The organism is Kitasatospora sp. NPDC032757 (assembly GCF_055579305.1).
On the sequence record NZ_JBVINN010000015.1, the window covers coordinates 54,248 to 111,918 of the forward strand.

Genomic DNA, 57,671 nt, shown 5'->3' on the forward strand with positions numbered 1-57,671 from the left:
GGTTCACGGTGCGAGACCGGCGCCGGCGCTCGCGGGCGGATCGTTCTCGTTCACGATCCGCAGCATCTCCGCCGACGGCCTGTACTGTTCCGTCACGATCTGCGGGCAGCGCCGGCAGAGCGAGGGCCCTTCCTGGTGGAACCAGCGGCACTGCGCACGGATCGGGCATCTCGGCAGGTCCTCGACCACCTCGTCCAGCAGCACGGCGCTGCGGGCGGCGATCTGGCAGGCCGCGTTCCTGAAGTGGATGCAGCCTGATGCCTGGCAGGCCCCTGCGAAGCGGAAGACCTCGCCGGGTGAGGCGGGCCGGGCCAGTTCGATGATCTCAAGGCTGACGGGCATCGCGTGCGCGGTCGGGACGACCCGCGGTGCATCGGGTGTGCCCGAGACGACCCCGATCAGGACCGACCCGGCCGGGTCCGCCGGCGCGCTGGGGCAGAGCAGTCCTCCGCCGTCGTCGGCGTTGTCCTGCGGCATGGCGGGGTCTACCGCGGAGCCTTGAGCGGCTGGACGTTCTTCACCGCGAACTGTCCGTCGAAGCTCTGCGCCAGCGTCACTTCGAACAGCTCCTCCGGGAAGAAGCCGGCGACGATGGGCCTGGAGATGTCGAACTCGCCTGCGCGGTGGCGGGCCGCGATCGCGATCGCGACGCCCTGGGCGGCAGCCGCGGCGAGCTGTTTCGATTCAATACGTTCGGCGCTCATGAGGTTCTCCCGGTGTTGACGTTGCCACGGTTGGTGGCGTTGCCACGGTTGCACGGGGCTGCCGACGTCGCACGATCTGTAACCTGTTCGGGTGCGAAGGCCTTCTGCCGGTCCGCGCCTCCGGACGGCGGACGGTCCCGCCGCCCGGTCGCTCAGTGCCGGGCACCCGCCCGGGCCGGCTTCCGGGCGGCCGGGACGACCAGCGGGGTGTGCGTCTCCGGGTCGTCGATCACCCGGCAGGGAAGCCGGAAGACTCCCTCGACCAGCTCGGCGGTGACGATCCGGGCCGGCTCGCCCGCGGCCACCACCCGGCCGTCGCACATGGCGATCAGGTGGGTGGCGTACCGGGCCGCGTGGTTGAGGTCGTGCAGGACGGCGACCAGGGTGCGGCCGCGCTCCTCGTGCAGGCGGGCGCAGAGGTCGAGGATCTCGATCTGGTGGGCGCGCTCGGTGGCCAGCAGCCGGATCAGATAGCCGCCGCCGAGGACGCCGGTGACCACGCCGACCGGCAGCTGGTGGTCGGCGGACAGCCGCTGCGCGGCGAAGTCGGCGGTGACCAGCAGGGCGGCGGCCAGCCGGGGCAGCCTGAGCTCGTTGACCACGAAGTCCTCGGCGGGGGGAGCCGCCACCGGTGAGGGTGCGCAGGACGTCCGCCGGGCTCAGCGGGTAGTCGCCGCTGCCGAGGGCCAAAACGCCGACCGCCAGCGCGGCGAGCGCGCAGGCCGCACCGGCGGCCAGGGCGCGCGGGCGGTAGCGGACGGAGCGGCCGCCGAACCTGATGACGCTCATAGGGACCTTCCAGTCGATCGCCGGCTCATGCGCCGACCCTCCGGCGCCGGGCGAACCAGAGGAACAACGGGCCGCCGGCCACCGCCGTGACGATGCCGGCCTGCAGTTCTCCCGGGCGGCCGAGCAGCCGGCCGAGCACGTCGGCGCCCAGCAGCAGCACGGGCGCGAGGACCGCGCAGTAGGGGAACAGCCGGCGCAGGTCGGGCCCGGTGAGCGCGCGGACGAAGTGCGGGACCATCAGCCCGACGAAGACGACCGGGCCGCAGGCCGCCGTCGCCGACCCGCAGAGCAGGGTCACCGCGGCGATCGCGGCGGCCCTGGTCACGGCGGGCCGGGCGCTCGGCGCCGACCTGACGGCCAGGAAGGTCACCGACGCCAAGGCCCGCTTCGAGGCGGCCGCCGAGCAGCTGCGCCAGGCGGCCAGGGCCGCCGGCGGGATCAAGGTGATGGCCGCCTCCGGCGGAGCAGCTCCGGGAGGAGGCGTCGGCCCGGGCCGACCCGGCCGGCGGGGAGTGATCCCGGCGCCCCGGGAGCAGCGGCCACCGCGGGGCCGGCCGTTCCCGGGGCCGGCCCCGCGGAGGAGGCCCGCTCAGACCTGGATCTCCTGGATGTCGGCTGCCGTGCTCGTGAACCCGTTGGTCGAGATGATCCTCAGCTGGACCTGGTCGCCCGGGCGGAACTGGCTGCGGTCCACCTGGATCGTCGGTTCCTTCAGGCCGACGCCGATCGTCTGCCACGTGGCGCCGCCGTCGGTGCTGACCTGTGCGGCGAAGGTCTGGCCGGCCTCCGGTCCCCTGTCGAAGTCCAGCGCCAGCCCGAACGCCCCGGCCTCGGCGCTCGCGTGGCGGGCGGCGCGCAGGGCCGGCGGCGCGCCGCCGGGGCGGAAGGTGTCCACGACCTGGCCGCCGACGACCAGCTCGATCGCCTCCGGGCTGGCCCCGACCGGCACGACGGTGTCCACCAGGCCGGTGCGGTCGTCGTTCGGGCCCAGCTCGGAGGCGAGCTTGACCGGGACCGGGATCTCGCGCGGCGGTGCGCCGTCCGTCTGCCGGATCCGCAGGACCACCCGGGTCCCGCCGTTCGGACCGGCGGCCTCACCGTCCGGACCGGCCGCACCGCCGGGCTGGGCGGGTTGCGCGGCCAGTGGCGTCACCGGATTGACGAAGCGGATGCCGCCCTCGCGCCGGCTGAGGTTCACCGTGCCGACGACGCTGACGAGTTGCTCGGCCTCCGGAGCGGCTCCGGCCGCCCGGAGCGCGGGCTCGGCCGCCGGTTGAGGCGCGAGGCTGACGGACAGCTTCGGGAACCGCTCGTCGGGGCGGCCTCCCCCGGGCCGGGGACGCCCGGCGACCGGGACGACGGTGGGCTGGGCGACGGTGAGCGGGGCGGCGGCGGACACCGGGGTGTCCTCGGGCAGCGGGGCACCGGCCACGAGCGAGTCCTCGGCGGCCAGCCGCCGGCGGATGCCCTCGTAGGTGTAGCTGCTCATCCACTGGCGGTCGCAGTAGGTCATCACGTCGTGCCACCGCATCCCCGGCCTGGCCTTCATCGGCAGGTTCAGCGCCGGGTCGCCCACGTCGAACCCGACGAAGGTGTCCGGCCCGTCGGCGAGTTGCCCGCTCTGGAAGGGGTAGCCCTGCCGGTCGTCCGGGGACTCACCGCAGAAGCCGGGGTGCCGGCGGCCGAAGGTGTGGCCGAGTTCGTGGCCGCCGTACCAGTCGCCGTAGGTGCCGTCGAAGTCCCAGCCGAACGGCGCCGAACCGCACGGCGACGAGGCGACGACGCTCGGGTCGGCCGCCACGGGGAGGCCGGAGGAGCACCCCCGCAGGAAGAACCCGCCGTCGGCGACCTGGCCGATGTAGTGGGTGCGCCGGTCACCGCCGGCACTGATGTCCAGGTTGCGGATGGCCGCGAGCTGGGCGTTGGTGTCCTCACACGTGAAGGGTGGTGTGGCGGTGGCGTCGATGACGGCGTGTGAGCTGATGACCTCGGCCACCGGGTAGGCGCGTTTGAGCCAGCTGACCAGGGCGTTGAAGTCCAGGTCCCGCGGGGTGAAGGTGCCCGGCGGGTCCGTCGTGCTGTAGCGCAGTCCGAGGACGCGGATCCGCAGCGGCGGGCCGCTGCGGAACAGGACGGTCGGGCCGGCGCCCGTGGCACCGAGCGGGAGAACGGCACCGGTCAGCGCATCACTGAGGGTCACCGAGCTCACGCTGAGTGCCCCTTCCGCCGTCAGCGTGGGCGGCACGATGAAGTTGAGGCTCAGGTCCGCGTCGGCGCGGCGGGCGGCGAGGTCCTGGGCGGCGTTGGGGTCGAGGGCGATGGTGTTGACCGACGTCACCTTGACGCCGGGGTCCGTCGTCGACCGGATCAGCGTGACGGTACCGCGCACACCGGCGGCGGGTCCGCTGGTGCCGCTCACGTAGACGCGGATCACGGTGACCTTGCCGGCGATCAGGGCGACGCGGTGCTGGAGGTCCTGCACCGACTGGGTGACCTCCGTGGCGTCCCAGACGGCATGCGTCGGAGCTGGAGCTGTCATGACTGCCCCCATGGACAAGTGGTCGGGTTCTTTCAGGCTATGCCGGACGGGGCGCCGGCGCCCGCCCGCCGACGCTGCCAGAAGGCGCTGAGCGGCCAACGTCGCTCCTGGTCGTACGAGTACGCATGGTTTCTCCGGTAGGCGTCCGCGACGCCGTCCAGGAACGCCGTGTAGTCGGCGAGCGCGGAGGCCGTCCGGCCGGGGGCGGCCAGGCACGCCGCCACGGTCTGCCCCGCGCGGGCGCCGGTGTGCAGCGCGGTGAGGATGCCCTGCGAGGAGAGCGGGTCGAAGGCGAGGGCGGCGTCCCCGGCCGCCACCCAGCCCGGGCCGGCGGCCGGGCTCAGCCGCAGGCCGTGGGCGGGCGTCCAGCGCGGCCCGGCGGTCGCGGCGGGGTCGTAGCCCGCCAGCCGCCGCCGTACGTGCTCGGTGCGGGTGATGCCGCGCCAGAAGCCGTGGGGTGTCCGCAGGGCAGGGTCGGCGAGGTCGGCGTCGGTCAGGTGGGCGACCAGGCGTCCGGCCGGGGTCAGGGTGGTGTACCACCAGCCGTGCGGTGCCGCCTCGACGAGCGTGCGCGCCTCGGCGTCCCGCAGCTGCGCCGGCTCCGCGGCGCCGGGATCGCCGAACACGGCGTACGCGGCGACGAGCCGGTCCTGCCGGTGGCGGTGGCCGTACCGGCGGCCGATGACGCAGCGCCGGCCGGTGGCGTCGACCGTCCAGCGGCTCTGCAGCTCCGTCACGGCGCCGGTGTCGCGCTCACGGACGGTCAGGAGGCCGCCGGCGTGCTCCAGCACGGTGGCCCGCCGCAGTTCGGCGCCGGCCGCCACGGCCGCGTCCCGGAGGAAGGCGTCGAAGCGGAGCCGGTCGAGGTGCCAGCCGTGCCCGTACGGGTCGAAGAGGTGGCTGCGACCGTGCAGCGCCGCCGAACCCCAGGCCGCGTACGTCCCCGTGGACGGGGGGTGGCCGGCGGCCAGGAAGCCGTCCAGCAGCCCGAGATCACGCAGCAGCGGGCGGGCGGCGGGCGGCAGGGACTCGCCGATCTTGAACGCGCCCCGGCGGCCGGCGGCCGACGGCGCCCGCCCGCCGGGGTCGAGGAGCAGGACGCGCCGGCCCGCGGCCGCCAGGACCAGCGCCGCGACCGCGCCCGCCGGGCCGCCGCCGGCCACGGCGGCGTCGACGGGCCCGGACGGGCGCGGGCGGACCGTCACCGGTGGCGCCGGAAGCGTTTGACCTTGTCGATGAAGCCCGCCGACACCTCCTCGTCGGGCAGCTCCGCCATGGTGACGGCGGTGGCCATCGCGGCCTCGCCGAGCACCGGGTCGGCGCCGAGCGGTACGTGCACGGCGACCAGGTTGCGCCGGGCGGGCGGAGCGGGCTCGGGCGGGAAGCTCACCTCGGACTCGACCAGCAGCTCCGCCGGCAGCCGGGGGTCGTCGGTCGGCCCGGGGCGGCGCTCGACCAGACCGAGCTTGCCGAAGTCCGTCACCATGGCGTTGATGGCGTCGACGTAGCGCGGGGGGAGCCAGCGGAGCCAGGCCCGCCGGTTCCCGAAGGCCGCCAGGCGCTCGGCCATGGGCCGGGAGGTGTCCATCACGATTGCGTACTCCTCCTCGGCGATCACGTGGTTGGGCACCCGGGCCGGCCAGAAGGTGGGGAGGTACGGGTCGTAGATGCCGAAGCCGGAGAGGTACTCGTAGCCCGAGCGGCAGCTCGCGGTGTCGGTCTGCCAGGGCACGGCCATCCACCGGGTCAGGTCACCCGGCCGCTGGGCGTAGAGCGGGCCGTCGAAGGAGAGGGCGGTCTGCGGGGTGAGCTTCGGGCCGTAGGCGGGCGGGGGCGGCAGGTCCGGATCGCGGCGGCGCACCCGGAAGGGGCTGCTGTACAGGGTGGTGTGGCGCATCGGCCAGGTGAGTTCGCAGCCGGGGTGGAAGGCGTCGGCGAGACAGAACGACAGCGCGGCCCGGTCGAGCGTCTGGGCCCGCTCGGCGAACGGCACCTGGTCGAGGGAGGCGGGCGGCGAGGCCTGCGGGTCGTGGTCGGCGGCGAAGTCCCCGCCGGCCCAGCGCTCCAGGAGGCGGTACTGGAGCGGGGAGAGCGTCACGTGCTGGCGTACCGACTCGGCCGGTACGTTCATCGCGTCGCCGTAGACCCCCGGCCACGGCACCGGGGACGTGCCGTCGCGGTCGTAGTTGCGGATCGTGAGCCAGACCTGCCGGCGCAGCTCCTCGTGGACGGGCGAGGGGTCCGCCAGCGCGGCGAGGGTGTCGGGGGCGAGGAGGTCCTCCCGCCCGCCGTGCCCCAGCTGGACCGCCACACCCTGGTTGACCCACTGCAGGTCGCAGAGGCGGCGCAGGACGGGCAGCACGTCGCGGGTGAAGGACGGCTGCCGCGGTTCGGGGAGGACGCCGGCGGTGACGAAGACGTCGCGGACCAGGTCGTACATCGTCCGCACCGAGGTGAGTTCGGGCGCGTAGTTGGGCGGTGCGGTGACCACCCAGCCCGGCTCGACCGGGATGGGCCGGCCGTCGATGCTGACCTCGGCGGTGACCGGGCCGTCGGAGACGTCGTCGTGCCAGCCGTCGTTGTTGGCGAAGGTGTCGGCGGGGGTGTCGGTGGCCGACGCGGACACGCCCCGGCCGCCGAGGAAGATCAGCCGGCCGCTCTCGTCGGTGCGCAGCTCCCCGAGGTAGACCGGCCGGTCCAGGAAGGTGCCGGTGTCGAAGAGGTGCTCGGGGCCGCCGGCCCGGTTGCGGCCGCGCACCGACCGGAAGCCGGGGTCGATGACCAGCCGCTTGCGCCGGTTGGCGGGGACCTTGGGATTGCGCAGGTTGCTGTCCTCGGTCTTGTCCGCCTCCGGGATGTCGAGGGCCAGCTGGAACTGGTACCAGGCGGCCTTCGAGTTGACGACGTGCACGGTCCAGCGCAGGTCCGCGTTGTCGGCGGTCAGCTCGGCGACCGGTTCGCCGGCGGCGTTGTAGCCGTAGACCCGGAACCGGACGGCCTGCCGCTTCAGGGCTCCGGTGGCGTCCTTGTAGCTCCCGGTGGGCAGCGGGGCCGGGTGGTCGACCTCGGGGGCGAGCACGTACTCGTCCGCGCTGTCGCCGACCCGGGCCACGCCGATCGCCGGGTGCACGGCGGCCCGGACGATCCGGGTGTCGCGGGCGGGCGGCGGCGTGATCTGCGGGCGGGCCGGGCCGGGCTCGGCCGCCGGGACGCCGTTGACGTCGCGGCGCTGTTCGGCCGAGGCCTGGTAGACCGTCCTGCGGACCTCGGCGATGCTGCCCACCGGTCGGTGCTCGGCGAGGCTGTGCCACGGGTTGTAGGCGAGGTTCTCGCCGTACGTGGACTGGCCCCGGGCGGTGACGTCCTGCTTCTGGAGGGTCAGCCGGGCCACCTTGACCGGTTCGCTCTCGGACTCCTCCCAGCGCACGGTGGCCTGGTCCAGCGGCATGCGCTGCGGGTCGGTGCGGAACTGCAGCAGCAGGTCGAAGGCCGCCGTTCCCGCCGAGAGGCGGTGGCGCAGGTCGGCGCCCAGGTACGCGGGATCCTCGTCGGGGGGCACCGCCGCAGGATCGCCGGGTTCACAACCGGCGGGCACCAGCTTGTACTTGACGAACCGCTCGGGGCCGAAGGCGTAGGGCAGCACACCCCAGTACGTCGCGGTGAGCACGCTCTCCTCGAACGTGGCCATCGCGTCGAGGATCTCCTGGGTGACCGGGTGGTCCCGCAGGTACGGCTCGTAGCTGCCGTCGACGACACCGGCCCTGGTGAACTCGCACATGTCCTGGGCGGTGTCGACGAAGAACACGTCGTGGTTCTGCAGCAGCAGGTCCTGGGTGCCGGCCTCGGTGTCGCCGTCCAGCAGCTTCGGGCCGGGCACGCCGAACAGCTTGATGCCGATGCCGAGGGTGGTGTTGAGGTCGGGGCTGCCGGGCACGGTGTCGCTGGAGAAACGCACCCAGGTGGTCAGGCCGCCGGTCTGTTCGTGGGCGGCCTTGAGGAACCCGACGCGCAGGTCGGGCGGCAGGTCGGCGGCGACCGTCAGCACTCCGCGGGCCACACCGTGCGGCTTGAGGAACACCGGCCGCCTGACGGGGTCCTGGCCGCGGGAGATGCGGCCGCCCTGGGTCAGGTCGACGAACATCTGCTTCAGCGCGGCGGCCGCGTCCTCGGCGCAGCCCGGTAGCGGCGGAGGTCCTGCGTTCTCGTCGAAGGGTGCGGGGGTCCCGATCATGTTGTGCTCCGATCCGTGCAGCGGTCTGCCGGTCCGGAGGCCGTGCCTCCGTCCGTCCGTCCCCGGTCCAGCGTGCACAAACCTGTGAGGACCAGCGCGCCGACGTACGCCCGAACCGAGCACAGACCGGGCCGGCGGCGGGCCGGCTCACTCCAATCGGCCATCAGCGGTCGCATGTCCGGGTCCCGTGGTGGGAGCGTCGTCGGGCGCCCGCCGGTCCGCGGTGGCGAGGCAGTGGCGGCCGCCCCGGCACCAGGGTCCGAGGGGCGGGGTCGTCGGAGCGGGGCCCGCGGGCCCCGCCCCGGGCGGATCAGCAGGAGGCGGCGTCGGCGGGCAGCGCCAGCCCGGCGGTCACGATGCGGTCGCCCGGCACGGTGACGTTCTGGTCGTACGGCGCGGTGGGCGGCGGGTTCGGCGTGACCATGGTGAACTTCGCCGGGAGCTCGGCCTCCCGGACGGCTTCGCCCAGGTGCACCACGGACAGCACGCCGGTGCAGTGCGAGGTCGCCGGGGGCACGCTGCCCGCCGCGACGCCGTTGGCCGGACCGACCGCCACCCCGACCGAGTCCAGGGGCGTGTACGAGAACGAGAACTGCGACCCCGGCGCCGTGCCGGTGCGGGCGAGCCGCACCGAGAACCGGGTGATGGTGACGGCCACCGGACGGCAGGGCCGTTCGTCGGTGCGGGTGTCGAGGTGGAGGCCGTCCAACCGCATGAAGAGCCCGGGATCGATGATGCGCGCGGTGCCGGGAAGGCGGGCCAGATAGCCCCTGACGGTCGTGTCACCGACCATCGAGGTGTCGAAGCAGGTCTCGCTCGGCGATGGTGCGGGCGCCGACGCCGTGGCGCCGGCCGCTGCGGCCGGCACCGTCGGCGAGGCGGTCCCGCTCGCGGCCGGTGACGACGAACCGGCCCCCGCGGCGCCGTCGGCGGCGCCCGACGCGCAGCCGGTGACCGCCAGGGCCACCACCGCCACCGAGGCACCGAGCGCCTTCACGGGCCGGCCGATGTGCTTGGTGCGCATCCCCACCCCCTCGTGGAACTACGCCGATGGTGCCAGAAATCCGCTCCGGGGATGGGCAGTTCACCTCGATCCGGTGCACCGGCGGGCGCCCGGCGCCGGCACCCCGGCTCGGGCCCGCTCCACGCGGTGACGCGGTGGCACGCCGGTCAGACGCGGGTGAAGGTCACGTGCGTCACGCCGCTCGGGCTGGTCACCGACTCGGTGCGGAACCGCTCTTCGAGCCCTTCGAGTCCCTCCCAGAGCCGTTCGCCGCGGCCGAGGACGATCGGCACCACGACGACGTGCAGGTGGTCGACCAGGTCGGCGGCCAGAAAGGCGCGGACGGTGCTGGGCCCGCCGCCGATCCGGACGTCCAGCCCGCCGGCGGCCGCCCGGGCCTGGCGGAGCGCCTCCTCCGGGGTGGCGTCGACGAAGTGGAAGGTGGTGCCGCCCGCCATCTCCACCGTGGGCCGCGGATGGTGGGTCAGCACGAAGACCGGGGTGTGGAACACCGGGTCCGGCCCCCACCAGCCGGTCCAGTCGTGATTCTCCCAGGGGCCTCGCTGCGGGCCGAACTTGTTCCGCCCCATGATCTCGGCACCGATGCCGTCGCCCCAGGCTCGGGCCATCGCGTCGTCCACACCGGTGTCGCCGCCCTCCTGGCCTTGCATCCGGCGGAACGTCCTGGTGTGGAAGAACCAGCGGTGGAGGTGGTCACCGGCGTGGCCGAAGGGGGCCTCCAGGCTCTGCCCCTCGCCGGTCCCGTAACCGTCGAGCGAGACCGAGAAGTTGTGGACGCGGACCAGGGACACGGCAGGACCTCCGGCGTTCGGCACTCCGGCACGGGCGGGCCGCACCGGCCGGAGCCCGAGGCTATCCCGCCTGCGCAGGGTTTCCCGGCGACCGACCCGCCCACGAGGCGGCCGAGTCGGGGACGGACCGGCGGGCCGCCCGGCTGCCGTCGTCGCCCGCCGCCGTCGTCGCCCGTCGTCGTCGCCCGCCGCACCGGTCGTCCAGCACGCCGACCCATGACCGGCAGGCCGATGACCGGTCACATTACGTCGGGACGACTGATGCCTGTCGGCCGGCGCCGGGCCTACCGTCAAGGACGTCACCCCGCCTCCTCTGACCGAAAGCAGGTCGTGTGCGCCGTCTCACCTACTTCGTCGGCACCAGCCTCGACGGCTTCATCGCCGGCCCGGAGGGGCAGTTCGACTTCTTCCCCTTCGAGGGCGACCTCGCCGCCGTACTCCTGGCCGAGTACCCCGAGACCGTTCCGGTCCAGGGCCGCGGGCCGTCGGGCACCGACGGGGCCGCCGACCGGAGGTTCGACACGGTCCTGATGGGCCGCGGCACCTACGAGCCCGGTCTCGCGGTCGGCGTCACCAGCCCCTATCCGCACCTCACCCAGTACGTCTTCTCCCGGACCCTTGCCCGGCTCGACCCCGAGGTGGAGATCGTCTCCGCGGACCCGGTCGCGTTCGTCCGCGACCTCAAGCGGCAGGACGGGGCGGGCATCTGGCTGTGCGGCGGGGCGGACCTCGCCGGACAGCTGCTGGAGGAGATCGACGAACTGATCGTCAAGCGGTACCCGGTCGTCATCGGCTCCGGCATCCCGCTCTTCCACGCACCCTTCCTCCCGGTGGGGTTCACGCTGACCGACTCCCGCGTCTTCAACACCGGCGCGACCATCACCACCTACGCAAAAGCACCGGAAATGAGCCTGAACATGCTGTTCCGCCCCACCGACGAGACCGACCTCGACCGCGTCACCGCCGTGACGGTCGACGAACCCGTCAGCTGGATCGACGCCGACCGCTACCTCGAAGAACTCAAGGAGGGCATGTACCGGCCGGAGTGGACGTGGATCGCCGAGGACGGCGGCCGGATCGTCGCCCGCGCCCTGTGGTGGGGCCAGGCCTCCAGCGAGCACCCGATCGCGCTGGACTGCCTGCACGTCGACCCCTCGGTCGCCGACCGCGCGGCCGTCGCGGCCGGTCTGATCACCGCGGGCCTGCGGGCCTTCGCCGAGCGGGGCGCGACCAAGCCCCCGCTGTACAACGTGACGCTGCCGAACGGCTGGCGCGAGCTCCCGGACGTCGTCGCCGCCCTGGCCTGGCGGCACGAGGCCGCGCTGGCGGCCGGGCTCACCGACGAGGTGGAACGGCTGCGCCTGGAGTGGACCCCCGACGCCGGGCTCCCGGCCTCCAGCGGGCGCCTCACGTTCACCGAGGGTTCGGACGAGGAGTTCCTCGACGTCTTCCGGCGCATCGCGGAGGGCAGCCTCGACGCCGAGACGCGCCGGAACGTGGCGTCCATGGGAGCCGAGGCCGCCGCCCGCGAGGAGGTGGACTTCTACCTCGGCTGCCCGGGCGAGCGCTCGTGGTGGCGCCTCGCCCGCACCCCCGACGGGCAGGTCGCCGGGCTGGCCCTCCCGTCGGCGACGCCGTACAACCGCAACGTCGGCTACCTGGGTGTCGTCCCCGAGCTGCGCGGACAGGGGTACGTCGACGACGTGCTCGCCGAGATCACCCGCGTGCAGGTGGAGGCCGGCGCCGAGCTGATCACGGCCACCACGGACACCGGCAACGCCCCGATGGCCGCCGCCTTCGCCCGGGCCGGCTACCGGACCGCCCAGACCCGGATGATCTACTCGGTGCCGGAGGCCTCGAAGGCCTCTGAGGCGGCGCCGGCACCGGTCTCATGAGGCCAGCAGCGTGGCGAGTTCGGTGCGGGAGCTGACACCCAGCTTGGGGAACGCGCGGTAGAGGTGGTGTCCGACGGTGCGGGGGCTCAGGAACAGCTGCGTGGCGATCTCCCGGTTGCTCGCGCCGGACGCCGCCAGCCGGACGACCTCGCGTTCCTGCGGGCTGAGCAGGCTGATCGGCCCGTCCCGGCGAGCGGTCAGCCCGGTCTCCCCGCCCGCGGCTCCGAGCTCCGCCCGGGCGCGGTCGGCCCAGGGCTCGGCGCCGAGCCGCTCGAAGGCCTCCAGAGCGGCGCGCAGTTGGTCCCGGGCGTCGATCTGGCGCCGCAGCCGGCGCAGCCATTCCCCGTAGAGCAACGCGGTGCGGGCCCGGTCGTAGGCGCTGCCTCCCTCGTGCAGGGCCAGCGCCGCCGTGAAGTGCTCCTCGGCCGCGCTGTCGGGGCCGGTCAGCGCCTGGCAGCGGCGGGCCAGGGCGGAGAGGGCGGGCTGCCCCAGCGCGGCGGCCCGTTCCCCGAGCAGCCGGGCCGGCTCCGTCGCCCGTTCCGGGCGGCCGGCGCGTCCCGCCGCCTCGACGAGGTCCGGCAGCAGGGGCAGGGAGAGCAGCGGATGGGCCGCCTCGCGCCGCGCCGACTCCAGTGGTTCCAGCGCGGCCTCCGCCCGGCCCAGGCCGAGTCGGAGCAGACCCAGCGCCCACAGGGCGTCCGACGTACCGCGTCCCACCCCGCGTGGTCGCGTGTACTCCAAGGCTTCGCCGGCCAGGGCGCGGGCCTGCTCCTCCTGTCCCCGCAGGCCCGCCAGCATCGCCAGGGTGGTGCGCAGATGGGCGGCCCGGTGGGCCAGGTCGTGGTACTCGGCCAGCTGGAGCCCCTCGGTGGCGTGCGCAGACGCCTCGTCGTGGCTGCCGAGGGCCAGTTCGGTCTGGGCGAGCAGGTGGAGCGTGGTGGGAAGCCAACCGCTGATGCCCTGCTCGCGGCAGTGGGCGACGGCTCCGGCGGCGGCCTCCCGCGCGGCCGGGTGGTCGCCGGCCAGCTGGCAGTAGATCCCGGTCATCAGCCGGTCCATGACGCCGGTGGCCGGCTCCCGGCAGCTCTCCACGAGCGCTCGCAGCGCGCAGAGCGCGCCGGGGACGTCACCGCCGAACAGCCGGTGGGGGACGGCCAGTACCGGCAGGTCCGGGGCGCGGGACGCGATCTCCGCCATCAGCGTGGCGTTCCCCGCGGAGAAGGCCGCGTGGACCGCGTCGGCCAGCAGCGACGCCGTCGTGTCCGGGAGCCCGGCGCCGGTCAGGTCCGCGCTGTCGAGCAGGATCCGGGCGGCGGTCTCCGGCCTGCGGTAGCCCAGCTCGACCACCGCCCGGGCGCGCGCGAACTCCGCCGCCACGCCCGGGTCCTCCAGCGGCAGCGGCACCTGGTCGGCCAGGGCGGCGCACCGCTCGTCCTGCCCGGCGTCGGCGGCCTTCTGCGCCGCCCGGACCAGGCGGCGCGCACGCCGCTGCGGATCCGCGGTGAGCTGGGCGGCACGCTCGTAGGCGGCGGACGCGGACGCCATCGCCTGCCGGCTCCCGGCCCACTCGGCGACCCGTTCCAGCTCCTCGGCGACCCGTTCGTCCGGTCCCGTCGACGCGGCGGCCAGGTGCCAGGCCCGCCGGTGCACGTGGCCGGCCGCGCTCAGCGCCTCCGCCAGCGCGCGGTGCGTGGCGATGCGCCGGGCGAGCGGGGCGCCCTGGTAGGCGGCGTAGCGCACCAGCGGATGCCGGAAGCGCACCCCCGCCCCGGACAGGAGCACGAACCCGGCGCGTTCCGCGGGTTCGAGGTCCTCGACAGCTCCGCCGAGCGGTTCCGCGGCCCGCAGCACCAGGGTGAGATCCCCGGTGTCGTCGGCGGCGGCCACCAGCAGCACCGCCTGGGTGGCGTCGGGAAGCCGTCGGATCTGCTCCAGGAAGCCGTCCCGGATCCGGCTCGGCGGCCCGGCGGCCGCCTCGGGGAGCGCCAGCGGGCCCAGCCGTCCGGCGCGCTGGGCCGGGGTGAGCGCGGCCGCCAGCTCGATCAGGGCCAGCGGGTTGCCGCAGGCCTCCTCGATGACCCGGTCCGCGACGTACGGCGGCAGGCCCGGCACCAGCTCGGCGGCGGTCGCGCGGTCGAGGCCTTCGACGAGCAGCCGGGGCAGCCCCTTCACGGTGGCGCCGGGCGCCCCGTCGCGCACGGCGAAGAGCATCACCACGCCCTCCGCCCGGAGCCGGCGCGCGGCGAAGGTCAGCATGTCCACCGACGGCTGGTCGATCCACTGGGCGTCGTCGACCAGGCACAGCAGCGGGCCGTCGGCCGCGGCGTCCGACAGCAGCGTGAGGACGGCGAGGCCGACGGTGAAGCGGTCGCGCACGCCGTCGGCGGTCAGCCCGAAGACCGCCCGCAGGGCCGCGGCCTGGGGCGCCGGCAGCGCGTCGACGAGATCCAGCACGGGCAGGAACAGCTGGTGGAGGCCCCCGAAGGCCAGTTCCATCTCCGACTCGATGCCCTCGACGCGCAGCACGCGCACGCCGTCCGCCCGCCCGGCGGCGTGGTCGAGCAGCGCGGTCTTGCCGATCCCGGCCTCACCGTGCAGCAGCAGGGCGCTGCTCGTCCCCTGACGAGCGCCGTCGAGCAACTGCTCGATCCGGTCCCGCTCCGCGTTCCGCCCCCGCACGCTGTGCCCCTGTTGCGATCGCCCCGCCCGGGCCCGGCGAGACCGTGTGACAGCAGCCGGGAGGCCGCGTCGATGATCTTCCCGCCGGGCATGTCGGAGCCATTATCGCTGGTCAGACGGAGTCGCCGGCCATGCGGGACTGACGTCGTGTGCACCGCGACGGGATCGGGCGCCGCCGTACCCGCCGCGCCGGTGGCGCCCGTCACGGGGCCGTGAGCGGCCGGGTCGTGGACGTGACCGGCGGATCGGTGGGGGTGACGGGGCACCCGCGACCGCCCCGCGTGGTGGGCTCAGCCCGTTTCAGCCCGTTTCAGCCCGTCTCGGCCGGGAGGCGGCCCGCGTCGATCGCGTCGACCAGGGCCCGGTGGTCCCGCTCGTTCTGGTCGGCGTACGCCTCCGCGAACCGCACCAGGGCCCGGTCGAACACGTCCCCCTTCCCGAGGTAGGCGGCGATGGCGATGCGATCCCCGGACCGCGCGTGCGCCCGGGCCAGCGTGGCCCCGCACAGCTCGCCGAAGGCCCGCATGCCGCGCGGCACCATCTTCTCGGCGACCACGATGCCCTTCCAGTCGCGGAGCTGGCGGATGTAGAAGTCCCGGGTCCTGCCGTCGATCCCCTCGACGCGCTCCCAGCCGAGGAAGATGTCGCTGGTCGCCTGCATCAGACGCTGGCCGGCGACCACCCGCTCGCCCTGGTTGTGGTAGAGGCTCGCGCCGACGTACGGGGCCAGCACCGAGACGCCGGCCTCCTTGGCCTGGAGGAACAGCGGGTCGTCGCCGTCCCGGCCGAGCAGCAGGAAGATCCAGCACCGGGTGCCGACGCTGCCGACACCGACGACCTTGCGGGCCGCGTCCACCAGCCGGAATCCGCTGAGCAGGGCCCGCCGGTCGGAGGGGAGGGTGCGCGCGTAACGCTGGACCAGGCCGTGGAACAGCGTCATCAGGGCCGACCGTTCCACATCCGGCAGGAGGTCGGCGATCGGGACGAGCAACGGCGGATCGGCGGCGATCCGCACCCGGCCGTCCACCATCTCGGTGAGCTTGCCGAAGGCCTGCAGGCTGTCGCGGGTGCGCGCCTTCGACATCGCCTCGTCGAGGCCCTGGCGCGCCCGTTTGGACACCCGGCCGACCGCCAGCTCGCGCAGGCGCTGCGAGTCCAGCTGCGCGTACCAGACGTCCAGGTTGCGCATCCCCGCGAACCGCCGCATCGTCTCCCGGTACGAGCGGACCGTCGCGGCGACGATGCCCGCGCGCTCCGTCTCGTCGAACCCGTTCGCCCGGCCCGCGATCACCAGGCTCGACGCCAGCCGCTTCACGTCCCACTCCCAGGGACCGGGCAGTGTCTCGTCGAAGTCGTTGATGTCGAAGACCAGCCGCCGTTCCGGTGACGCGAGCAGCCGGAAGTTCAGCATGTGGGCGTCGCCGCACAGCTGTACCCGGACGCCCGAGTCGGGGGTGCCCGCGAGATCGGACGCCATCAGCGCGGCCGCACCACGGTAGAAGCGGAACGGGGACTCGCTCATCCGCCCGTAGCGGATCGGCACCAGCTCCGGAACCCGCAGCGCCGACTGGGCCTGCAGGATCGCCAGCGGATCGGGCCGGTCCGGGCCCGGCCGGTACTCGCCGTGGGCGGAACGCGGCGTCGGGTGGCGCGCCGCCCGGCCGCCCGCCGCCCGCTCCTCGGGGGTGGCGCGCCGCACCGGGCGCGTCTGGTCGTGGCCCATTCGGTCCTCCCGTCCGACCGGGCCGCGCTCCCGCCCGCCCCGCCCTGCGGGGGAGCATCGGCCTGCCAGGGGAGCGTCGGCCGCCGTCCTCCGATCATCGCCGCCACCGTCCGATCCGGCCCGCTGGGGGAGAGGCGTGGGCCGTCGGCCGGAGGCGCCGGGGCGGTCGGCCGTCGCGGATGCGGGTCAGGTCCGCCGCGGTCCGCGGTCCGCGGTCCGCAGTCGGCGGTGCGCGGTCCGCTGCACCGTGGCCCGCCGGACGGTCGGCGCCCGCGCACAGCCGGTGCCGGCCGTCGCGGGCGCGCCCGCCCCGGCGCGTTGCGATGCGCCCTCCCGCACTCCCTGTACGTGACGGGTCCCAGGTGCTGACATGGACGCGACAACCCGCTGAGGTCCGCACGTGGGGGTGCGAGACCGGAAACGGCGGGCAAGTGGAAGGAAACACCCGTGACCGTACGCACCATGGCCGTCGGCGGCGCAGCCGCGGCACTGCTCGTCATCCCGCTCAGCGGCGTCGCCGCCGGCACGGGCTGGACGACGCCTCCGCCGGACAAGATCGTCATCGACGTGGCCACCGTCAACGGATCCGGCTGCCCGGCCGGCACGGCGGCCGTCGCCGTCTCCCCGGACAACACCGCCTTCACGGTCACCTACAGCAACTACATCGCGCAGGTGGGCGTCGGGTCCAAGCCCACCGACTTCCGCAAGAACTGCCAGCTCAACCTGAACGTCCACGTCCCGCAGGGCTTCACCTACGCGATCGCCTCCGCCGACTACCGCGGCTTCGCCCACCTGGAGAAGGGGGCGACCGGGACGCAGCGCGCCAGCTACTACTTCCAGGGCTCGCCCCAGACCACCTCGCGCAGCCACCAGTTCGCCGGAGCGCTCGACAACAGCTGGCAGGCGACCGACACGGTCGACGTCGAAGCCCTGGTCTGGGCGCCCTGCGGGGAGCTGCGCAACTTCAACATCAACACCGAGCTCCGGGTCGGCGCCGGCACGTCGGACCCGACCAGGACCACCAGCTTCATGACCATGGACTCCATCGACGGCAGCATCAACACCATCTACCACCTCGCCTGGAAGCACTGCCCCTGATCGTGCCCCGATCCGGGGCGTCCGCCCGGCCGCGAAACCGCGCGGCCGGGCGGACGGGCGGTTCGCAGCCGGGAGCCGGGAGCCGGGAGCCGGATGAGCAGGGGCCGGGGCGGGGACCGGGTGGGTCGGCCCGGCTTCCGCAGGCCTGCGCGGGCCCGGTGTGCGACGGTGGATAGCGGGAGCAGTGTTCCCGTCGCGAGAGGAGTGGCCATGTCGTCGAAGCGTCGACGCAAGAAGAAGGCACGGGCGAGGCGCGGGGCGAACCACGGTCGTCGCCCCCAGTGCTGAGTTCCACCCTGTACGTCACCGGCAGCCCGGCGAGGGGCTGCCGGTGGCTCTTGTGCCGCCTCCGGCGCGGTCCGGGAGGCGCGGCCGCTCCCGCCGACCGGCAGGAGGGCCCGCTGGGGGCGGGCGCCCGTTCCGTGCGTCACCGGCCCCCGGTGCCGGGCGTCCCGGGCTGCGCGCCTGAGTGGAACCAGCCATTCCTGAGGGCGGTCTGACTCGACGTCGTCAGGCACCACATTTCCGTAAGACCGTCAGATCGCCGCCCCGGTAGGCATACCGCCCGTCCACCGTCCGGGCCGCCTCGTAGGATTTCGGGCATGACGACGGCACCGTCCCTGGCCTCGGGCCAGCGCTCCCTCGGCGACCCGCAGGTCCGCTATCCGCTGCTCCCCCCGCTGACCCGCGGCTGTCCGCGCACCAGCACCGAGACCGTCTCCTACCCGGTCGAGGTCGACTACGACTATGCGCGCGTGCCCGCCGACTTCCTCACCGCGCGGCCCGCCGGCCCCGGGCTCGACCGCTGGGCGGCGCTGCTGCCGCCGCTGGACGCTCCGGGGCTCGGCGAGGGCGGCACGCCGCTGGTCGGCCTCGGCGGCGGCGTGTACGTCAAGGACGAGTCGCGCAACCCGACCTGGAGCCACAAGGACCGGCTCAACCGCTGCACCGTCAGCGCCGCGCTCGCCACCGGCGCCCCCGGCGTGGTGGTGGCCTCCTCCGGCAACCACGGCGCCTCCGCCGCGGCCTATGCGGCCCGCGCCGGGCTGCGCTGCGTCGTTCTCGCCTCTCCCGACGTGCCGCCGGCCGCCGCCTCCTTCCTGAACGCGTACGGGGCCGTGGTCCTGCCGGTGCCCGTCGAGGCGCGGTGGCCGCTGACCGAGCGCATCGTGGCGGAGTTCGGGCTCTTCCCGGTCAGCAACCTCACCCCCTTCCACACCGGCAGCTCCTTCGGGCCGGAGGGCTACAAGACCGTCGCGTACGAGATCGCCGCCGACCTCGGCGTGCCCGCCGCGGTCTTCGTGCCGACCGGCTACGGCGAACTGCTCTTCGGCGTCGGCAAGGGCTTCGCCGAACTGCACCGTCTCGGCCTCACCGACCGCGTCCCGCGGCTGTTCAGCTGTGAGCCGGCCACCGGAGGGCCGCTCGCCGCCGCCGTCCGCGAGCGGCTTCCCGTCGCCCGGGTCGAGGTCGGGGCCACCGATGCGTACGGCATCGACTGCCCGGTCAGCGGCTACCGCGGTGTCCTGGCCCTGCGCGACAGCGGCGGCCGGCCGCTGCTGCTCGACGACCGGCGGCTGCGCGAGGCCCAGGCCGAACTCGCCGCCCAGGGCCTGTGGGTGGAGCTGTCGGCCGCGGCCGGGCTGGCGGGCCTGCGAGCCCTGGACGAGCCGATCGACGGGCCGGTGGTCTGCGTCTCCACCTCCAGCGGCTTCAAGGACCGCGGTGTCGGCCTCAACCCGCCGGCCCCCGCGGACCCGGCCTGGGACGCCGTCCGCAGCCGCCTGCGCGCCGCGGGCCTCAAGGGCTGACCGGCCACCGCGGCACCGGGACCCGGGCTGACAGGCCTGCGTGGTCAGCCGTGCTGCGCGGCCTTCGGCCCGGCCCCCGGCGGGCGCGTCCCGGTCGGGTGGTGCCGCCGGGTCGGCGGCGACGTGAGCCGGGCGACCAACTGCCGGGCGGCCTCACGTCCGTCGGGGCGGGGCGCCGGCACCCGGGGGCCGGCCAGGTGCCGCGCGGTGAGCGACTTGGCGCGGACCGCGGCCCAGTCCTCAGAGGGCGTTCGATAGGGGATTCCCCCCAACTGTCCGGCTTTGAATGGTGCGGCGCGGAATCGGTTTCAGGATCCCGTAGCGGCCGGGTCCGTGTCCGCGATATTGATCAACCGTGACGGAACGACGCCGGTATCCCTCGGACCTGAAGGACGATCAGTGGGAGCTCATCGAGCCCATGCTGCTGGAGTGGCGACGCACTCGCGCCGAGGGGCGTGAGCCCACGACCGAGCTGCGCGAGGTGGTGAACGCGATCCTCTACGTCGCGCGGACCGGGATCGCCTGGCGCTACCTGCCGCACGACTTCCCGCCCCACACCACCGTCTACGGCTACTTCAGGAATGGGAACGCGACGGCACCACCGAGCAGATCCACGACACGCTCCGTGACCAGCTGCGGGCGAAGAAGGGCCGTCGGATCCTGCCGACAGCGGCGATCATCGACGCCCAGTCGGTGAAGGCCTCGCCGAACGCCCCGGCCGACAGCCAGGGCTACGACGGCGGGAAGCGGGTCAAGGGCCGCAAGCGCCACATCGCCACCGACACCCTCGGCCTGCTCCTGGTCCTGATCGTCACCGCCGCCGGGGTCCAGGACTCCGCCGGTGGCAAGCAGGTCCTGGACACCCTCGCCACCCAGTGGCCCACGGTGATCAAGGCGTGGGTGGACGCCGGCTACAACAACGGCGTCGTCAGGCACGGCGCCGCACTCGACATCGACGTCGAGGTCGTGGCCCGGGACAAGGAACAGAAGGGCTTCGTCGTGCAGCCGATCCGCTGGCGCGTGGAGCAGACCTTCGGGATCATGTCCCGGTACCGGCGCCTCCACCGCGACTACGAGGAACTGCCGGACCGGTCACGCTCGATGATCCAGTGGGCCATGGTGAACTCCATGGCCGACCGCCTGACCGCCAGCCCGGACAGAACCGGACAATACCTCCGCCCGAAACCGCTCGCGGCAGCCTAAATCGGTATCGAACGCCCTCTCAGAGGAACGGCTTGGTGTCCGGCTCGAAGCCGAACGGCTCGGGCAGCGACAGGGGCTGACCGAACGGGACGAGATGCACTTCGGTGTACTCGTCCCGTTGTGGTTTGCCGAAGACGCTGATGACGGACTTCTCTCGGTCGATCAGCGGACAGAGCGGGATGGCGGCTCGCGCGTAGCAGCGGACGTACCACCCGGAGGCGCCTCGGCCCGCCCAAGCCGACAGGCCGGGAGGCCGGAATGCGCGCATGGTCAAGGCTTCCTGCACGCGCTGCAAAGCCGAACCACCCGGAACGCGCCTAGGCTCGCCAATCGGGTCGCACACCGGCCCGGTCGTCATCTCATGGGGGAAGTCTTATGAAGAAGATCCTCACCACCGCCGTGGCAGCGGGCCTGGCGTTGGCTGGTTCCGTGCTGGCCGCACCCACGCCGGCCTCCGCGGCCTCGTGGCACCACATCGAGAGCATAAACAGCAGGTGCCTGGAGGTCGAGAACTCCTCGAAGGCCGACGGCGCCCGCGTGCAGCTCTGGGACTGCAACGGGCAGACCGCGGCCAGCTGGCACCTCGTGCCGACCGACTTCGAGTCGAGCTGGAACTACATCGTCAACGACAGCACCGGAATGTGCCTCGAGATCGAGAACGGCTCGGGCAATGAGGGCGCCCGGGCGCAGCAGTGGACCTGCAACGGACAGGATGCCGCGAAGTGGAACATCTCCTATGTGCAAAACGGCTCCCACGTGATCGAGAACTACGCCAGTCACCTGTTCCTGGAGGTCGAGAACTCCAACAGCTACAACGGCGCCGCTGTGCAGCAGTGGAGCCTGGGGAACCAGCGCGGGGCCCGCTGGAACCTGTGGTGAGCCTGCTCCGCCATCCGTGATCCGCGGCCGTCGTGGCACACCGGCGCCATGACCTCCGGTCAGCGACTGTGCGCCGCGACGGCGGCCAACGATCCCTCTGAGAGGACGTCCTGCGTGAATGCGTAGGACGTCCTCTCAGAGGGCGTTCGATAGGGGATTCCCCCCAACTGTCCGGCTTTGAATGGTGCGGCGCGGAATCGGTTTCAGGATCCCGTAGCGGCCGGGTCCGTGTCCGCGATATTGATCAACCGTGACGGAACGACGCCGGTATCCCTCGGACCTGAAGGACGATCAGTGGGAGCTCATCGAGCCCATGCTGCTGGAGTGGCGACGCACTCGCGCCGAGGGGCGTGAGCCCACGACCGAGCTGCGCGAGGTGGTGAACGCGATCCTCTACGTCGCGCGGACCGGGATCGCCTGGCGCTACCTGCCGCACGACTTCCCGCCCCACACCACCGTCTACGGCTACTTCAGGAATGGGAACGCGACGGCACCACCGAGCAGATCCACGACACGCTCCGTGACCAGCTGCGGGCGAAGAAGGGCCGTCGGATCCTGCCGACAGCGGCGATCATCGACGCCCAGTCGGTGAAGGCCTCGCCGAACGCCCCGGCCGACAGCCAGGGCTACGACGGCGGGAAGCGGGTCAAGGGCCGCAAGCGCCACATCGCCACCGACACCCTCGGCCTGCTCCTGGTCCTGATCGTCACCGCCGCCGGGGTCCAGGACTCCGCCGGTGGCAAGCAGGTCCTGGACACCCTCGCCACCCAGTGGCCCACGGTGATCAAGGCGTGGGTGGACGCCGGCTACAACAACGGCGTCGTCAGGCACGGCGCCGCACTCGACATCGACGTCGAGGTCGTGGCCCGGGACAAGGAACAGAAGGGCTTCGTCGTGCAGCCGATCCGCTGGCGCGTGGAGCAGACCTTCGGGATCATGTCCCGGTACCGGCGCCTCCACCGCGACTACGAGGAACTGCCGGACCGGTCACGCTCGATGATCCAGTGGGCCATGGTGAACTCCATGGCCGACCGCCTGACCGCCAGCCCGGACAGAACCGGACAATACCTCCGCCCGAAACCGCTCGCGGCAGCCTAAATCAGTATCGAACGCCCTCTCACGGCTGACCACGGCGACGTGCCCCTCGACGTGGGCCTTGGCGTCCTTCCAGTCGTCCGGCGGTGCCATCAGGACACGAAGGTCCCGATCGTTCAACCACTCCAGTCCCAGCACCTGGCGGCCGCAGTGGTGCTCGATGAGCGATCGGACGGCGCCGGAGTCCAGGTCCAGGAGAAGGAGCTCGCCCTCGAAGAGGTAGCCGCCGTCGTAGTCGCCCGTCCCCACCGCGAGCACCGGCAGGGTCGGATGTAAGGCCATCGCCTGCACGGGGAAATGCGTCTCCAGGCGCAGACGGCGGCGGGCACGGTCGGTGACATCGAAGACGCCGACGGTCCTGGCCCCGCCGCACTCGTCGGCGCCGGCCACGGCGACCAACTGCCGCCGCCTGGCGGTGACGGCGAGGACCGGCTCGCCGAGCTCGGCGAAGGGGCTGTCACCGGCAGGCCGGTCGACGGGGAGCGAGGTGATACGGAGGATCGTCGCAAGGGCCGGGCCCAAGTGGAAATCGCCGGGCGGCAGTGGCGCGGGGGAGAAGCCGCGGCAGCGACGGACGCCGGGGTGGGCCGCCCTGGCGGCGGACCTGCGTGCCGGGTCTCCCGTCGCTCAGTCGCCGGGGCCGAGGTCCCGGGGGAGATGGGCGACGACGATGGCGACGGCTTCTTCCGGGGTGTCGGTGAGTGCGACGACCTCTCCCCCGCCCCGGACGACGTACTGCCCGTCGCGGTGGGGGTCGACCGAGTACCCGACGCGCTGGTAGGGCTGCTCGACGGTGGCCGAGAACCAGAGCATGAAGTGGCTGGTGACCGGGGTCAGTCGGCGCAGCGCCGGCTGGGCGTGGGCCGCCTCCGCGAGCGCGAGACTGTGGGGGTGACGGTTCCACGAGGGCAGGAAATGGCGGTCGATCAGGTGCCGCCAGGCCAGCTCGACGGGGTCGAGCGGCTCGCGTTCGTGGGCGAGGGCCCAGTCCCTGAACTCGATGAACGGCGCTGCCTGCCTGGTCTCCTGGAGGCCCGCGCCACTCGTCCACGCGGCCGCGGCCCGGACGGCGGCGGCCGGGTCGGCGGTCTGCCCGGCGGCGAGCCAGGCCCCGAGGCCCCGGCAGCGCACCAGGTAGCCGGGTGTGTCGTCGTAGGAACGGACGGCGACCCGGCGGCCGTCGGCGCTGTCGAACTCGGCGGTGAAGTGGTACCTCTCCTCCCACGGCACGGGCAGGCCGATCCCGAGCTCCTCGGCGGTGCGGCAGAGGAAGGCCGTGAGGCTTTCGGTGGTGGCGCGCTCCGGGCAGCGAGACGTGTCCGGGGTGATGCCCGGCGAGGACGAGGTCATGTGATCAGTCTGCCCGGTGCCGGGCCACCCGCGCGGGGCGATCCGCCGACAGCATCCCTGCTCCGGTGCACGCCGGGTGCCCGGCCCGAAGGCCCTCGGTGTGCGATCCCTCCCGAAAGTCTCATTTGTGACACGTGGCTGACGCAGCGTAGGCATGTCCCCTACGGTGACGCCTGCCGTCAACCCGTACACGTCCGAGGGAGCAGCCTATGTCCCGGAGCCGGAAGCTCCACCGCCTCAGCAGCCCTGACACCGACGAGCGTCGCGCGCAGCGCATGCTGTTCCGCCACCTCCGCGACGACACCACCGCGAATCGCGGCCGGATGGCGAAGCGGGTTCGCGAGCTCCAGCTCCTGCTGGCGATGGACCCGGTGGAGTTCGAGCAGCTCATCGCCCGGTTGATGGAGGCGATGGGCATGAAGGTCGAGTTGACGGCCCGGTCGCGGGACGGCGGGGTGGACGTGCGCGGCGTCGACACCGACCCCTTCCGCGGCGGCAACGTGATCGTGCAGGTGAAGCGGTACCGGGACACGGTGACGCCCTCGGCCGTGCGGGACTTGTACGGCACGCTGCAGCACGATCAGGCCGCGACGAAGGCCGTGCTCGTCACGACCAGCAGGTTCGGCCCGAGTTCGCACCAGTTCGTCGCGGGCAAGCCGATCACCCTGATCAACGGCGCCGAGCTGGTCGGCCTGCTCAAGCACCACGGCCTCCACGAGGTGTTCGCGGCCGCCCAGCACGGGGCCGACGGGGCCGACCTGCCCGGGATCGAGGTCGCCGCCGAGCCCGCCCGGCTTCTCCTCCACTGGACCGGTGAGGAGGAGTACGACATCGCCGCGCTGGTGTGCCAGGGGAACAGGGCCCTGTCGGACGAGCACCTGGTGTTCTACAACAACGCTTCGACGCCCGATGGTTCGGTGCGGCTGGTCACCGGCTACGGCGACGCCAACGCCTGCCTCATGGTCGACTTCGAGGCGCTGCCCGCCGCCGCGGACCGGCTCGTGATCGTTGCCGCGGCCGACACCGAGAACCACCCCGCGGCGACCATGGCGGGGTTCGCCGGGCCGGCGCTGATCCTGGAAGCCGGCGCCGACCAGGACCCGGCCGTGGCGCACCTGGCCGACGGTGCGGTGGCCAACACCGCGATGCGTCTGGGCCGGTTCGACCGCGACACCGCCGGGGACTGGGACTTCACGCCCGCCCTCGCCGGTTACCCGGGCGGACTGCGGCAGGCCGTCGTCGCCTACGGCCTGGAGGTCGACGAGGCGTAGGGGACCGGCACCCGCGAGGGCGTCGGCCCGGTCGCCTTGATGGCTGGGGGCGGAAGCGCGGCAGCGCCGACCGCACGCCCGTACCCCCGCGGGGCCGGGGAGACCGGCCACCGCGCGGGTACGGGGCGCAGGGCGTCAGTCGGCCAGGTTGACCGGGCGGTAGGCGTGGTAGCCGTCACCGGACTTCAGGCCGTAGCTGTGCGTGGTGTGGCGGGTGCCCACCTTGCCGGCCTGCTCGTAGGAGCGGTAGGAGTTGTGCTTGCCGTCCACCCAGCCGTCGAAGATGACGACGTGCCGGTGGTTGGAGTCGCTGCTGTTGGCCTTGATGACGAGGTCGCCCTGGCGCAGCTCGGACATCGCGATGGGCTTGGTCCAGCCGTCGTTCTTCAGCGACACCGTGTTCGGGCCCGACTTGGGGAGCTTGAGGGCCATCGAGGCGTAGCCGGAGCAGTCCTGACGGTAGCCGTCCTTCCAGTTCTTCTTCTGGCTGTAGGGCACGGGCTTGCCCGCGTTGTCGGTGAGCCAGATCTTGGCCCGCCGGATCTCCTCGGCGCGGGTGATCTTCGGCGCGGAGGCGCGCAGGTCGGCGTCGGTCCCGGCATCGGTGGCCTCGCCGCCGACCGCCTCGGCATCGGCCGAGGCGGCTGCGTCGTCGGCCGTGTCGGTGACGGCGGCGGCCGGCAGGGAGCCGGTCGGCAGCGCGGCGGCGGGCCCGGTGAGCACGAGCGAGCCGAGGACGGCGGCGGCGAGGGCGGTAATGGTCGAGCGGCGGATGTTCTTCACGGGTGCTGCCTCCTGTGGCATGCGGTGAGGGAAGAGGGTGGAGAGGGGAGTCGTGGGCGGTCTCAGCCCAGGTGGGCGAGGCGGCGCAGGGCGGCCCGGTCGGCGTGGAAGACGCTGGCGTCGACCTTGCCGGGGGTGCCGGGGACGGACGCGTGGTCGGTGTACTGCCAGAAGTCCCACCCGGTGGCGCCGGGCAGGGGCTGGGGCGGGGTGTCGCCGTAGCGGGCGAGCCAGACCGGGTAGCCGCTCAGCTCCTTCGTCCCGCCGAGGCAGTCGTCCACGAAGCCCTTGCGGGTGTAGACGATCGGGGCGGCGCCGGTGACCTTCCGGACCTGCTGGAGGAAGGCTTGCACCTGGCCGAGCTGGAGCCGGTGCCCCGCCTTGTCGCACTGCTCGAGGTCCAGCACCGGCGGGAGCTCGCCCGGCTTGGTGCCGGTGAAGCCCTCGTGGTGCAGCACGTCGAGGAAGTGGTCGGCCTGGGCGGAGCCGTCCTCGTCGGCGGTGAAGTAGTGGTAGCCGGTGCGGATGAGGTCCACCGAACGCGCGCCGGCGAGGTCCCGGGCGAACCAGCCGTCGGTGAAGCCGGTGCCCTGGGTGGCCTTGAGCATCACGAAGGACTGGCCGCTGCGGGCGATCGCCGGCCAGTCGAAGGCCTGCTTCTCCTCCGGTCCGTGGTCGCCGTGGTAGCTGTCGATGCCGCGCACGGTGTAGGCGTCCGGGCGGGCGCCGGCGGCCCCGGCGGGCGGCGCCGGCAGCAGGGCCGCCGCGCCCACGGCGGCCACCACGGCGGCGGCGACGGCGGTCACCCCGATCGCGTGCCGGAACGTGCCACCGGGCGTGCCACCGGACGCTGCGGACGTGCCACCGGCCGTCGGGCCGGCCGCCGTACGAGCCGCTGACGTACGAGCCGCCGCCGTCGCGCGGAGTGCGGCGCGGGAGGTCGGGCGGGATCGGAGCTTCACGTCGGGTTCTCCTCTGCTGCGGTTCACGGGTGGTGACGGATCGTCCGGAACCGACGGTGTGTCGGCCGGCGGTCCGCTGCCCGGTGAGAGCTTGGCCCGGGAACGGCGATGCTCGCACCTGTTGCCTGTTGTCGGCCGGGCAGGACATCCCGACAACCCCTCTGACCTGCCCGAATCACTCCTCCGAGGGGATTGCCCGACACCGCGTGACCAGGGCCGCACCGGCTCGTTGACCGATCGGGACCGAACGGATCGGGGGCTGACGGTGAGCACGGAGAGCGACGTGACCGGCCCGGACCCGACGCCGGAACGGGCGCCGGAGCCGGACGGGGCGGGATTCGGGGCGGTCCTGCGCACGCTGCGCCGCGGGGCCGGTCTCTCCCAGGCGGAGCTCGCCGGTCGCGTGCACTACGACAAGAGCCACATCAGCAAGGTGGAGAACGGAGACAAGCCGGCGACCGCCGATTTCGCCCGCGCGTGCGACCGTGCGCTGCGGGCCGGCGGCTCGCTGGTCGAGCTGGCGACGCGCGGGCAGTGCCCGTACCCGGGGCTCGCCTCCTTCAGGGCTGAGGACGAACGCTGGTTCCACGGCCGCGACCGGGCCCGCGCCGCCCTGCTCGGTCTGCTCGCCGAGCGCTCGGCGGACCGCGGCGGGCCCGTGCTGGTCGTCGGACCGTCCGGCGCCGGCAAGTCCTCACTGCTGCGGGCCGGCCTGATGCCTGCTCTGCGGCGCGCCGGCCTGGCCGGGCTGGGACCCGCCCCGGCGGCCGTCATCACCCCGACCGGCCGCCCGCTCGACCGCCTCGCGAGCCTCGCCGACGGCCAGGACGCGGTGTGGATCGTCGACCAGGCCGAGGAGCTGTTCACCCTCTGCACCGACCCCGAGGAGCGGCGGGCGTTCCTGGACGCCCTCTGCCGGGAGGCCGGCCCCGGGGGCGGCCGGCTGGTGGTCCTGGGTGTCCGGGCGGACCTCTACGGGCACTGCCTGGCGCACGACGGCCTGCTGCGGGCCGTCCGGCGCGGCCAGCTGGCGCTCGGTCCGATGAGCGCCGCCGAGGTGGCCGAGGCGATCACCGGCCCGGCCCGCACCGCCCGACTGGAGCTCGAACCCGGTCTGCTGGAGCTGATGTCGACCGACCTCGGGCTGGAGGGGGGCGGCACCTCGGGCGCCTACGACCCGGGCGCGCTGCCGCTGCTCGCCCACACCCTGCGCGCGGTCTGGCAGCAGCGCTCCGGCCGCTCGCTGACACTGGCCGGCTACCGGGCCATCGGCGGGCTGCACGGGTCGGTCGCGGCGACGGCGGAGCGCGCCTGGGCACGGCTGGACGACGACGAGGCGCGGGCCACCGCCCGCCGGGTGCTGCTCCGGATGGTCCACCTCGGGCCGGACGGCCGGACCTCGCGCCGCCGGGTGACGCGCGCGGCCCTGGCCGGCGCCCTGTCCGACGCCTGCGTGCCGGCCCAGTACCCACCGGCCCAGTACCCGCCGGCCTCGCGCCCGCCGGCCGCCCAGCCACCGGCCACGCATCAACCAGCCACGCATCAACCCCTCACGCCCGCAGCGGACGACCGGGTGCTGAGCCACGTGCTGGCCTCCTTCGCCGCCGACCGGCTGCTCACCGTCGACGCGAGCGGCGTGACGCTCTCCCACGAGGCGCTGCTGCGCGCCTGGCCGCGCCTGTGCGGCTGGGTCGAGGAGGGCCGGGCCGGCCTGCGCCTGCACCAGCAGCTCACCCAGGACGCGGAGCACTGGGCCGCGGCGGGCCGCGAGACGGCGCTGCTCTACCGGGGGAGCCGGCTGGAGCTGGCCCGGGAGTGGGCCGCGGAGCCCGCCGGCGAGGAACTGCTCACCCGGGTGGAGCGGGACTTCCTGGCGGCGGCGACGGCCCGGGCGGAGCACGAGCGGACGGCCGAGCGGCGCCGGGTGCGGACGCTGCGCCGGCTGGTGGCGGGGCTGGCCCTGTTGCTGGTGTCGGCGCTGCTGGCGGCCGGGTCCGCCTGGCAGCAGCGGGACCGCGCGACCACGGCCAACCGGACCAACCTCGCCCGTGCCCTGCTCTCCGAGGCGCAGCGCAACGCGGCCCAGGACCCGTACGCGGCGATGCTGGCGTCGGTCGAGGCCCGCCGGACGGCACGGTCCGGTGTCACGGGCCTGGAGCAGGCGGCCGACGACGCGGTGCTGAGCACCCAGTCGCAGTACCTGACGGGGCGGATCCCGGGGTTCGCCTGGGGCGTCAACGCGCTCGCTCTCAGCCCCGACGGGCGGTTGGTGGCCACCGGTGACTCCCAGGGGCAGGTGGCGCTCTGGGACACGCACACGACGGCCCTGGTGGCCGAGCTGCAGGACCACACCCTGGGCAAGCCGGTGCAGGACGTGGAGTTCAGCCCCGACGGCTCGCTGCTCGTCGCCGCGATCACCCGGGAGCCGAGCAGGCGGATCGTGCTCTGGCGGGTCGCCGACCGGCAGGAGCTGCCCTCGCCGGTGATGCCGCCGAGCACCACCGGGAGGTCCTCGGTGGCCAAGCGGCTCGCGTTCAGCCGGGACGGCGCGTTGCTGGCGGCGGGCAGCAGCGACGGCGACCTGCCGGGGCGGGTCTGGGTCTGGCGCACGGACGCCGGCGCGGCGCCTCCGGTACGGACGCTGACCGTCCACACCGGGGTCGTCCAGGGGCTGGGTTTCGGCCCCGGCCACCTGCTGGCCTCGGTGTCGACCGAGGGCGTCGTCCTGGTACGGGACCTCGACGCGCCGCCGGTCGGAGGCGGCCAGGAGGCACCGGCGGTGTTCGCCGGGCGGGCCACCGCGCCCCGTTCACTGGCCTTCGCGGCGGACGGCCGGCTGCTGGCGGTCGGCAGCGAGTACGGCGGCATCCGGCTCTGGCGCCCGCCGTCCGGCGGTCCCGCGTCGTCCGGCGGTCCCGCGTCGTCCGACGGTGCCCCGCCGTCCGGCGGCTCTTCCACCAGCCCCTCCGCCGACCCCTCCACGCCGCCGTCTGCCGACTCGTCCGAATCCCCGTCCGAAGCCGCCTCCGAAGCCCCGGCCGCGAGCGTGTCCGCCGCCCCGCCCGCCGGCCCCGACTGGTCCGTCACCGACCTGACGCCCGCCCACCTCGGCTCGGTCAACGCGCTGGCCCTCACCCCGGACGGGTCCACCCTGCTCTCGGCGGGCGCCGACCAGTCCACCCGGGTCTGGGACCTCCCCACCGGCCGGGTCACGGCGGAGCTGCGCGGTCACCCGACCTTCGTCCTCGGCGTCGCGGCCGGCGGCGACAACCGGACGGTCGTCACCTCGGCCGGCATCAGCTCCCCGCCCGGCAGCATCCTGATCTGGGACCTGCGCCGTGGCACCGACCTCGCCCCCGGCCCGGACCGCCCCCGCGTGACGGCGGTCGCCGCGGCCGGCGACCGCGCGGCGGTGGGCACGGCCGACGGGCGGATCGCACTCTGGGACGTCGCGGGCGCCACGCCGCGTGCGGTGGCGGTCTCCCCGGCCAGCGGACGGGCCGTCACCGGGCTGGCCTTCGACCGGGGCGGCCGCACGCTGGCAGCCGCGTTCGCGGGCGGCACCGTCCGGCTGGCCCGCGCCCGGGACGGCGTGCAGTCGGCCGTCACCGACGTGGGCGCCGAGCCGACGGCGGTGGCGCTCAGCCCCGACGGCACGGTGCTGGCGGTGGGGACGGAGAACGGGCGGCTGCTCACCGGTGCCCCGGACGGCTCACCGCTGCGGGCCCGCCCGCACACCCCCGGCGGCCCGGTGCACGCGCTGGCGTTCCTCGGGGACGGCGCCGAACTGGCCTTCGTGTGCGAGTCGCAGGCGGTCTGGCTGCTCACGGTCGCCGACCCGTCCGCGGATGCCCGGGCGAGCACCATGAAGCACCTGGACCACATCCGCCACCTGGCCGTCAGCCCGGACGGCCGCCGCCTGGCCACGGCCGGGAACGACCGCGTCGTCCTGGTCTGGGACGCCCGCACGGGCAAGCGCCCGGCCGGCGAAGCCCACGCGGACGCCGATCCCGGCGGCGACGCCCGCACCGTGGGCTCCGACACCGTCCGGGCCCTCGCGTTCGCACCGGACGGCAGCGCCGTCGCGGACGTCGGCCGTCAGGGTGTGCTGCGCCGGTGGGGGCTGACCGCCGCGGCTCCGACCGCCACCCTCACCGGCCCGGGGCAACCGCTCAACGGGCTCGCGTTCCTGCCCGACGGCCGCGTCCTGGCCGCGGGCGACAACGGCGCGGCGCCGCTCTGGAGCCTCGACCCGGCCAGGGTCGCCCGCGAGGCCTGCGTGGCCCTGCGCCCGCCCGTCCCCAGGCGTGACTGGCTCCGCCTGGCCCCCGGTGCCCCCTACCGCCCCGGCTGCCCCTGACGGTGTGCCCCGGAGCCGTCCGGTGGGGGGAGGGCACACCGGCAGTGGGCGCGCCGACCGGCCCCGCCTCCTCGGACCGGCCATGCCTGCGGCCGTTTGAGTGTGGGTCGGCCGCGCGCGCGTGTGCGGCGGTCGGGTGACGGCCCTCCTGGGCGAGCATCGCGACAGCGAATGACCTGAACGGTCATTCGTGGCCGTGGACGGTGAGGAACCATGCCGCGGCCCCTGTCGAGCGAAGGGAACCGACGCATGAGGGCATGGCAACGAGCCATGGCGGTGAGTGCACTGGTCACACTGGTCGCCATGGCGCAGCCGGGGACGGCAGTCGCGGGCGAGCCGGGCGGCGGCGGGGACCACGGGAGTCACGGCGCGACGCCGTGCGCACCGGGCGTCCGCGTCGGCCCGAGCGGTGCGGACTTCTACGAGCCGCCGTCGCCGCTCCCGAAGGGCCGCCACGGCGACGTCATCTGGGCACACCGGGTGCCCGCGCCCGAGCACGCCCACGCCTGCCGGGTCCTCTACCTGTCCACCCTGCACGACGGCACGCCGGCCGCCGTGTCCGGCCTGGTGATCTGGCCGGACGGCCCGGCGCCGCGCGGCGGCCGTGACGTGGTGGCCTGGGCGCACGGCACGGTCGGCGGGCCCCGCCAGTGCGCACCCTCGTCGGTGCCGGACCCCGCGGTCGACCTCGTCGACTACTTCACCTACCAGAGCCCTTACCCGATCGACGTGGGCGTCCCCGCGCTGACGGACTTCCTCGACGCCGGGAACGTCGTGGTGGCGACGGACTACCAGGGTCTGGGAACGCCGGGCGTGCACCAGTACGTGGTCGGCGCGACGGAGACCCGCAACGTCCTGGACTCGGTTCTGGCGGCCCGCCGGATCCCGGCGGTGCAGGCCGGCCGGGACCTGGCCGTGCTGGGCTGGTCGCAGGGCGGGGGTGCGGGGCTGTTCATCGGCGAGGACATCCGGAAGTACACGCCGGACCTGAACCTGGTCGGGGTCGCGGCGTTGGCCCCGGCCGCCGACCTCGGACCGGAGCTTGACGGGCTGGTGCTGCCCGGCCCGCGCAGCGACAGCTCGGAGTCGCACAACGCGGCGCTGCGGGTCAACGTCTACCGCGGCTTCCTCGCGGCCTACCCCGAGCTGAAGGCCCCGGAGGTGCTGCAGCCGGCCGGCCTTCAGGCGCTGGAGGGCGACGGGGTGGCCTGCATCGAGCACTTCGCCGACGTGATCCAGAACAACGTCGGCGACGCCCACCAGCTGCACACCCTGTTCCAGCCGATCCGGGACGTGCCGCAGACGTGGCGCAAGCGCTTCTACGAGAACACCCAGGGCTACGAGACCAGCGTCGCGCCACTGCTGGTGATGCAGGGCACCGCGGACACCGTCATCAACCCGCACTCCACCGCCCAGTACATCCGGCGCGCCTGCGGTTTCAGCGAGCCGGTCGAGTACACCACGTACGAGGGTGCCGGCCACAACACCATTCCCTTCGTCGCGCAGCAGGAGTACCTGGGCTGGATCGCCGACCGCTTCGCCGGCCGTCCGGCACCGTCCAACTGCTGACCCGCCGCACCAGGTGAACCCTGCTGCTCGCCGGGCCGCACGGACTCCGCACTCCGCGGCGCCGTGCGGCCCGAGGCCCCGTCCGTACGGGGAGACCATGCGCCTGCGCCACCCGGACGGCGGTACCGCCCACCTCGCCTCCTGCACCAACGTCCACCCCGCCCGGGCCCCGGCCGCAGGCTCGCGTCCGTGACGACGTCAGCGGTGGCGGCCGGCCCGGCGGAGGCGGTGCAGGGCGGTCTCGGCGGCGTTGGCGCCGCACATGCCGTGGACCCCGGGGCCGGGCGGGGTGGCGGCGGAGCAGAGGTAGTGGCCGGGGACGCCGGTGTCGTAGGGGCGGAGGGTGATGCGGGGGCCGAACAGCAGCTGGGGGATGTCCTTGGCCCCGGTCATGATGTCCCCGCCGACGAAGTTCGGGTTGTCGGCGGCGAAGTCGGAGGTGGTGCGGACGGAGCGGCCGATGACGCGCTCCCGGAACCCGGGGGCGAAGCGCTCGATCTGCGCCGTGACGGCCTCGGTGGCGTCACCGGTGTAGCCGTGCGGCACGTGCGCGTAGCTCCAGACGGGGTGGACGTCGCCGACGGAGCGTTGCGGGTCGGCCAGGTACTGCTGGCCGACGAGGACGAACGGCCGCTGCGGCATGCGCCCGGCGGCGATCTCCCGTTCGGTGGCGGCGACCTCCTCGAAGGTGCCGCCGAGGTGGACGATGCCGGCCCGCCGCGCCGGCTCGGCGGTCCACGGGACGCCGCCGGCCACAGCGAAGTCGACCTTGAAGGCGCCCGGTCCGTGCCGGAACCGGCGGTAGGCGCGGGCGACGCGGGGCGGCAGCCGGTCGCCGAGGATGCCGGCCACGGCGCTCGGCGCGAGGTCGAACATCGTGATGTCCGCGGGCGGGAGCTCGGCGGCCGAGCGGATCCGCCGGCCCGTTTCGATCGTGCCGCCCAGGTCGGTGAGCAGCGCGGCCAGCGCCCGGCTGATCGAGCGCGATCCTCCGGCGGCCACGGCCCAGCCGTACCGGTGGCCGGCCGCCAGGATGCCGAGACCGACGCCGGAACTGAGCGGACGCTCCAGCGGCTGGTAGGCGTGGGCCGCCACACCGCCGAACAGCGCACGGGCCTGGTCACCGGTGAACGCGCGTGCCAGGACCGTGGCCGGCAGCAGGGCCGGGGCGCCGAAGCGGGCCAGCCGCAGCGGGTGGCGGGGGAGGCGCAGCAGCGGGCGCATGATGTCCTCGGCGAGCTCGGCGTAGGCCGCGGCGGGTGCCGCGAACAGCCGGCGCCAGCGCGCACCGTCCGCGCCGAGCCCTTCCGCGGTCTCGTCGACGGAACGGTGCAGGACCCCGGCGGTGCCGTCGTCGAGAGGGTGGACGCAGTCGATCTCGGGCAGGCACCACCGGAGCCCGTAGCGGTGCAGGCCGAGGCCGCGCAGGAAGGCCGAGCCGACGGTGATCAGGTGGACGGCGGAGCAGTGGTCGTGCAGGAGTCCCGGAAGGATCGCCTCGCCGCTTCGGGCGCCGCCGCCGATCTCGTCGGCGGCCTCCAGGACGGTCACACGGACACCGGCCCGGGCGAGCCGGACGGCGGCGGCCAGCCCGTTCGGGCCGGCTCCGACGACGACGGCGGTGGTCTCGCCCGCCCGAGCGGCGCGTGACCGCCGGCCACGCCCGTCACCTGCTCCAGGAGTGCTGTCCACGGCACCAGTCTCCCGTGCGGGACCGGCCGAGGCCCGTGCACCACGGCGAGGACGGCCGACGCGGCGGGGCGGCGACGGGCGCGGTGCGTCGTGCACCTGCCGTCGGACGGGCGGCATCCGGGGCGTCCTGTGCCCGGCCGCGCAGACCGACTCCGGGAGCCGTTCCGAGCCGTGCCGTGCGACCGGCGGCGTCAGCCCAGCCCGCCCGCCCAGTCGGACAGGAGAGCGAAGTCGTCGGCGGTGAGGCCGGTCCGGCGATCCACCCGGTGCAGGAGGGCCGGACCGTCGTGGTGAGCCCGTGCCCAGGCCCGGTCCGCGTCGGTGATCTCGTCGTCGACCCAGGCGAACGGGCGCCCCCGCGCCCACGCGACGATCTCCGGTGTCTTCCAGAACACCCCGTCCGTCGGCTGGGGCTTCGGCTCGGACCAGGCGATGAACGGCAGGGCGGACAGCCCCAGCAGGGGCGCGATGAAGGTGTTGGCCTCCTCCTCCCAGGTCGTCGCCCAGACCAGGTCGAAGGGGAGCGCGGACAGGGCCGCCCCGTGGTCGGGGTTGAGCCAGACCCGAAGTGGCTTGACCGGCCTGTGCGGCAGCCCCCAGGTGTTGAGACGATGCCGCTCGGCGGCCTCCCACCGCGGCGTCAGCAGTCGGTGCGTCTCGTAGCCCTCTGGCCGCCTGTACGGCTTCGCCGCATACGGATTCAGTGGTCCGTCGACATCCACCAACAGCACCGGCCGCACCGGCCCACCCCCCCCGAGATCGTCCCCGCACGCTACCGGGCGGTGCCCCGCAGCCCAACCGCATTTCCCTCCCAGAGCCCGCGCCCCTGCGGCCGTGGAGGAGTGAGAAGACCGGGCGGGTCGTTCATGGCACCGGGACCGGCCGGGCCGCCCCGCGCGAGCGGTGCCGTCGTCAGGCCTCGGTAGTCTTGCGGGCACCGTGGTGGCCGGTCGGCCCGGGAGCCGGGTGTGGGGGGAGCGGTGGTCGTGCGAGGACGGGCGGAGGACGGGGCCGAACAGCCTTCGACGGAGGAGGAGTTGTCGCTGTACGAGCTGGCCTGGCTGGCGGGCGGCGGCTGGCGGGTCGCCGAGACGGCGCTGCTGCGGATGATCCTCACCAACCGGCTGGAGATGGACCGCAACGGGATGCTGCGGGTCATCCGGCCCCGGCCCCGGGACGAGGTCGAGGCCGTTCTGCTGGCGGCGATCGGCCCGTCCGGTACCGCCTTGATCGGCGCGCCACGGGCCGCGTTCGGTTCCAGCGCGCCGGCGGACGGGCTGGAGACGGGGCTGCGGGCCCGGGGTCTGCTGGTGGGCGGTCTCGGTCCGGCGCAGGCCCGGCGTCCGCGGCGGGTACTGGCCGGGTGCGTGGTCCCCGTCCTGGTCACCGTCGTATCGACCGCTGTCGCCGTCCTCGCCGCCCGGGCGGCCGTGGCCGTGCTCGGCGTGGACGCGGGCGCGGCGGTGGTACTGGGCGGGATCGCCGCACTGGTGGTGGCCGCGCCGTCGGCCCGCCGTCGGCGGCGGCAGGAGAGCGAGGGGAGCAGGGAGAGCGAGGACTACCAGCGCCCGGCCGACCGTGCCCGCCCACTGCTCGCCGCGCTGGAGGCCGGGGAGGCGGTCCCGCCGGGTTGGCGGCTGGCGGAGGACGTGCTCGCCCCGGTGGGGCGGACGTCGTGGAGTGCGGTCGCCGTGGTCGGTGTCGACGCACTGGGGAGGGACCGGCTCACCGGCGCCGTCCGCGGGCGCCAGGCGCTGCCCGGCCGCCGTCGCCGGCCGCGGGCCACCCGGGCCGAGGACGCCGACGCCGCCGGTGGGCCGGACGGGCGCGGCGCCGGGGCCATGCGCCAGGGCCCGGACATGACGTGAGCCGATCTGACGCGGCCTTACCCGACGCGGCCTGACCAGGCCCGCCGGTCCGGCGGGCCCATCCCGCGGAATCCCCTGCGCCGTGGGCCGGCCTGGTGCGAGAGTGGTCGTCGTGCACGAACAGGACACCGAAACCACCGAGCCGACCGTCCCTCAGCTGGTCGAACAGCGCTGGGGGAGCGCCCTCCCGGCCGAGGGCCTGCTGCTGCGCTTCACGGAACCGGGCTGGAGCTACCAGGAGCAGGTGCCCCGCCCGTGCCCCGACTGCGGCGAGCCGTTGCACTCGCTGCGCCGCCCGTACGAGGCGGGCGGACGCCAGTACCGGTACGTGGCCGTGGTCTGCCCGGCCTGCCCGCGCGCCTACACCCTCGCCGAGCTGGGTGTGAAGACCTACGACAAGCTGCTGCGCCCGGCCGCGCCGGCGTCCGACCCGGTGCCCGCCCAGCGGACCGTGACCGTGCGCACCGCCGCCCGGATCATGGCGGGACTGGAGCCCTGCGACCTCCCGGAGGGGACGGGACCGGGAGTGACCGTCACGCCGATCACGGGGTGGCGCCCGCCCGGCGCCACGGCCCGCCCCACGCCCGCCCCCGACTGGCCCGAGGACCTCCCCAGGCCCACGCAGCCGGAGACCCGGGCGCTCTGGTGGGGCAAGGTCACCGACCCCGCCCGGCCGCTTCCCGAGGCCGCCCTGCGCGCCGCCGACGACGCCCGGGTCATCCTCCCGGCCGGCGAGGACTTCGACGCGCTGGGCCGCGAACTGACCGCCCTCGGCGCGCAGGTGCGCCGCGCCGCGCACTGGGCCGAGGCCGAGCACGTGGCCACCGTGTCGGACCTCGGCGGGCGCACCGACCTGGTGGCCTGGCCGGCCGGCAGCGTCACCCCGGCCGCGGGCCCCGCCGCCCACGCGGCCCGGGACGCCTTCGCCGCCCAGTGGGACGCCCTGGACGACCTGCCCGCCGACGACGTGGACGCGTTCGTACCGGTCCAGGCGCTGGTGCCCGAGGCGTGGGCCGGGCTGCTGCCGCACCCCACCTTCAACCCGGTCCAGGCCGCCGCCGTCCCGGCCCTGCTGGACGGCGACGAGCACGTCATGGTGGTCGCCCCCACCGGGGCCGGCAAGACCGCGATCGGCGTGGTCGCCGCGCTCACCGCCTGCGAACGCGGCCGCAAGGCCGCCTGGCTGGTCCCGCAGCGCTCGCTGACCGACGAGCTCGACCGCGACCTCGACGCCTGGCGCCGGGCCGGGCGCCGCGTGGTCCGGCTGACCGGTGAGGCGGCGGTGGACACCGACCTGATCCGCGAGGCCGACCTCTGGGTGGCCACCACCGAGAAGTTCGAGGCGATCTGCCGCACCAGCTCACTGCGTGCCGCGCTCGCCGAGGTCGGCTGCCTGGTCGTCGACGAGATCCACCTGCTGGGCGACCCCACCCGCGGCCCGGTCCTGGAGGCCCTGCTCGCCCGGGTGCGGGAGGACGCCGCCCGGGTGCGGATCGTCGGCCTGTCCGCCACCGTGGCCAACGCCGAGGAGACCGCAGCCTGGCTGAACGCCCGTCTGATCCGCTCGCCCTGGCGGCCCACCCGGCTGACCTGGCAGCTGCCCGCGCTGCCCCCGGACGCGGACGCCCCCGACTGGGCGACCCGCAATCAGACCCGTACCCGGGAGGCCGTCCGGCTGGCCCGCCGGCACGGCGCGGACGGCGGCAGCGTGCTGGTGTTCTGCGGCAGCAAACGCTCGGTGCGCACCACCGCGCTCGCCCTGGCGCACGACCGCGGCGTCGACACGGCCGGCGTCGATGCGGACGACGTCGACCTGGTGGAGCGCCTGTGCAGCAAGGCCGGAGTGCAACTGCACTACCGTGACTGGCCGTTCAAGCGCGAGGCCGAACACGCCTTCCGCACCCGCGGGGCCGACGTCCTGGTGGCCACCTCCACCGTCGCCGCGGGCGTCAACCTGCCCGCCCGGGCCGTGATCGTGCGGGACACCCAGATCGGCCTGGACCGGATCGAGGTGTCCATGGTCCAGCAGATGTTCGGCCGGGCAGGCCGGATCGGTGCCGGCGAACGCGAAGGCTTCGCCCATCTGCTCACCGCCCCTGGCGAGCGCCACCACTGGCAGGCCCGGCTGGCCGCCGGGTACACCGTCACCTCCCGCATCCGCGACCGGCTCTCCGACCACCTGCTCGCCGAGGCCGTGCAGGGCCGGATCGCCACCCTCGCCCAGGCCGAACAGTGGTGGACCCGCACCTTCGCCTTCCACCAGGGCCAGCACCCCTTCGACCCGCTGTACGACGCCACCGAGTTCCTCACCGCCACCGGTTACCTCCGCCGCGCCGAGGGCGCCGAGACAGCCGAGACAGCCGAGGGCGACGCCGGGCTGGCGGCCACCGAACTCGGCAAGCTCACCAGCCGGTTCATGGTCGAGGCCGAACTCGCCGCCGCCCTCGCCGAGGCCGCCCACGCGCTGCCCGTCCCGGACGACCCGGACACCGCCGAGGACGCCCTCATCGCCATTCTGGCCACCCGTTTGCCCGCCCTCGAACAGGCCCCCTTCACCGAGCGGGCCAAGCGGGCACTGTTCCAGGTGCTGCGCACCGCGGGCCGCCCCGACGCCCCCGAGCAGCCTGGCGATGAGGCGGCGGAGGACGCCAAGCCCGTGGCCGGCGACCTCGCCCGCGCCGTCCTGCTGCTGGTCGCCCACAGCCCCCAGGCGTTCCGCGGCCGCAGCGCCTACGTCCTGGGCATCCCCACCGACTCGATGACGCCCGTGCTGGAGGAGGCGCAGCGCTACCTCGCCTGGCTCGGCGCCCAGGGCCACCTCGGCACCGTCCACCCGTGGATCGCCACCGTCGCCGCCGACCTCGCCCAGCGCATCCGCTGGCGCACCCTCGGACCGCGCCGCGGCGCCGGCCGGCTGCTCTGGATGTGCGAGCAGATGGCCACCCCCGCCCACACCACCGCCCTCGTCCCGGCCATGTGGAAGGCGGCCCGGGCCCGCGGCCTCGACTCCCCGGACTGGTCCGGCACCACGCCGCCCAGCAGCTGCCGGCTGTCCGCCGGGGACTACCAGGGGCTGCTGGCCGCCCGTGCGACCCGCACGACGATCACCCTGCACGCCGGCCACGCGGAGGTGCACGCCCCGCGCGGTGCCACCGTCCTCACCTGGAACGGCGCCGCGACCGCCCGTCACACCGGCACCGGCACGACCGTCGATCTCACGTACCCTGCTCCCGCTCCGGACGACCCGGCCGCCGGTCGCACCGGAGCCGCCGTCTTCACCCGCGGTGACCACACCGCGGGTGGCTGGGCCGCTGCCTACCGCACCATCAGTTGATGGAAGGTCAGGAGCGGGGAGGCGCCGGCCGAGTACCCAGCCCGGACGTCGCCCGGATGCCGCGCGGACGCGGTTCGGTCCCGACGGGCGCGGGCCGGCCCCGACGGCCTCAGTGGGTTGCCCGGGCCACCACGCCGACCAGGTGGACGATCGCCTGGCCCCACGGTGTGGCGGCGATGAGGACGCCGAACACGGTACAGAGGAGTGCGGTGAACTTCTCGTCGGCCCGGGAGCGGGCCTCGGTCCGGCGGCCCAGTCGGATGAGGATGATGATGGCGAGGGCCGCCGATGCGCTGACGGTCAAAGGAAGGTCCCCGTTCCTGAGAGCTGTCTGACGTGGTGTCCGGTCCGGTGGTGGGCTCCGGCCGCGGCCGGTCCGCGGGGCCGAGGCGTGGCGTGGCGTACGGGGGCTGGTCAGTGGCCCCGGCCGGACCGCGGTGCCGGGATGCGGGGCAGGAGCTCCCACAGCGGGCGGCCGTCGGCGGCCCAGCGGCCGAGGAGTTCGCGGTCGACCAGGACGACGTCCTGCTCGCGGCCCCACTTCACCGCCGGGGCGGTGAACTTGCCGTTGGTGACGACGACGGGCACCTCGGCCCGGTGCACCCGTTCATTGGTGCCGACCAGCGCGTACAGCACGCCGACCCCGACCGCCGCGCCGTGGGCCGGGTCCTGTTTGTGCTTGCACTGCAGCACCCAGCGGCGGCCCGTCGGGTCCGTCGCCAGGACGTCCGCACTCTGGTCGCCGCCGCCGCCGACCTGCTCCGCACGGCACCCGTCGCGACGCATCAAGTCCCGTACGGCGAACTCGAAGGCCCGGTGCCCCATGTGGTCCAGGCCGCCGGGCCCGGTCAGCGCGAGCCGCAGCCGGCGCTGCCGCTCGCGCGCCGCGGCCTCCCGGGCCCGGCGGCTCCGGGCCGCCACCACGGCGATGGCCGCGCCGGCCGTGAGCAGGACCACCAGCACCCACCAGTGCGCGAACAGCCACCGGAGCAACGCCAGGACGAGGCCGGCCACGACCACGCCACCGACCAGCCACAGGACGGCGGACTCCCCGCCGCCGCCCTTCCTCGAACCCCCGCGCCGTGCCGGCGGCCTGCGTGATCCCACCCGTTCTCCCCGCGACTCGGTTGTCAGGCGACGCACCTATGACACCAGCCGCCACGGGCAGCACAGCAGCCGCGCACGGGAGCACACCGACGGCGCCCGCCGAGGTCCTCATGCACCGATCAGGCCTCGGGGGCGGGAATGCCCGCCACGGTGCCGCTCGCGCCGCGGCCGGTCAGGCCCTTCCGTCGGCCACCTGACCGACGCGGCGCACCCCTCCGACCGCCGGCCGTTCCCGACCTCGGCGTACCCCGACCGTCGCCGCCGGCCGTACTCCGGCTGTCAGCCCCGGTCGCACCCCGGCCGCCGGTTTCGGCCGTACCCCGACCTGGGCCGGGCGGTCAGGCGGTCGGGTCGGAGAAGGGCCCGTCGGGGCCGAAGGCGAGACGGGCGAAGTTCTCGGCGATGCGGCGGTGACCGGCCGGGTCGGGGTGGATCTCGTCGGGCAGGGGCAACTCGTCGTAGTCGGCCGGGCCGTAGAGCGCGAGGCCGTCGAGTTGATGCAGGTGCGGGTCGTCGGTGGCGCGGCCGGCGACGATGCGGGAAAGCTCGTCGCGGATGACACCGAGCGTCAGGCGCCCGGCCGCGCGCTCGGCGGGATCGCCGGTGGCCCGGAACTTCAGCGTGCCACTCGTGAAGTCCGGTGCGAGCGGGCCGGGGGTGTCCTCCTGGACCGGGCAGAACACGGGGGAGACGACCAGGAGCGGCGTGCGCGGATGGCCCTCGCGGATCGTGTCGAGGAACCCGTGGACGGCCGGACCGAAGGCGCGCAGACGCATGAGATCGGTGTTGACGAGATTGATGCCGATCTTGAGACTGATCAGGTCGGCGGGAGCGTCGCGCATCGCCCGCGCAGTGAACGGGTCCAGCAGGGCGCTGCCGCCGAAGCCGAGGTTGACCAGCTCGACGCCGCCCCGCGCGGCGGCGAGGGCGGGCCACGTAGCGGTCGGACGGTCCGCGTTGGAGCCGTGGCTGATCGAGCTGCCGTGGTGCAGCCACAGCCTGCGCCCGCGGTCCGGCGCGGCCGTGACGGGGGCGTCGGTGCGCAGGGCGATCAGCTCGGTGATCTCGGTGTGCGGGAGCCAGATCTCGACCGTCTTGTCGCGCCCGGGCAGGCCACGGAACCACGCGGTGCCGGGCGGGCCCGGGTGCAGCTCGGCGGAGCCGGTGGTCATGTCGATCACCCGGGTGTTGCCGCCGGGAACGCTGGCCCGGGCGGCCGGGTCACCGTCCACCAGGAGGTCGTAGACGCCGGACGCCGGCGCGGGCACACCCCGGTAGGCCCGCTTGGTCGGCAGGGTCTCCAGGCCGATCGCGGTGGCCCGGGTGCGGAAGACCAGCCGCACGCCGGAGGGCTGCGCCTCGGCCATGGCGAGCTGCTCGTCGGGGATCTGACGGCGGGCCCGGGCGGGCAGCCGGTGCGGCAGCAGTCCGTGGGCGGTGCGCTCGACGTCGAGATGGCCGCGCAGCAGGTCCGGGGTGACGGGTGTGGTGATCAGGTCGTGCTCGGTGCTCATTGCTTCCAACCTGGTGATCAGGGGTGACCGGAGTGCGCGGCGCTCGGGGAGGGGGCCGCTCAGTGCGCGGCCCGGGCCCGCAGCACCGCGTCGAGGGAGTCGACGATCCAGTCCCACGACTCCTGCGGGTCGACGGCGGTGTGGCCGAAGCTCCCGCCCAGCTCCAGGCTGACGTAGCCGTGGAAGACGCCGCCCAGCATCCGTACGGCGTGGGTCTGGTCCGGCTCGGTCAGGTCGTAGCCCCGCAGGATCGCGCGGGTCATCTGCGAGTGCCGGACGCCGGCACTGGCCGCCGCCGTCCCGGGGTCGAGCCGGTACTGCGTGGCGGCGTAGCGCCCGGGGTGTTGTCGCGCGTAGCTGCGGTAGGCCTCCGCGAAGGCGGCCAGGGCGTCCTTGCCGGCGCGCCCGGCCAGTGCGTCGGCGGCCCGGTCGGCGAGCTCCTCCAGGGCGAACAGCGCGATCCTGGTCTTGAGGTCGTGGGAGCTCTTCACGTGCGAGTACAGGCTCGCGACCTTGACGTCGAACCGCCTGGCGAGCTCGGACACGGTCACCTGCGCGAAGCCGACCTCGTCGGCGAGCTCCGCGCCGGCCCGGGTCAGCCGTTCCGCGGTCACCCCTGTTCTGGCCATCATGCGCACCTTTCCTCTGCCTGCATCGATCATGCTCCTGCCTAAAGCATTTAGGCAAATTCTATGGTCAGATAGGTCGTTTGAGTCGGCAGCCCTAGGCTGACGGCCGGGCCGGCCAGACCGTGCGCGGGCCGAGGACGCCGGCGCCGAGCGCGGTGACGCGGCTCCGCAGGCCGCGGTCCGCGGTGACGACCAGGCAACTCCGCCGCGGCCGGGCGGCCACAGCCTCCTCGACCAGTTCGACGATCCGGTCGTCCCCGGAGCCGGGCGCGTCCACCACCCGTACCAGCGGCACCCCCGCCACCCCGCGGGCGGCACCCTCCACGACCAGCACCACCTCCACGGGCCCGGTGGGCGACGCGGCGGGCGGCCCTCCCCGATCCGCCGGTCCCTGCTGCGCGACGCCGACCAGCGCGTCCCGCAGCCGCTCGGCGGCCCCGCGCCGGTCCCGCCACCAGCCGTCGGGCACCGAACCCACCACGTTGGCGGCATCCACCACCAGCAGCGGCACCTGCCCCGCGTCCCCGCCGCCCGCCCCGCTCTCACGCATGTTCATGGCCCGCAGCCTGCCACGCCGGGGCCCGGTCGGCGGGCCGCCCGACCGCCCGGCCGTCCGGCGGTACGAGGCCGCGATGGCCCGTGCGCACGAGGCCGTCACCCCTCCGGCCGGAACGGGCCGGGCCGGCGCCGTCAGGAGCGGTCGAAGCAGCGCTTGAGCTCGGCGAGGTCGTAGAAGTAGCTGCCCTTGGCGACGGGCCGGCAGGAGGACTTGAAGGCGGTTTCCTTCTCGTTGGAGAGCATGCGGACCAGGTACGCCGCCGAAGTGCCGTCACCGTGCTTGGTGGTGAGGTCGGTGCCGGCGTAGAGGTCCCACTGGATGTTCGCGGCCATCGGCACCACCTCGGCGCCGCGTCAGGGGTTGTTCCGGCAGGAGTACGGCTGCCCGGGCATGGCCGGCTCGGTGCTGCCGGGGAGGCCCATGAAAGCGGCGAGCGGCTCGAGCTCCTCGGCGTGGGTGAAGCGCAGGACGGCGCCGTTGTCGCTGGTCCCCGCGGCCTTTGCCGCCGCCTGGGCGAACAGGTCGTCGAGCAGGACGTCCGCCATCGTGTAGGTGATGGTGCGGCCGCTGAAGGCGGGGCCCTTCTGGTAGAACTCCTCGGCGTCGTCGAGGTAGGCGAACCACTGTGCGTCGCGGGGCGTCAGGAAGGGACCGAGGTCGACGCCCGGTGCCTCGACGACCAGGTCGGGCGCAGTGCTGTAGAGCGCGTACAGCGAGCGGGCGAAGGAGATCCGCTCGCTGTCGGACAGCGACGCGGCGAAGTCGTCCTCGAAGAGGCGCTCGACCACGTTCCGGGCCGCCTGGGTGGTGCGGGGCAGCCCGTCCTCGCTGTCCGTCATGGCCCGGGAGCCGTGGCGGGCGACGTTCTCGGTGAAGACGGGGGTGAATCCCTTGGGCGCCAGCTGGTAGTGGCTCGCCGTATCCTGCGGCTCGTACGGGGTCTTCGTGCCGTAGTACCCCCGGCCTGCGTGCCGGACGCCGCCGTGCCCGTCCCGGTCGGCCGCGGACGCCGCGCCCGCGGTCAGCAGCAGGCTGGTGGCCAGGGTGACGGCCATGGCGGCGGACAGCGAGGTCGCGCGCTTCAAGGCGGGCCTTTCGGACGGATCCCGCGAATGCCGGGCAGGAGCGGAAGGCATGGCAGGCACGGCAGAACGGCTGGGGGGCGCGACCGGCAGAACGGGCCGCGGCCGCAGTCTCCGGTCGTCAGCCGAACCGCGGTCGACCATTCGGCATGGCCGCGGCAATACGTGAGTGAACCTCACCTGGAAGCCGCACGCCTGCCGTGTTCGAGGACCGGGCCTCTCGTCCGTACGCTCGGGCGAACCCGCCGAACCCGCCGAACCCGCCGAACCCGCCGAACCCGCCGAACCCGCCGAACCCGCCGAACCCGCCGAACCCGCCGAACCCGCCGAACCCGCCGAACCCGCCGCACCCGCCGAACCCGCCGAACCCGCCGAACCCGTACGCCGGGCAGCCGTGGCTGCCCGGCGCCGGGGTCGGTCAGGGGCGGGTGGGGCTCGCCGGTCGGGAGAGCCGGTCCGTGAGCCGGACCGCGCAGAGGGCTATCAGGTAGCCGAAGGAGAAGAGGACGACCAGCCGCTCCAGCATCGGGATCTCGATCTCCATGCGCTTGTGGGCGAGGGCGGGGGCGAGCAGGGGCGGCGCGGCCAGGAGGGCGGTGGCCAGTGCCGCGCGGACCGCGGTGCGGGCGGTGAGGGCGATGGCCGCGCCGGTGGCGACGGGGGCGACGAGGTCGAATCCGCTGAGGAAGATCCTCTGCCCGAAGCCGTCCGTGAGCGTGGTGATGACGACCGCGACCACGATCGGGACGGCGACCCCCCAGGGCACCGCGGAGCGCGGGTGCGTCCGGCCCGATGGTGCGATGAGGAGGATGAGGGCGTTGAGCACGAGCAGCCCGGACTCCTGCCTGGTCAAGCCCAACGTTGTCGCGATGTCGACCGACAGGCCGAGCAGGCCGGGCCGGGAGAGGACGTCGAGTAACGGTGCCACCACGATGGTGGCCAGAGCCAGGGCCCTGGCTGCCGGCCAGCGGTCGGTCAGGACCGCGCCCGCCATCAGCGTCGCGGGGAGGAGCAGCGCCGCCGCCGCGACGAGCGGGCCGGCCTTCTCGGCGCCGTCGACGGAGAAGGTGGCGAAGTCGGGATTGGTGACCAGCAGGACGGCCCACCAGAGACGGGTCGCCGCGAAGGTCCCGGCCAGCACCGCGGCGAGCGGGGCGGCGGTGGCGAACGCCCGGCCCAGCGGCCGGTGGGAGACCAGGCCGAGCCGGGCGCGGGCGCCGTGCCCGGCGACGTCGGCCACCTCGCGCAGCCCGGCGAGCCGGCCGGCGTGGGCGAGGTGGCGTTCGGCGTGGTCGGCGACCTCCGTCAGGGCGCCGGCGCCGTACGAGGCCGGGTACAGCGCGAGGGCCCACCGCAGCAGCCGCGCGGCCCGGGGGTGCCGCGCCGGGGTCATGCCGTGCCTCCCACGAGAGGGGTCCAGTTCGTTCCCAGGCGCCGGTCGGCTTCGCGGAGGGCGGTCCGCAGACGCTCGCTCTCGACCCGCAGCGCCTGGGCCCCCTCCTCGGTGAGGGTGAACACCCGCCGGGGGCGCCCGTCCACCGTTTCCTCCCGCTCGATGCGGATCAGCCCCTCGCTCAGGAGGCGGTCGAGGGTGCCGTAGAGGCTGCCGGCGCCGAGCCGTACCTGGCCCTCCGAGATCGCGGTGACCTCCTCGCCGAGGGCGTAGCCGTGCCGCGGCTGGTCGGCAAGGGCGGTGAGAAGAAGGAAGGTTGGCTCCTGCATGGAGCGTTTGTTCTTCATGGCAGCCACCATAGTACGGTCACTGTAGTGTCTGGCAAGGGGTCAGGTGATCAGCCGTCAATTCGTCGACATCGGAGCAGGGTTCGGAGGGCGGACTGAACGGTGGCCGGGGCGGCGGCCGACCGGGCTCGCCGTGCCGGTGAACGGCCGGGCCCTCCGACGGCGGACCCTTGCCGCGCTGGGGGCCGACCCCGACGGTCGGCCCCCAGCACGAGGAGACCCGCTCAGTTCCGCGCGAGGAGTTCGAGGGTGTCGATGACGCGGTTGGAGAAGCCCCACTCGTTGTCGTACCAGGCGACGACCTTGACGTGCTTGCCGTCCACGCGGGTCAGGGCCGCGTCGAAGATCGAGGACGCGGGCTCGCCGGTGATGTCACCGGAGACCAGCGGCTCGTCGGCGTAGTCGAGGATGCCCTTCAGCCGGCCGTCGGCGGCCTCGCGGTAGGCGGCGAGGATCTCCTCGCGGGTGACCTCGCGGGCCACGGTGGTGTTCAGCTCGACGATGGAGCCCACCGGGACGGGCACGCGGATGGAGTCGCCGGACAGCTTGCCGTCGAGGTTCGGGAGGACCAGGCCGATGGCCTTGGCGGCGCCGGTGGTGGTGGGCACGATGTTCACACCGGCGGCGCGGGCGCGGCGCATGTCGCGGTGCGGGCCGTCCTGGAGGTTCTGCTCCTGGGTGTAGGCGTGCACCGTGGTCATGAAGCCGTGCTCGATGCCGGCCAGTTCGTCCAGCACCGACGCCAGCGGGGCCAGCGCGTTGGTGGTGCACGAGGCGTTCGAGACGATGACGTGCTCGGCCGGGTCGTAGGCGTCGGTGTTCACGCCGTAGGCGAGCGTGACGTCGGCGCCGTCGGCGGGGGCGCTGACCAGGACCCGCTTGGCGCCGGCCTTGATGTGCGCACGGGCGGCCTCGGCCGAGGTGAAGCGGCCGGTGGACTCGAGCACGAGCTCGACACCGAGCTCCGCCCACGGCAGGGCGGCGGGGTCGCGCTCGGCGAGCACCTTGATGCGGTGCCCGTCGACCACCAGGTCGGTTCCGTCGACCGAGACCGGGCGGTTGAGACGCCCGAGCGAGCTGTCGAACTTGAGCAGGTGGGCAAGGGAGTCGGGCGCAGTGAGGTCGTTGATGGCGACCACTTCGAGGTCGCTGCCGCGCTGGAGCAGGGCGCGCAGGCTGTTGCGTCCGATACGACCGAAACCGTTGATGGCGATGCGGGTCATGGAGGTCTTCCCTTCCGTTCGTTTCGCCATCCATGCTCGGCGTTCGAACGAGGCCCGGACAGGGGCTTGATCGACAGGGTGCGCAAGTATCCCGCCACACTTGTTGCCACCGACCGCAAGGATCTCGCCAGCGCCCCGGGGGCGGGCGTCAGGGGTGGGTGTCAGGGGGCCGGGGCGGCGAAGGTGTGGCGGTACTCCGTCGGCGAGGTCCCGAGGATCCGGTGGAAGTGCAGCCGCAGGTTCGCGCCCGTGCCGAGCCCCACCCGGTCGGCGATCTGCTCCACCCCCAGATCCGTGCGTTCGAGCAACTCGCGCGCCAGGTCCACCCGCGCCCGCAGCACCCACTGCATCGGCGTGTAGCCGGTGTCCTCCACGAACCGCCGCGAGAACGTACGCGCCGACACCCGCGCGATACCGGCGAGCGTCTCCAGGGTCAGCGGCTCGGCCAGGTGCTCCAGGGCCCATTCGCGGGTGCCGGCGAACAGGTCGCCGAGCGGCTCCGGCACGCTCCGGGGGACGTACTGCGCCTGCCCGCCACTGCGGTACGGCGCGGCCACCAGGCGCCGCGCGACGTGGTTGGAGAGCCCGACGCCGTGGTCACGTCGCACCAGGTGCAGGCAGAGGTCGATGCCCGAGGCCGCGCCCGCCGACGTGAGGACGTCGCCCTCGTCCACGAACAGCACGTTCTCGTCCACCGAGACCAGCGGGTGCTGCTCGGCAAGGGCCTTGGTGTAGTGCCAGTGGGTCGTCGCCTTCTTGCCGTCGAGCAGCCCGGTCGCCGCCAGCGCGAACGCCCCCGTCGAGATCGCCGCCAGCCGCGCCCCCCGCTGGTGCGCGGCGATCAGCGCCTCGACCACCGCCGCCGGCGGCTCGGTGGTCGACGGATCCCGGTACCCGGGCACGAACACGGTGTCCGCATGCTCCAGGGCGTCGAGCCCGTCGGCCACGTGGTAGGCGAGCCCGTCGCCGCCGGTCACCAGCCCGGGCGCCGCGCCGCACACCCGTACTTCGTAGGGCATGCTCGGCCGGCTGGAGAACACCTGCGCGGGAATGCCGACGTCGAGCGGCTTCGCACCCTCCAGCACGAGCACGGCGACGCGGTGTCTCCTACGAGCCATCGGACCCTTCCTTCCCCACCGGCCCCGCCGTGCGGGCCTTTCGTCGTGCCCGTGACCGGGACCTCGTAACGGTGGCGCCGTGTCCCGGACCCGTGGCCGGGGCGCCGTGTCCCGGCCCTCGTGACCGGGCTGCCACCTACCGCAAGCATCCTGCCACTGCCGGGCAGGCGCCCGCGCGCACGGCCCCCGGGTGGGGCGCGGTCCGCACGGCGGCGGCACCGGCTCAGCGCAGCAGCCGGTCCAGAACCCGGCCGAAGACGAGCCTCCCGACGCGGGCCACAGCCGGATCGAGCACGGCCGGCAGGCCCGCGATCACGACCTCCTCCGCCCAGGTCACCTCGCTCCGTTCGCCCCGCGCGCCCACCGCCCGTACGCGGAGCTCGGCGCCGCCACGGATCGGGCGCCCGCGCTTCTCCAGCCTGCACACCCCGTCGCGCCCCGGCAGCGGTCCGGCGATCTCGACGATCTCCATCAGATCGTCGAACAGTCGGAACGCCCCGACGGCGGTCCGGGCCACGATCGTGTCACCTGGCTGCCGGCCGTTCCCCGAGCCGACCGACACCCGGGTGAACGGCACGCGGTCGCCGTGCCGGGGCCAGTCGGTCAGCCGCGCCCAGCAGACGTCGGGAGGCAGGGGCGAACGGCGGGTCAGGACGAAGCGGGCCATGCCTCACCGTACTGAGCGGCCGCCGCCTGCTCCCCGGCGCCGGGCCGGGGCCGTGGCCGGCCGTTCGCGAGCCCGCGATACTCGTCGGGTGTTCCAACCGACAGGTCGCATGACCGCCTTCCGGCCCGAGACCGTTCGCACCGACCGCCTGCTCCTCGTGCCTCTCACCGTCGAGCACGCCGAGGAGATGGCCGGGGTGCTGTCCGATCCCGGTCTGCACACCTTCATCGGCGGTGCGCCGCAAACCGCCGAGGCCCTCCGGGCCCGCTACGAACGCTGGGCCGCCGGCTCACCCGACCCCTCCGAAGCCTGGTGCAACTGGGTGATCCGGCTGCGCGACGAGGAGTGTCTGACCGGCACCGTCCAGGCGACGGTCACGGCCGACGACCGCGGGGCCACCGCGGAGATCGCCTGGGTGGTGGGGACCCCCTGGCAGGGGCGCGGCATCGCTGCCGAGGCGGCCCAGGGCCTTGTCACCTGGCTCCGCCGCCGCCCGGTGCACACGGTCGTCGCCCACATCCATCCCGACCACCGGGCGTCTGCCGCCGTTGCCGCCGCGGCCGGTCTCGCTCCCACCGACCAGTGGGACGACGGCGAGGTCAGGTGGCAGCTGCAGGTCGGCTGACCGCCCCGCGGGATTGCTTGCACCCGCCCGGATCCGGCGGGAGCAGGTTCGCTAGGGTCGAGGCGCCGGCACACGGCGGGGGACACCGCGTTGTGGTGCGCCGGCGATCCATCAGGTCAGGGGAAGAAGTGCGTCGTTCCACCGTTCTCGTCACCACCGCGCTCGTGCTGCTGTCCGGGGCAGGTTGCTCGGCAACGTCCGCCGGAAGCGTGGCCGGGCCGCCGGCCGGCGCCACGGTGACGGCGGGCGGCTCCACAGTCGGCACGTCGTCGTCGGCGACGCCCGGGGGCGCGACGGGCATGCCGGCGACGCCCGGGGGTGCGACGGGCACGCAGGCGACGCCCGTCACCGATCACGCCGAGACGGTGCGCGCGGCAGCGGCTGCCACGGGCCGTACCAGCGCGCGGATCGACCAGAGCGTGGAGCTCGGCGACGGGGAGACGACCTACCACCTGGCGGTCGCCGGGGATTTCGACCTCGCGGCGGACCGGGGGCAGCTCGGTGTCGACCTCCCCGGGGGCGCGATCAGCCACGTCGACGAGATCTTCGCCGACGGCCAGGTGTACGTGCGCGGGTCCGCGGGCCTGCCCGAGGGGACGTGGGCAGCGATCGGCCGTGACCGCACCATCGCCCACGCCCTGCTCCGCTCACCGGCCAACGACCCCGAGCACCTCCTCCAGCAGATTTCCACCCTGACCCGCGTGACCCGGGGCGCCGAGGAGGACGTGAACGGGGTCCGCGCCGTCCGTTACGACGGGATCCTCGCCGACGACGCCGTCACCCTGCGCCTGGCACCGGACAAACGGGCCAAGGTGGAGCAGGTCCGGGCCGCGAGCACCGCCGGGCTGCAGATCCCTGCCGAGGTGTGGGTGGATCCGCAGGGGCGGATCGCGAAGGTCCGACTGACCCTGGCCATGAGCTCCATCCGCTCCGTCACCACCGTGGCCTTCACGGAGCTGGGCAAGCCGGTGAAGATCACTCCGCCGGCGACCGCCTCCACTGTCGCAGTCACCGAGCTGTCCGGAGTTCTCACCGGCTGACCTCCGTACGTCTCTTCCGCCGGGCGGGGCGCCAGGCGGCGACGAGGGCGAGGGTGAAGCCGTCGTAGCCCTTGGCGCCGACCGGTCCGGACGGTGGTGGCGGCCAAGCCGGGGGCGCGCGGCGATGATCTCGGTGAGGTGAGGCGGCGCACGCCCTGGCCCCGGGGATCGGTGTCGGCGCGGTCGGCTCCACCGGCGCCGTCGCGTACGACGTTGTCGCCGATTGACGACGCTGCCGGGGCAGGTGAGGCTGAGCGCCCACTCCAGGTGGTGCCGGCTGTCGCACGTCGGCGGGTTGGATAAGTGTTTGGAACGCCGCGACGCCGCTGTCCCGGACCGTGGGTGTTCGGTCGGGTGCAGCGGCGTTGTCGTGGGGGTGACGTCGGGTGGACGTCGGGGGGCGGGCTGGCCTGGTGGCCGGGTGCCGGTGGGGGGTTACTTGGTGAGGCCGGCCTTGATGGAGCAGACGGGCCAGGCGCCGGGGCCCTGGGCGGCGAGGACCTTTTCGCCGATGGTGATCTGCTGGGCCTTGGTGGCCTGGTGGGCCTGGGGGGCGTAGGCGGTGCCGCCGAAGGCGGCCCAGGTGCTGGAGGTGAACTGGAGTCCGCCGTAGAAGCCGTTGCCGGAGTTGATGGCCCAGTTGCCGGTGGCCTCGCAGGCGGCGACCTTGTCCCAGACGGAGGCGGGTGCGGCGGAGGCGGTGTTGGCTGCGACGAGGCCGGCCACCGGCAGGGCGGTGAGGGCGCCGGCCATGAGTGCCATGCGGACGCGGTTGCGGCGCTTGGTGGTGGTGGCGGTGGTGGTCTCGTTGCGGAGGGTCATGTGGTTCCTTTGCGTGAGGCGTGAGGCGGGTGTGCGGGCGTGCGGAACCAGGCCCTGGGGGCTGTTGGTTTCGGGGGGGGTGTCGCTCGCGTGGGTTGTGCGCCGTGGTGTTCCGGGGCGGGGGCCTCGGGGCGGTGTGTTCGGTGCAACGGGTTCGAAGTTACGGGGGTGGTGGTGGGGGTTTCAAGGATTCGTAGGTTTGGGCACGTCAGGGGGTTGTTACCGCGGGTAGGGATCAAGGAAATGGGATGATTTGAAGCCAAATGCCCCATTTTTCAAGATCGAATGGGGGGTGGAAGTGGTCCGGGCCACACGGGTGGGGGTGTGAGGCCGCGCACATCGTCGACGGTGGGTGACGGGCCCTCGGCCGCGCGTGCCGAAGTGGTGGGGTGGTGACCGGGTCGGGGGTGGCCCGCACCACAGCCCTCACGCCCGGCCCGCCAACCGTCCACACTCCGTGACGAAAGGCGGGCCCGGAATGCTGCGAGGACTCCCGACCGTGTCGGAACGCCGGCGCCCCGCCTGGTGCCGCGACGCGCCACGGCCGCCGTCGCCGAACGCGTCACCCGCCGAGCCCGGCGGTCTGAACCTTGCGTGATCCAGCCGGGAGCCGGCGGGGCTGACGGGGGTCGACGGGGCGGCGTCGCCCTCGTCGGGCGTGCAACAGGCTTTCGTGAACCTTGCACCGCAGGGGCTAGAACTCCCCGCCCACCCCCAGGTCCTGCCGCATCGCATGCCGCATGGTCTTGATCAGCGCCCACAGCTCGTCCTGCGCCTCGGCGGCGGATCGCAGGTCCTCGCCGGGCCGCGCGTCGCCCTGTTCCAGGCGCTTGACCATTCCGTACACGTGGGTGAGGGCCTGGTTGGCGATGTCGCCCGGGGCTATCACGGCATCGGGTGCGATCATCAGGGTCTCGGACCAGTGGTTGCGGTGCGCGTCCTTGGCCTCGTCCAGCGCCCGGGCGTCGTCCTCCCCGGGCGTCCGGTCGCGCAGGACGCGCAGGTGCCGGTTGAGCGCGGTCGCGAACTGCCGTGCGTCGCGGTACAGGCGGGTGTAGCAGTCGCGCCGCAGGGCGAGGTTCTCGCGGGTCTCCGAGAAGGCCTGGCTGAGCTCCAACTCGCGCCGCTTTGCTCGTTCGGCGCCCCGTTGGGTGAGCAGCGCGGCCCCGAGCGTCCCCGTCACTCCGGTCACCGCAATCGCCACCGCTGCTATGTCCACCGGGTCACTCTAGGTACGTCGGCCCTCCGCCGGCCGACGGGGGGTCAGGTCGTTCCGACGGCGGATCTTGGCCGGTCCGTACGGACCCGGCGTGTCCGCCACGGCGCACCCGTCCCGGGGCGGACACGGGGCCGCCCCCGCCCGACGCCCATCCCGGACCGGGTCCACTCTCCGGCAGACCGCTAGCTCTGCGCGGTGGGACGGACGACGATGTCACCCACATCGACGCTGTCCGGCTGCTCGACGGCGAAGGCGATGGCGCGGGCGACGGCCTCCGGAGGGATCGCGATCCTGTCCATGGTGTCGCCGACCTGGGCCTTCATCTGCGGTGACATGGAGTCCGGAAACTCGGTGCGGGTGATACCCGGCGAGACGACCGTCACCCGCAGGCTGTCGCCGGCCTCCTGGCGCAGGCCCTCGGACAGGGTGCGCACGGCGTTCTTGGTGGCGGCGTACACGGCCTGGAGCGGGACGACGCGCAACCCGGCCGTGGAGACGGTGTTGACGAAGTGTCCGAAGCCCTGCTCCCGGAAGACCGGCAGGGCGGCGGCGATCCCGTACAGGACGCCCTTGAGGTTGACGTCGATCATCCGCTCCCAGTCCTCGACGCGGAGCTCGTCCAGGGGCGAGATCGGACCGATTCCGGCGTTGCTGACCAGGACGTCGAGCTTGCCGAACCGGCTGCGCGCCAGTTCGACGAGCGCGGACAGGTCCTCGCGCCGTGTGACGTCGGTGCGCGTCCACGCGGCTTCGCCACCCGCCTCACCGATCCGGGCGGCCAGGTCTTCGAGTCGCTCCGACCGGCGCGCCCCGAGGACGACCTTGGCGCCCCGCCCGGCGAGCAGCAGCGCGGTGGCCTCGCCGATGCCGCTGCCGGAGCCGGTGATCGCGACGACCTTTCCTTCGATTCCCGACATGACCGGTAGCCCTTCCAAGACGTGTGCGGGCAGGCCGGGGCCATGCCCTAGAGTGAAAGTGGAGGCGCCACCACTTGATGCCAGGCTAAGTGGGCTAGCCTCCACTTAGCAACCGGAAGGGACGACGACCGCCGATGGCCCGAGATGCAGAACGCCCGCTGAGAGCCGACGCGCAGCGCAACAGGGAGAAGATCCTCACCGCTGCGGTGCGCGTGTTCGCCGAGGAAGGACTGGACGCGCACCTTGAGCGGATCGCCCGGGAGGCGGGCGTCGGCACCGCGACCCTGTACCGCAACTTCCCCACCAGGGAGGCCCTGGTCGAGGCGGCTCACCGCAACGAGGTGGCCCAGCTGTGCGACGTGGTTCCCGACCTGCTCGCGGCGAACCCGCCCTACGACGCCCTGCGCGCATGGACACGCCTGTTCATGGACTACGCCACCGCCAAACTCGGCATGGCCGAGGCTCTGCGAGCCATTGCCGCTGCGGGGAGCAATCCGTACGCCCACAGCCACGACATGATCCAGACCGCCATCACCGCCCTGATGGACGCGTGCGCCGAGGCCGGGGCGATCCGGACCGACATCAGCCCGACCGACATGTTCGCGGCCCTTGCCGGCATCGCCCTCACCTCGGCAAGGCCCGAACAGCGGACGCAGGCCGAACGCCTGCTCGACCTGACCCTGGACGGGCTCAAATCCACTCCGGCACCGCCGCCCGCCGGCTGACGGTGCGGCACGTACGGACTCCGGGTGTCGGGGTGCCGGCAAGAACGCTCAATGGCGGAGTCGATGAGATGCGGCATCCTCGGTATCGGTTTTGTCCGCCTCCGCTTATTCTTCCAACAGGTGCGCCGCTCGCAGCTTGGCGAGAAGTGCGTTGAAATCATCCTTCAGCTTGGCAGTGTCCGTCGTGGTCGAGTTCGCCTGTTTTTCCGCGCGCTGCGGAAGCGGTTCAAGGCACCCTCTGTTTGCGGGAACATCCAGGTCGCAGAGCGTCTGCCAGACCAGGTCCTTGTCGTGAGTCACGCTTCCAACGCTCTGGGGGTGGTTGGTCCAGGGATCCTGTTCACCGGAGACATTGAGATTCGGGTTCAACGGGCCATCGGTCTTGTAGGCGGTCAGCCGGTACAGGAAGCCATTGGGCTCAGTCGGCCTGACGGTTTGCCCTATGTGGTAGTGCGTCCCGCGAGCCCAGGCAAGAGCTGCTGACCCCCTTCCGCACGCAGCCTTCACCGCCCACCCGATCTCGCCTCGGCGCGTTGAATTATCGAGGGCATTGAGGATCAGATCGCCTGGGAGGTAGAAGTTGCAGCTACCCACAGGCGTATCGTAGGGAGTTCCGCCATGAACAACGCAGACTCGCCGCTCACCGTAGCTGTAGTTTCCAATCCAGGCTTCCGGAAGCATCAGCGCGCCGGGGACCGGACCGTTTTCGTATGCGGTTTGATAGTATGTGTGGAAACTCGCCCCGCTCAGGAGGGACATTTCAATCCTGCCCTCGATGGCTTCGGGAGCTGTCTGGACTTGGGTACGGAAGAGGGAAGACCCCTGGACGGGATTCAGATGACTGTCCAGCGTGACAGAATTATAGTCCTGGATGATCGTGGAATCCGAATTGTTCCCGAGGGTGTTGGACGTTATGACCGTGGGCTTCAGTTCGCCCAGGCATAGCCATCTCACATCGCCATCTGTAGTCTCGCTCCCGGCCGTAGTGTTCCATTCAGGCTCACCGGTCGGGTTGTCGTGATCTTTGCCACGTGTATGCCCGGCATTTTTTGCTTGATATAGGAATCCTTGCGCGACGGATCCTTCCCCGCCCGTCTTCAGCTCGTCCTTGTCGATATCGATCCCACCCCCGACGATTCGATATGTCTGCACTTTGGAATAATTATTTGTCACTTTCAGTGCAGAAGGTCCAGGCCCCCCTCTGGCGGCGCCGTAGCCCCAGTACATTGAGTCCGGGGTGATATCCATGTCCCCTCCGACTACAGCGGTATGTCCCCCCTTGAATACCACTGGTGCATCCCCTTCGGCATAGCAGCCGACGTACACGGACCACGCGGCATCGTGTTCGGAGCTGATGTTTCGGTGTTTGTTCGTATCGGTGTGACATGAAACGAAGGTGCAGCCGAGGTATGAATAGTCATGAATTCCATCCCGCCCATTATCTGTGGCAGAGACATTCATGACCAGCATGGTATTGGTGTCATCTTTGCCCTCGCTGCCGATGTCGAGCCCATGCTGGCCATTGCCATAGACAAGGCAATCGCGTATCTGTGTGAGATTGGCATTGACTTCCGGCGTGAAGCCGGCTTTCGGATAGCTTGCGTATATCGTTATCCCGTTACGCCTGAAGCCGGCAATCCGCACCTTCTCGACCCAAGGGCCGTGCGCCATAACTCGCATGCCATCCATCTGCGGGGCCTGATAGAGCGTGGTGGTACCCCTCCCTTGCAGGGGGGACGACTCGAGGGTGAACTGGCGAAGCACAGCATAGTCAGCACGACCGCGTTCGGGCGGACCGGTGAAGGCGCCCGTCAGGGCAATTGCGCAGTAAACGGTCTCTCTGGTCTTTTTTGTCCCGACCTGGCCGATACCGCCTCCGATGCCCGGAGGGATTGAAGGGGCGTGTGGAGGGGGTTCGGGGGGATTAGTCCTGGTGGAAAGGTTGAAATCGCCGCTTTTGACATCTGCGAATATGCGGGAAGTTCCTCTGAAGCCGAAGCCGGCTCCCTCCAGAATGCAACCGTTCGAGACGACAAGAGGCTTCGTAATCCGGTAGTCGCCCGGAGGAAGGTAGACGATTTTGCCGTCGGACAACGGGTTGTCCGTCATTGTTCCGAGTCGCATTGCGCAGTCCAGGGCATCCTGGAGCGCGTCCGTGTCGTCTGCCTTTCCATCTCCTGCCGCTCCGAAGTCGAGCACGTTCAGCCGCGTGTCGCGGCGGGGCCGGATGGTCACCGTGCCCGAAGCGTCACAGTCACCGATCCAGTTCGGAGCGCTGACGCAGGCGTTTTTCGGAGCGTTGGCACGCACGAGTTTTCCCGAACTGTTGACGCCAACCGCGCCAGGCTTTCCGGGGCCCAGGCCGCCGAAAACAGCACCGCCTATTTGAACGTCGACCTTCGTCTTGGCGGCTGCCGTCTGCAGAGCAACCCCGAAGAACGGAAGGGTATGCAATGACTCGTCGTTGCGGTTGTTGCTCTGCTGGACAGCAGGAGCGACGGCGGGGGTGACGGGGGTGGCCGGTGATCCGGTGATGCGGACCGCCTGACCGGCTGTGATGTCCTGTGCGGCTTGCATGGTGACGGTGACGATGTCCATCGGAACTTCTCTTCCGTTGAGACTTCGTTGGAAAATGCAGGTTCAGGGAACACGTCAGTTCCGGGAGCGGCCTCAGTGGAGGCCGGGCGGTGGGCCGCGCCAATCGGCGCCGGAGGTATTACTGAACCCTCTACGGACGCCTTCTCCAAGGGTAGGCGTGCCAGGCCGCCGCGGCGATCAGAGGCAGTCCTTGAAGGGCGCGCACCGCCTCCGGGGCGCCCTGGTCCGGGCACCGTAAAAGGACGACGTCAACACGCCTGTACGCGACGCCCTTGTATCCATGAACTCGGGCCCCTCTTCGACGTCCCGGCTCGGCGCGTCCGGCCAGTTCGACTCGATGACGGTGCGGGCTCTCGCCGCGGGCTTCGGGAGAGTCGCTCGATGTTCGGTTCGTGACCATGTGAGTCCGAACAGGGTGAGCAGCCGGCGGGCATCG

At 73.4% G+C, this 57,671-nt stretch carries 45 protein-coding genes and 4 pseudogenes; 15 read left to right on the forward strand and 34 right to left on the reverse strand.

Features of this window, described 5'->3' with window-relative positions:
* Positions 1-3: 3 nt before the first annotated feature.
* The 9 genes and pseudogenes from ACZ5WK_RS18775 to ACZ5WK_RS18815 all read right to left on the reverse strand — a co-directional run bounded on the left by ACZ5WK_RS18775 (position 4) and on the right by ACZ5WK_RS18815 (position 10,078).
* Positions 4-477, reverse strand: a complete 474-nt coding sequence (locus tag ACZ5WK_RS18775; protein ID WP_465548508.1) for a hypothetical protein — start codon at positions 475-477, stop codon at positions 4-6.
* Between the two features lie 8 nt (positions 478-485).
* Positions 486-704 carry a hypothetical protein gene (locus ACZ5WK_RS18780; RefSeq protein WP_465548509.1) on the reverse strand — a complete coding sequence of 73 codons (219 nt, stop codon included), beginning with the start codon at positions 702-704 and terminating at the stop codon, positions 486-488.
* 152 nt (positions 705-856) lie between these two features.
* A pseudogene (locus tag ACZ5WK_RS18785) lies at positions 857-1,144 on the reverse strand (ABC transporter ATP-binding protein); the annotation flags it as partial.
* Positions 1,145-1,518: 374 nt separating this feature from the next.
* Positions 1,519-1,839: pseudogene (locus tag ACZ5WK_RS18790) on the reverse strand (iron chelate uptake ABC transporter family permease subunit); the annotation flags it as partial.
* A 243-nt stretch (positions 1,840-2,082) separates the two neighbouring features.
* On the reverse strand, positions 2,083-4,032 hold the full coding sequence (locus ACZ5WK_RS18795; RefSeq protein ID WP_465548510.1) for a hypothetical protein: 1,950 nt from the start codon (positions 4,030-4,032) through the stop codon (positions 2,083-2,085).
* 32 nt (positions 4,033-4,064) lie between these two features.
* Entirely contained in the window at positions 4,065-5,237 is a 1,173-nt protein-coding gene (locus ACZ5WK_RS18800; protein ID WP_465548511.1) for a tryptophan 7-halogenase, read from the reverse strand.
* A complete protein-coding gene (locus ACZ5WK_RS18805) occupies positions 5,234-8,263 on the reverse strand; it encodes a LodA/GoxA family CTQ-dependent oxidase (RefSeq protein ID WP_465548512.1) in 3,030 nt (1,009 codons plus the stop codon). The genes ACZ5WK_RS18800 and ACZ5WK_RS18805 overlap by 4 nt, the downstream gene beginning before the upstream one ends.
* A 310-nt stretch (positions 8,264-8,573) precedes the next feature.
* Entirely contained in the window at positions 8,574-9,287 is a 714-nt protein-coding gene (locus ACZ5WK_RS18810; protein ID WP_465548513.1) for a hypothetical protein, read from the reverse strand.
* A 146-nt stretch (positions 9,288-9,433) separates the two neighbouring features.
* Positions 9,434-10,078: a dihydrofolate reductase family protein gene (locus tag ACZ5WK_RS18815; RefSeq protein ID WP_396324954.1), complete on the reverse strand. Its 645-nt coding sequence runs from the start codon at positions 10,076-10,078 to the stop codon at positions 9,434-9,436.
* A 332-nt stretch (positions 10,079-10,410) separates the two neighbouring features.
* On the opposite strand from ACZ5WK_RS18815, the gene ACZ5WK_RS18820 reads away from it, so the two are divergent.
* Positions 10,411-11,973, forward strand: a complete 1,563-nt coding sequence (locus ACZ5WK_RS18820; protein ID WP_465548514.1) for a dihydrofolate reductase family protein — start codon at positions 10,411-10,413, stop codon at positions 11,971-11,973.
* Here the strand turns inward: ACZ5WK_RS18820 and ACZ5WK_RS18825 are convergent.
* Positions 11,968-14,652 carry an ATP-binding protein gene (locus tag ACZ5WK_RS18825; RefSeq protein ID WP_465548515.1) on the reverse strand — a complete coding sequence of 895 codons (2,685 nt, stop codon included), beginning with the start codon at positions 14,650-14,652 and terminating at the stop codon, positions 11,968-11,970. The two genes, ACZ5WK_RS18820 and ACZ5WK_RS18825, sit on opposite strands and share 6 nt — an antisense overlap.
* Positions 14,653-14,962: 310 nt before the next feature.
* Positions 14,963-16,375, reverse strand: a complete 1,413-nt coding sequence (locus ACZ5WK_RS18830) for a DUF2252 domain-containing protein (RefSeq protein WP_465548516.1) — start codon at positions 16,373-16,375, stop codon at positions 14,963-14,965.
* A gap of 462 nt (positions 16,376-16,837) precedes the next feature.
* Between ACZ5WK_RS18830 and ACZ5WK_RS18835 the strand changes: the two genes are divergently transcribed.
* From ACZ5WK_RS18835 to ACZ5WK_RS18850, 4 genes and pseudogenes are all read left to right on the forward strand, one after another.
* A complete protein-coding gene (locus ACZ5WK_RS18835; RefSeq protein ID WP_465548585.1) occupies positions 16,838-17,473 on the forward strand; it encodes a DUF4360 domain-containing protein in 636 nt (211 codons plus the stop codon).
* A gap of 210 nt (positions 17,474-17,683) precedes the next feature.
* Positions 17,684-17,761: a hypothetical protein gene (locus ACZ5WK_RS18840; RefSeq protein WP_464336931.1), complete on the forward strand. Its 78-nt coding sequence runs from the start codon at positions 17,684-17,686 to the stop codon at positions 17,759-17,761.
* A gap of 314 nt (positions 17,762-18,075) precedes the next feature.
* Positions 18,076-19,284: a threonine synthase gene (locus ACZ5WK_RS18845; protein ID WP_465548517.1), complete on the forward strand. Its 1,209-nt coding sequence runs from the start codon at positions 18,076-18,078 to the stop codon at positions 19,282-19,284.
* 355 nt (positions 19,285-19,639) lie between these two features.
* Positions 19,640-20,487, forward strand: a pseudogene (locus ACZ5WK_RS18850) (IS5 family transposase).
* 19 nt (positions 20,488-20,506) lie between these two features.
* On the opposite strand, the gene ACZ5WK_RS18855 reads toward ACZ5WK_RS18850, so the two are convergent.
* Positions 20,507-20,755, reverse strand: a complete 249-nt coding sequence (locus tag ACZ5WK_RS18855; RefSeq protein WP_465548518.1) for a hypothetical protein — start codon at positions 20,753-20,755, stop codon at positions 20,507-20,509.
* Positions 20,756-20,862: 107 nt separating this feature from the next.
* On the opposite strand from ACZ5WK_RS18855, the gene ACZ5WK_RS18860 reads away from it, so the two are divergent.
* Both ACZ5WK_RS18860 and ACZ5WK_RS18865 read left to right on the forward strand, forming a co-directional pair.
* Positions 20,863-21,366: an RICIN domain-containing protein gene (locus ACZ5WK_RS18860; RefSeq protein WP_465548519.1), complete on the forward strand. Its 504-nt coding sequence runs from the start codon at positions 20,863-20,865 to the stop codon at positions 21,364-21,366.
* A 250-nt stretch (positions 21,367-21,616) separates the two neighbouring features.
* A pseudogene (locus ACZ5WK_RS18865) lies at positions 21,617-22,464 on the forward strand (IS5 family transposase).
* Here ACZ5WK_RS18865 and ACZ5WK_RS18870 read toward each other — a convergent pair.
* Positions 22,354-22,983: a hypothetical protein gene (locus ACZ5WK_RS18870; protein WP_465548520.1), complete on the reverse strand. Its 630-nt coding sequence runs from the start codon at positions 22,981-22,983 to the stop codon at positions 22,354-22,356. The pseudogene ACZ5WK_RS18865 and the gene ACZ5WK_RS18870 overlap by 111 nt on opposite strands.
* 105 nt (positions 22,984-23,088) lie before the next feature.
* Positions 23,089-23,811 (reverse strand): DUF6193 family natural product biosynthesis protein, encoded by a 723-nt coding sequence (locus tag ACZ5WK_RS18875; protein WP_465548521.1) that lies wholly within the window; start codon positions 23,809-23,811, stop codon positions 23,089-23,091.
* Positions 23,812-24,020: 209 nt separating this feature from the next.
* Here ACZ5WK_RS18875 and ACZ5WK_RS18880 point away from each other — a divergent pair, with 209 nt between their 5' ends.
* Positions 24,021-25,082 carry a restriction endonuclease gene (locus ACZ5WK_RS18880; RefSeq protein WP_465548522.1) on the forward strand — a complete coding sequence of 354 codons (1,062 nt, stop codon included), beginning with the start codon at positions 24,021-24,023 and terminating at the stop codon, positions 25,080-25,082.
* Positions 25,083-25,217: 135 nt separating this feature from the next.
* Here ACZ5WK_RS18880 and ACZ5WK_RS18885 read toward each other — a convergent pair whose 3' ends face one another.
* Together ACZ5WK_RS18885 and ACZ5WK_RS18890 are read right to left on the reverse strand one after the other, a co-directional pair.
* The gene (locus ACZ5WK_RS18885) at positions 25,218-25,865 is read right to left on the reverse strand and encodes a hypothetical protein (RefSeq protein ID WP_465548523.1); all 648 of its coding nucleotides are present in this window, start codon (positions 25,863-25,865) and stop codon (positions 25,218-25,220) included.
* Between the two features lie 62 nt (positions 25,866-25,927).
* Positions 25,928-26,827 (reverse strand): glycoside hydrolase family 25 protein, encoded by a 900-nt coding sequence (locus ACZ5WK_RS18890; RefSeq protein ID WP_465548524.1) that lies wholly within the window; start codon positions 26,825-26,827, stop codon positions 25,928-25,930.
* Positions 26,828-27,092: 265 nt separating this feature from the next.
* Here ACZ5WK_RS18890 and ACZ5WK_RS18895 point away from each other — a divergent pair, with 265 nt between their 5' ends.
* Positions 27,093-31,187: an nSTAND1 domain-containing NTPase gene (locus ACZ5WK_RS18895; RefSeq protein WP_465548525.1), complete on the forward strand. Its 4,095-nt coding sequence runs from the start codon at positions 27,093-27,095 to the stop codon at positions 31,185-31,187.
* A 276-nt stretch (positions 31,188-31,463) separates the two neighbouring features.
* Positions 31,464-32,756: a lipase family protein gene (locus ACZ5WK_RS18900; RefSeq protein WP_465548526.1), complete on the forward strand. Its 1,293-nt coding sequence runs from the start codon at positions 31,464-31,466 to the stop codon at positions 32,754-32,756.
* 198 nt (positions 32,757-32,954) lie between these two features.
* Here ACZ5WK_RS18900 and ACZ5WK_RS18905 read toward each other — a convergent pair whose 3' ends face one another.
* Both ACZ5WK_RS18905 and ACZ5WK_RS18910 read right to left on the reverse strand, forming a co-directional pair.
* Positions 32,955-34,448 carry a phytoene desaturase family protein gene (locus ACZ5WK_RS18905; RefSeq protein WP_465548527.1) on the reverse strand — a complete coding sequence of 498 codons (1,494 nt, stop codon included), beginning with the start codon at positions 34,446-34,448 and terminating at the stop codon, positions 32,955-32,957.
* Between the two features lie 191 nt (positions 34,449-34,639).
* Entirely contained in the window at positions 34,640-35,179 is a 540-nt protein-coding gene (locus tag ACZ5WK_RS18910) for a hypothetical protein (RefSeq protein ID WP_465548528.1), read from the reverse strand.
* A 255-nt stretch (positions 35,180-35,434) separates the two neighbouring features.
* On the opposite strand from ACZ5WK_RS18910, the gene ACZ5WK_RS18915 reads away from it, so the two are divergent.
* Positions 35,435-36,316 (forward strand): TIGR04222 domain-containing membrane protein, encoded by an 882-nt coding sequence (locus ACZ5WK_RS18915; protein ID WP_465548529.1) that lies wholly within the window; start codon positions 35,435-35,437, stop codon positions 36,314-36,316.
* Between the two features lie 112 nt (positions 36,317-36,428).
* Positions 36,429-39,650: a DEAD/DEAH box helicase gene (locus ACZ5WK_RS18920; protein WP_465548530.1), complete on the forward strand. Its 3,222-nt coding sequence runs from the start codon at positions 36,429-36,431 to the stop codon at positions 39,648-39,650.
* 109 nt (positions 39,651-39,759) lie between these two features.
* Here the strand turns inward: ACZ5WK_RS18920 and ACZ5WK_RS18925 are convergent, their stop codons facing one another.
* From ACZ5WK_RS18925 to ACZ5WK_RS18980, 12 genes are all read right to left on the reverse strand, one after another.
* On the reverse strand, positions 39,760-39,954 hold the full coding sequence (locus ACZ5WK_RS18925) for a hypothetical protein (RefSeq protein ID WP_465548531.1): 195 nt from the start codon (positions 39,952-39,954) through the stop codon (positions 39,760-39,762).
* Positions 39,955-40,064: 110 nt separating this feature from the next.
* Positions 40,065-40,757, reverse strand: a complete 693-nt coding sequence (locus ACZ5WK_RS18930) for a restriction endonuclease (protein WP_465548532.1) — start codon at positions 40,755-40,757, stop codon at positions 40,065-40,067.
* 338 nt (positions 40,758-41,095) lie between these two features.
* Positions 41,096-42,271: an SGNH/GDSL hydrolase family protein gene (locus ACZ5WK_RS18935; protein ID WP_465548533.1), complete on the reverse strand. Its 1,176-nt coding sequence runs from the start codon at positions 42,269-42,271 to the stop codon at positions 41,096-41,098.
* A gap of 59 nt (positions 42,272-42,330) precedes the next feature.
* Complete coding sequence (locus tag ACZ5WK_RS18940; protein ID WP_465548586.1) at positions 42,331-42,900, reverse strand: TetR/AcrR family transcriptional regulator; 570 nt, start codon at positions 42,898-42,900, stop codon at positions 42,331-42,333.
* A gap of 94 nt (positions 42,901-42,994) precedes the next feature.
* Positions 42,995-43,456: an NTP pyrophosphohydrolase gene (locus ACZ5WK_RS18945; protein ID WP_465548534.1), complete on the reverse strand. Its 462-nt coding sequence runs from the start codon at positions 43,454-43,456 to the stop codon at positions 42,995-42,997.
* Positions 43,457-43,590: 134 nt separating this feature from the next.
* A complete protein-coding gene (locus ACZ5WK_RS18950) occupies positions 43,591-43,791 on the reverse strand; it encodes a hypothetical protein (protein ID WP_465548535.1) in 201 nt (66 codons plus the stop codon).
* Positions 43,792-43,812: 21 nt separating this feature from the next.
* Positions 43,813-44,544, reverse strand: a complete 732-nt coding sequence (locus tag ACZ5WK_RS18955) for a histidine-type phosphatase (protein WP_465548536.1) — start codon at positions 44,542-44,544, stop codon at positions 43,813-43,815.
* 415 nt (positions 44,545-44,959) lie between these two features.
* On the reverse strand, positions 44,960-45,934 hold the full coding sequence (locus ACZ5WK_RS18960; RefSeq protein ID WP_465548537.1) for a hypothetical protein: 975 nt from the start codon (positions 45,932-45,934) through the stop codon (positions 44,960-44,962).
* Entirely contained in the window at positions 45,931-46,281 is a 351-nt protein-coding gene (locus ACZ5WK_RS18965; protein ID WP_465548538.1) for a PadR family transcriptional regulator, read from the reverse strand. Before ACZ5WK_RS18965 ends, ACZ5WK_RS18960 begins: the two co-directional genes overlap by 4 nt.
* Positions 46,282-46,505: 224 nt before the next feature.
* Positions 46,506-47,504, reverse strand: a complete 999-nt coding sequence (gene gap / locus ACZ5WK_RS18970) for a type I glyceraldehyde-3-phosphate dehydrogenase (protein WP_396324973.1) — start codon at positions 47,502-47,504, stop codon at positions 46,506-46,508.
* A gap of 161 nt (positions 47,505-47,665) precedes the next feature.
* On the reverse strand, positions 47,666-48,622 hold the full coding sequence (locus ACZ5WK_RS18975; RefSeq protein WP_396324974.1) for a GlxA family transcriptional regulator: 957 nt from the start codon (positions 48,620-48,622) through the stop codon (positions 47,666-47,668).
* Positions 48,623-48,845: 223 nt separating this feature from the next.
* Positions 48,846-49,289: an SRPBCC family protein gene (locus ACZ5WK_RS18980; RefSeq protein WP_465548539.1), complete on the reverse strand. Its 444-nt coding sequence runs from the start codon at positions 49,287-49,289 to the stop codon at positions 48,846-48,848.
* Positions 49,290-49,398: 109 nt separating this feature from the next.
* Between ACZ5WK_RS18980 and ACZ5WK_RS18985 the strand changes: the two genes are divergently transcribed.
* Complete coding sequence (locus tag ACZ5WK_RS18985; RefSeq protein ID WP_465548540.1) at positions 49,399-49,914, forward strand: GNAT family N-acetyltransferase; 516 nt, start codon at positions 49,399-49,401, stop codon at positions 49,912-49,914.
* Positions 49,915-50,042: 128 nt separating this feature from the next.
* A complete protein-coding gene (locus tag ACZ5WK_RS18990; protein ID WP_465548541.1) occupies positions 50,043-50,954 on the forward strand; it encodes a hypothetical protein in 912 nt (303 codons plus the stop codon).
* A gap of 435 nt (positions 50,955-51,389) precedes the next feature.
* Here ACZ5WK_RS18990 and ACZ5WK_RS18995 read toward each other — a convergent pair whose 3' ends face one another.
* From ACZ5WK_RS18995 to ACZ5WK_RS19005, 3 genes are all read right to left on the reverse strand, one after another.
* Positions 51,390-51,776 carry a transglycosylase family protein gene (locus ACZ5WK_RS18995; RefSeq protein ID WP_465548542.1) on the reverse strand — a complete coding sequence of 129 codons (387 nt, stop codon included), beginning with the start codon at positions 51,774-51,776 and terminating at the stop codon, positions 51,390-51,392.
* A 694-nt stretch (positions 51,777-52,470) separates the two neighbouring features.
* Positions 52,471-52,995 carry a hypothetical protein gene (locus ACZ5WK_RS19000; RefSeq protein ID WP_465548543.1) on the reverse strand — a complete coding sequence of 175 codons (525 nt, stop codon included), beginning with the start codon at positions 52,993-52,995 and terminating at the stop codon, positions 52,471-52,473.
* Positions 52,996-53,177: 182 nt separating this feature from the next.
* Positions 53,178-53,912, reverse strand: a complete 735-nt coding sequence (locus ACZ5WK_RS19005; RefSeq protein WP_465548544.1) for an SDR family oxidoreductase — start codon at positions 53,910-53,912, stop codon at positions 53,178-53,180.
* Positions 53,913-54,046: 134 nt separating this feature from the next.
* Here ACZ5WK_RS19005 and ACZ5WK_RS19010 point away from each other — a divergent pair, with 134 nt between their 5' ends.
* A complete protein-coding gene (locus tag ACZ5WK_RS19010) occupies positions 54,047-54,637 on the forward strand; it encodes a TetR/AcrR family transcriptional regulator (protein ID WP_465548545.1) in 591 nt (196 codons plus the stop codon).
* 105 nt (positions 54,638-54,742) lie between these two features.
* Here the strand turns inward: ACZ5WK_RS19010 and ACZ5WK_RS19015 are convergent, their stop codons facing one another.
* Complete coding sequence (locus tag ACZ5WK_RS19015) at positions 54,743-57,235, reverse strand: glycosyl hydrolase family 28-related protein (RefSeq protein ID WP_465548546.1); 2,493 nt, start codon at positions 57,233-57,235, stop codon at positions 54,743-54,745.
* Between the last annotated feature and the right edge of the window lie 436 nt (positions 57,236-57,671).

What these genes read in the sequence shown, in the direction of transcription:
- ACZ5WK_RS18775 (WP_465548508.1), bottom strand. Translation starts at nt 477, where the DNA reads ATGCCGCAGGACAACGCCGACGACGGCGGAGGACTGCTCTGCCCCAGC.
- ACZ5WK_RS18780 (WP_465548509.1), bottom strand. Translation starts at nt 704, where the DNA reads ATGAGCGCCGAACGTATTGAATCGAAACAGCTCGCCGCGGCTGCCGCC.
- ACZ5WK_RS18795 (WP_465548510.1), bottom strand. Translation starts at nt 4,032, where the DNA reads ATGACAGCTCCAGCTCCGACGCATGCCGTCTGGGACGCCACGGAGGTC.
- ACZ5WK_RS18805 (WP_465548512.1), bottom strand. Translation starts at nt 8,263, where the DNA reads ATGATCGGGACCCCCGCACCCTTCGACGAGAACGCAGGACCTCCGCCG.
- ACZ5WK_RS18810 (WP_465548513.1), bottom strand. Translation starts at nt 9,287, where the DNA reads ATGCGCACCAAGCACATCGGCCGGCCCGTGAAGGCGCTCGGTGCCTCG.
- ACZ5WK_RS18830 (WP_465548516.1), bottom strand. Translation starts at nt 16,375, where the DNA reads ATGGGCCACGACCAGACGCGCCCGGTGCGGCGCGCCACCCCCGAGGAG.
- ACZ5WK_RS18835 (WP_465548585.1), top strand. Translation starts at nt 16,838, where the DNA reads ATGGCCGTCGGCGGCGCAGCCGCGGCACTGCTCGTCATCCCGCTCAGC.
- ACZ5WK_RS18840 (WP_464336931.1), top strand. Translation starts at nt 17,684, where the DNA reads ATGTCGTCGAAGCGTCGACGCAAGAAGAAGGCACGGGCGAGGCGCGGG.
- ACZ5WK_RS18845 (WP_465548517.1), top strand. Translation starts at nt 18,076, where the DNA reads ATGACGACGGCACCGTCCCTGGCCTCGGGCCAGCGCTCCCTCGGCGAC.
- ACZ5WK_RS18855 (WP_465548518.1), bottom strand. Translation starts at nt 20,755, where the DNA reads ATGCGCGCATTCCGGCCTCCCGGCCTGTCGGCTTGGGCGGGCCGAGGC.
- ACZ5WK_RS18860 (WP_465548519.1), top strand. Translation starts at nt 20,863, where the DNA reads ATGAAGAAGATCCTCACCACCGCCGTGGCAGCGGGCCTGGCGTTGGCT.
- ACZ5WK_RS18875 (WP_465548521.1), bottom strand. Translation starts at nt 23,811, where the DNA reads ATGACCTCGTCCTCGCCGGGCATCACCCCGGACACGTCTCGCTGCCCG.
- ACZ5WK_RS18880 (WP_465548522.1), top strand. Translation starts at nt 24,021, where the DNA reads ATGTCCCGGAGCCGGAAGCTCCACCGCCTCAGCAGCCCTGACACCGAC.
- ACZ5WK_RS18935 (WP_465548533.1), bottom strand. Translation starts at nt 42,271, where the DNA reads ATGAGCACCGAGCACGACCTGATCACCACACCCGTCACCCCGGACCTG.
- ACZ5WK_RS18940 (WP_465548586.1), bottom strand. Translation starts at nt 42,900, where the DNA reads ATGGCCAGAACAGGGGTGACCGCGGAACGGCTGACCCGGGCCGGCGCG.
- ACZ5WK_RS18945 (WP_465548534.1), bottom strand. Translation starts at nt 43,456, where the DNA reads ATGAACATGCGTGAGAGCGGGGCGGGCGGCGGGGACGCGGGGCAGGTG.
- ACZ5WK_RS18950 (WP_465548535.1), bottom strand. Translation starts at nt 43,791, where the DNA reads ATGGCCGCGAACATCCAGTGGGACCTCTACGCCGGCACCGACCTCACC.
- ACZ5WK_RS18960 (WP_465548537.1), bottom strand. Translation starts at nt 45,934, where the DNA reads ATGACCCCGGCGCGGCACCCCCGGGCCGCGCGGCTGCTGCGGTGGGCC.
- ACZ5WK_RS18965 (WP_465548538.1), bottom strand. Translation starts at nt 46,281, where the DNA reads ATGAAGAACAAACGCTCCATGCAGGAGCCAACCTTCCTTCTTCTCACC.
- gap (WP_396324973.1), bottom strand. Translation starts at nt 47,504, where the DNA reads ATGACCCGCATCGCCATCAACGGTTTCGGTCGTATCGGACGCAACAGC.
- ACZ5WK_RS18975 (WP_396324974.1), bottom strand. Translation starts at nt 48,622, where the DNA reads ATGGCTCGTAGGAGACACCGCGTCGCCGTGCTCGTGCTGGAGGGTGCG.
- ACZ5WK_RS18980 (WP_465548539.1), bottom strand. Translation starts at nt 49,289, where the DNA reads ATGGCCCGCTTCGTCCTGACCCGCCGTTCGCCCCTGCCTCCCGACGTC.
- ACZ5WK_RS18985 (WP_465548540.1), top strand. Translation starts at nt 49,399, where the DNA reads ATGACCGCCTTCCGGCCCGAGACCGTTCGCACCGACCGCCTGCTCCTC.
- ACZ5WK_RS18995 (WP_465548542.1), bottom strand. Translation starts at nt 51,776, where the DNA reads ATGACCCTCCGCAACGAGACCACCACCGCCACCACCACCAAGCGCCGC.
- ACZ5WK_RS19005 (WP_465548544.1), bottom strand. Translation starts at nt 53,912, where the DNA reads ATGTCGGGAATCGAAGGAAAGGTCGTCGCGATCACCGGCTCCGGCAGC.
- ACZ5WK_RS19010 (WP_465548545.1), top strand. Translation starts at nt 54,047, where the DNA reads ATGGCCCGAGATGCAGAACGCCCGCTGAGAGCCGACGCGCAGCGCAAC.
- ACZ5WK_RS19015 (WP_465548546.1), bottom strand. Translation starts at nt 57,235, where the DNA reads ATGGACATCGTCACCGTCACCATGCAAGCCGCACAGGACATCACAGCC.